The organism is Nocardia cyriacigeorgica, from assembly GCF_005863245.1.
GTDB classification, from domain to species: domain Bacteria; phylum Actinomycetota; class Actinomycetes; order Mycobacteriales; family Mycobacteriaceae; genus Nocardia; species Nocardia cyriacigeorgica_C.
This window is the reverse complement of record NZ_VBUT01000014.1, coordinates 1-54,402: the sequence shown is the minus strand read 5'-3', so window position 1 is coordinate 54,402 and position 54,402 is coordinate 1. Positions and strand designations below refer to the sequence as shown.

The window sequence follows — 54,402 nt, the reverse complement described above, 5'->3', positions numbered from 1 at the left end:
ACAAGCTGGGGAAGTCGAATCTCTCAAGGATTCGAAACACCGACGTGGTCTCGATCACGGCCTCAACGATCCGCGGGCTGGCAGCTGGCCTCGCCATTCCAGAATCAGAAGTTGCGCAGGCCGCGTTGGTCAGCATGGGCATCGACCTTCCACAGTTTGGCGAGATCGACCTTGAGACCGCCGTCAGGTTGGATGCAGACCTTTCCGTACGCGACAAATCCATGCTGCTCGATCTTCTTCGAGGCATGAGACAACCTGGCGAAACGGCCCGCCATCGCCCAATCGGCGCAGTGCGCTACCACAAGGTGACCGCCGAGGAACTCGACGCCGCGGTCGCACGAGCACTTGAGCACATGGGTGTGGCCCACGCTCGGCTCCCCTCCCATTCGCAGCCACCGTACAACCCCGAGGCCGCGCAACTCGCCGAGGAGACAGAGTCCGATCTCCACGTTGACCATTCGGCCGGGAGGCCAGACGCTGCCCCGCTCGAGCAGCCGCCGTTCGACCGTTCCCGGCTGTTGGCCGCCATGTCAGAGCCTGACCAGGAGGACCGCGCGGGCAAGTCGAGGCGTTCGCGCAGGTCGAAAGTGGACTTGGAACAGCGAGAACACGAGCTACCCGAGGACGACGACTTCCACGAACAGTAGCGCCGCGACCTGGGCAAACGGTCACATTCGGATGACGACACTGGGCAACCACACAAGGATGGTTTAGGCTTGGCTAAAGAACCGGTGGAACGGGAGTTGGTATGCGAAGGCCGCTGGTGCAGCATCTCGTATGCGATTCGACGCGACGGCACGACCGCGCCCGCAAGAGAAGTCCTGGACTACCTCAAAGAGGGCACATGGTCCGAAGGTGAGGATGTCGCGATGCATGCCGACGAACAGGTCGAAACCTACGCGGCCCTCATGCAGTCGATGCAACACTACGCCGAGCATGGCGATGGAGACCGCGAAGAATCAATGAATGGGCTCGACGACGGAATCTTCGAGTTCAAGGCCGGTCGAGCCCGGATCGCATTCTTCGACACGCCGGGCGATGGAACGTTTACGCCGCGATGGAAGATCAGCAACAGGGACGAATCACCGAACCCGGACAGCGTGACCTGGCACATCCCCGACCTTGATCCGCACATCAGGCTCTGCAACGGCTGGCCCAAACGCGGGCAGAAAACAAATCCAGGCGACATCTCATTCGCCCGCAAGGTGCGCTTCGAGGACCTAGAACACGATAGGAAACAGCGATGACTGGTCGAGAAACCGAGTACACCAGATATGCAGGAACGCCGCAGGGTGCCATCGAGCTCGCGGCCGCCGGCGCCACCGCAGAAGTATCGCGCCTGTTTCACCGCCTCGCCAAGACTTCCGGCCGCAAGCAGAACCAGGTCGCTGAGTTGCTCAAGGTCACTGAAGGCCGCGTCTCCCAAGTGCTCAACGGAGACGGCAATGTCACGATCGCCGCCCTGGCCAAATATGCCCGTGCCTTCGGCTACTCCCTGACCTTCAAACTGACCCCAGCCGAGCCTGGCGTAGATCCCCTGCCGATTGAGCAACCGCGTCGTCGGCGCAACACCGATCGGCAGGTGACCGTCTGCGAGCGCGCTTTGGAAGCGCTGGTTACTACGAGTCCGCACGTGCGAGCCGACTTCACCTATACAGGCAGCATCCAGTCACTGCTGGAGCAGTGGCACATGGGAGGACCTTCGACGCCGGCGTCCACGATCTCGACCGGCACGGGAGTGCTTCAGTGAAGCTCAACTTGATCCTGGCTGACGCCGCCCAGGAAGCGCCCGGCGGCAAATTAAGCGCACTTGGCATCGGATGGACACGCATCAAGCAGCCCGTGCCTCAATTCGCCGTGGTCGGTTTCGCCGAGATGGACCCCATCGAGGCAGAGCAACCACATAGCCTTGTGGTCGTTCTATGCGATTCGGATGGCAATCCGATCATGGGCGGTCCTGACCACGAATTGCTCCGCATCGATGCTCACCTGCAGGGCCAACTGGTCAACGACCTTGAGAAGTACGAGGTCGTTCGCCTGCAGTTCGGGATCCCGGTGCCGCCCGGCATACCGCTGGAGCCGGGCGGATACGAGTTTCGAGCGACGATCGATGGCGATCTGGACTCGGCCGCCGCGTGCCGCTTCCGAGTTCTGCCAACAGACGCGACCACGTAGGAGCTAAGGCTGGGGCGCTCCAGCACTGCCCCTGAGCCGGATTTTAGCGGAATCTCAACCGTGAAATTCTAGGCAACCTCTGGCAAACTCATTCGAACGCGTGTTCTAATCGCGGGCATGGCGCAAATCATCAGAGGATGGCACCCCTGGCGACACATCCGCGACCGCCACTCGCGCATCAGCGTGAGCTGCCACCACCCGCTCCCCCGCGATCTGCGTGCAGCCTGGACGCTCGACGGCATCTACATCGACCGGAACCTTGGCCAAGCCGCACGTCGATGCGCGCTCACCCATGAGATCGTCCACCTCGAGCGTGGCCCCGTGCCGCGAAACCCGATCCTCGCTGCGGTAGAGGAACGGATCGTCAGCGACATCGCTGCCCGCCGACTCATTCCCCTTGCGGCGCTGACCGATGCGCTGCATTGGGTCGATCTCGCTGACCGCACCGCCCTGGCCGAGGAGCTATGGGTCGACGAGCTGACGCTGCGAACGAGGCTGCACGGCCTCACCACCGACGAGCGCACATCCGTGAACGCCACGCTGATAGAGCATCGGCCATGGAACACCGACATCTGAAGTCAGCGATTCCCACTGCCACTCCGGGCATTTCTGCCTGAGCCATCAGTCGCGCCAGTTCCGAAGATGTGCCGAAGGATCGTGGCCTGCATCTCGTTGAGTGGCGCCCAGCCTGCCCGCACTTTGTCGAGCCATTCACATTCGGCGGGAGTGAATCCCACCCGATCCGGGTCTTCACCCATTGGCTACTGGCCCTCCTCAACCGGACACGATTTCGCGTAGGACTCGAGCTCGGAGTGATCGAAATAGATGCGGCTGCCATCGCGGCGCGCTATCAACTTGCCTTCCTCACGCAGCCGGTCGATCGTCCGAACCGAGATCGACAGCTGATACGCCGCTTCGGCCTTGGTGTAGCGGATCCGTCGAGAGGTAACCGACCGCGGAATCGATGCCCTATCTTCCCTTTCTGTGACCTCCGCTTTGGCCGTCGCCCTGCGCAGGTCGGCGAACGCTGTGCGGATGGCCTGCTTCTGCTGCTCGGTCAGTGGCGGAGCCTTCTCAATGTGCTTCGCGACCCATTCAGCCTTTCGCTCCTCGTACGACAGGCGTCGGCGATCTGCAGGCATGGCGCGACAATACGGCGCCAGCCTGGAAAGCCCACGGAGGCGAGAGGGCGTGGCGACGAGGCCGTTACGCCGCGCGTCCGTGTGATGCCGCGCGAACCAGAGCCCGCGACATCGCCGTCGATGCCCTCCGCCCCGATCGCCGGTCGAAGTGTCCATAGATTCCAGTCGTGGTCTGGGCCGACTCGTGGCCGAGGTGGCGCTGTACATCGGTGATCTCAGCACCGTTTGAGAGCATCCACGACGCACCTGTGTGGCGCAGATCGTGCACCCTCGGGCGCTTACCTGTGAGGGCTTCGAAGTCGTCGGCCAGCGGCTGCCAGCATTTGTTGTGGAACAGCTGGGCAGACACTCTCGTACCGTCCTTGGTGCACACGAGCAGCGCGGTCGGAGGCCGATCCAGGTCGAACCCCTCCAGGGCGATGCTCGGCACATTGATCGAACGCACGCCTCGCCGCGACTTCGGCCCGCCCAGCAGCTGCTCGGCGGTCCCGGTGTACTTCCACGCCTTGGAGACACGACAGATGTACTCGTCATCGGTTTCGGGATCGACCCTGATCGCACCCACCGGCATCGCGGTGAACTCGCTCCACCGCACACACGACAACGCGAGGAACCGCACCGACGGCTTCCACCGCTCCGGCGTCATATCCAGCAGGAGGTCGAATTCCTCAGGCTCCAAGAAGCACGGCTCGAAGTGCCGCTTCGGCAGCCGAGTGTCGTCGCACGGGTTGAACGGGATCAGGCGCCGGCGCACCGCAACCTTGAGGCAGCCGCTCAGAAACCCGTGCTTGTTCGCGATGGTCTTCGGCGCGACGCCGTCGACCTCCATGTCGGATACCCAGTCCTGGACGATGCCGTTGCGCTGATCGTCCGCAGCGCAGAGCGCGGGAAGCGGCAGGTCACCCATCACAGGACCGAGATCATTGCGCAGGTAGGCGCGGTACCGGTTTTTCTGGGCCTCGCTGATGCCGGTGAGGCCGTCGATGTAGACCGGGGCGAAGGTGTTGAGCGTCGGCTCTGTGTCGTCGGCCGCCGCTTCTTGGGCTGCGAGGATCTTCCGCGCCTGCGCGATGCCGAACTTGTCGAGTATCTTCTGCCACCGCAGCGCGGCGTCGTGATCATCGAACGAGACCGACGCTTGGACCCTTCGGCCCTTACCGGGGTCGAACTCGCGGAACAGTACCTGAGTGTAGGTCGACCCGTCTTTTCGACGGTTGACGCGGATACTCGACATCGGTGGCGCTCCGTTCGATGCCTATCAGCACCGCCCGGATACGTCCCGTGAAACCAGAAAACCGTGCAGGTGTTGATCGACTATGTTGATGGCTGCTCGAAATGAGTTACCATCCTAGCCGTGACCTGCACGGTTGCGGTGGAGCTAAGGGGACTCGAACCCCTGACCCCCACACTGCCAGTGTGGTGCGCTACCAGCTGCGCCATAGCCCCGAGTGGTGTGCCGCCGGTGTTCCCCGGCTGCCTGAACGAAGTTACACCACGTGGGGACCGGAAACCAAATCGCCTCGATACGGGGGTTGAACGGCTGGTCAGGGGGCCAGTTCGGCGACCCAGTTCTGGTTCCCGACGTCGATCTTGGTGGTGCCGTCGAAGACCGAGGGGGTGGCGGCGTCGTCGTTCAGGAGGGTGGTGAGGTCGGCGTCGGCCTTCACGGCGTTGATCTTGGCCGCGTCGAGCCGGGCGCCGGAGGTGATGCAGTCGGCGGCGGCCGGGGTGGCTCCGGTTTCCCGGGCGAGGGCGGCCAGGTCGTCATTGCTGAGGTCAGAGCCGCCTTCCTTGGGCTGGCGGGTGGTGAACAGGGCGTCGTGGAACGTGGCGTAGACGGGGCCGGAGCCGTCGGCGGCGACGCATTGCAGGGCGGCGATGGCGCGGGTGGAGTAGTCGCCGCTGGCGGATTTGTCGTCGAGGAAGTTGACGAAGCGGTACCGGACGGCGAGCTTGCCTTCGTCGAGCTTCTGGGCGATTTCCTGGCCGAAAATGTGCTCGAGCGCACCGCAGCCGGGGCACAGGGGGTCTTCGAAGACGTCGATGATCTTGGTCACGCCTGGGCGCCCGAGCACGATGGCGCCGTCGGGCTGGACCGCGGTCACCACCGCGGCGTCGCGGACGGAGCCGTAGCCGTCGTTGCGGATCTCGGCTTCGTCGTCCATCCAGCGGTAGGCCAGGAAGACGAGCAGTGCGATGAGGACCAGGGCGACGGCGCCCAGCGCGTAGGTGGTCTTGCTGGACATGGGCCGGGGCGTGTAGTTCGACGGCGAAGTGCTCACCCGCACCACTCTGCCTCGAGTCCGGGCCGACTCGCCGCAAGGGCTCTATCGCCTGCCCTTCGCCTCAGTGTCGGCGTGCACGACCTGCTCGACGGAGCTCGCCGCCACTCCCCCGCCCGGCCCACCGTCACAGGTACACGGGGCCGCCAGCTGATCGGCTTCTTCGTCGACGGTGTCTATGCGCTTCTCGACCCGTACCTCGCCGCGTTTCATCGGCTCCGGCACCATCAGCCACGCCACCGCGGCGATGGCGAGCAGCCCGCCGGTGACGGCCAGCCCCACCCCGAAGTTCAACCGTTCGGCGATGAACCCCACGGCGATCGGGCCGAGCACCGCGCCCAGATCGGCCGACATCTGGAACCCGGCCAGCACCGGCCCGCCGCGGACGTTGGGGCCGATGATGTCGGCGACGGCCGCCTGCTGCGCGGGTGTGAACATGCCGGAGCCGAGTCCGGCGACGAACGAGGACACCAGCAGCCAGAGCACATCCGGCGCCACGCCGAGCCCCGCCGTGCCGATCGCGCAGACGGTGGTGCCGACGATGAGGAACGGTTTACGACCGAAGCGGTCGGAGAGCTGCCCGGAGTAGAACAGCACCACGGCATTGCCCGCCGCGAACACCGTCAACGCGACGCCGGCCATGCCGGCGGGCTGTTCCAGCACCTCCACCACCAGCAGCGGAACCAACGCCATGCGCACGCCGAAGACCGCGGCACCGTTGGCGAAGTTGGACCACAGCACGGCCCGGTATTCCGATCGCGCGAGTCCGTCGCGGAAGCTCATGCTCGGCGGCGCGGTACCGGCGGCCTCCGGCGCGGCCAGATGCGAATTGCGCAGGTTGAGGTAGACCACCGCACACGCGATGAGCAGCGCGATCGCGTAGATCAAGAACGGCGCCCGCAGCCCGAATTCGGCCAGCAGACCGCCGATCAGTGGCCCGGCGAGCGAACCGATGAGAAAGCTCGTCGACCACAGTCCCGAGATGCGGCCACGCTGATCCGATGGCGACATCCGGATCAGCAGGGCCAGCGATGACACCGTGAACATGGTCGAGCCGATTCCGCCCGCCGAGCGCAGCACCAGCAGCTGCCAGTAGGTCTGGGCGAAGGCGCTGGCGCCGGTGGAGACCGCGACGATGAGCAGGCCGCTGGTGTAGACCCAGCGCTCACCGAGTTTCTGCACCAGCCGTCCGCTCATCGGCGCGAACAGCAGCCGCATCAGGGCGAACGCGCTGACAATCGCCGAGGCCGCCGCGAAACCGACGCCGAAGCTGCGCGCGTATTGCGGCAGCACCGGCGAGACGAGGCCGAATCCGATGGCGATGACGAACGCGGCCCCGACCAGGACCCAGATCTCGCGGGGTAGAGCTTTCGAACTAGCGGTCACTCGATAGAGCTTGCCCCACCAGTTCCTCGGCAGCCGCTTGCACCTGCTCGAGGTGCTCGGGACCGTGGAACGACTCGGCGTAGATCTTGTATTTGTCCTCGGTACCCGACGGGCGGGCCGCGAACCAGGCGTTCTCGGTGGTGACCTTCAACCCACCAAGCGGCGCGCCGTTGCCGCGGGCTCGGGTGAGCACCGCGGTGATCGGTTCGCCGGCGATCTCGGATGCGGTCACCTGCTCGGGCGCCAGCTCGGCCAGCAGTTTCTTCTGCTCGGCTGTGGCGGGTGCGTCGACGCGGGCGTAGGCGGGGCTGCCATAGCGGCGCTCGAGTTCGACGTAGCGCGCCGACGGGCTCTGTCCGGTGACGGCGGTGATCTCCGCGGCCAGCAGTGCCAGCACGATGCCGTCCTTATCGGTGGTCCACACACTGCCGTCCATCCGCAACAGCGACGCCCCCGCGCTCTCCTCACCGCCGAAAGCGAGGCTGCCGCTGAACAATCCGGGCACGAACCATTTGAACCCGACGGGCACCTCGTGCACGTCACGGCCGAGCACGCTGACCACTCGATCGATCATCGACGAGGTGACCACGGTCTTGCCGATCTTGGTGAGCGCGTCCCAGCCCATCCGGTTGGGCACCAGGTATTCGATGGCCACGGCGAGGAAGTGGTTGGGGTTCATCAGCCCGCCGTCGGGGGTGACGATGCCGTGGCGGTCGGCGTCGGCGTCGTTGCCGGTGGAGATGTCGTAGTCGTCCTTGATCGACACCAGCGAGTTCATCGCGAACCGCGATGACGGATCCATCCGGATCTTGCCGTCGGAATCCAGCGGCATGAACCGCCAGGTGGGGTCGACCAGCGGGTTGACCACCTCGAGCTCGAGGTCGTAGCGCTGGCCGATCTCCTCCCAGTAGTCGACGCTCGCCCCGCCCATCGGGTCGGCGCCGAGCCGGATGCCCGCGCCGCGGATGGCGTCGAGGTTGAGCACGCTCGGCAGATCGGCGATGTAGTGGTCGAGGTAGTCGTAGCGCTGCACGGTGGGCATGGCTTGGGCGAGGGTGCCGTGCTTGACCTCGGCGAGGCCGCCGCGCAGCAGTTCGTTGGCACGCTCGGCGATCGCGTCGGTGGCGACGGTGTCGGCGGGACCGCCGTGCGGCGGGTTGTACTTGATGCCGCCGTCGCGGGGCGGATTGTGCGACGGGGTGACGACGATGCCGTCGGCCTGGTGTTTGGTGCCGCCGCGGTTGTGGCGGAGCACGGCATGGCTGAGGGCGGGCGTCGGGGTGTAGCGGTCGCGGGAATCGATCATCGCGGTGACGCCGTTGGCGGCGAGCACCTCGAGCACCGTCGTCCAGGCCGGCTCGGACAGGGCATGCGTGTCGCGCGCCAGATAGACCGGACCGGTGATGCCGCGGGTGGCGCGGTATTCCACGATGGCCTGGGTGATGGCGAGGATGTGGGCCTCGTTGAAGGTGGTGTCCAGGCTGGACCCGCGATGCCCCGAGGTGCCGAACGACACCAGCTGCGCCGGCTCGGCCGGGTCAGGGATGCGGGTGTAGTAGGCGGTCACCAGGCCGGGGACGTCCACCAGGTCGCTCGGGCGTGCTGGCCGTCCGGCTCGATCGTGCGCCATGCTCGGATCTCCCTTCCGGGTCGGCTGTGCCCGGCTCGTCATCAGAATCATGTGAACAGCCATTCGGTCGCGGACGCGGCGGTATACACCACGGCCAGGCAGGTCGCGACACTCAGCACGATGTTGCCGAGGGCGTAGCCGTACGCACCGTCGGACACCAACCTGATCGTCTCGTAGCCGAACGTGCTGAAGGTGGTCAGCGCACCGCAGAATCCGGTTTCCGCGCCCGCCAGCAGCCAGCCGTTCGCCCCCGCCCCGATCAATGCACCGAGTAGCGCCGAACCGACAATGTTAACGGTCAACGTCCCCCATGGCAGCACGGAATCCGAACGGGCCGTGACGACGCGGTCGATGAGGTATCGCGCAGGGGCTCCGAGCATTCCGCCGAGCAGGACCCAGGCCGCCGTCATCGCGCCGCCTCCGGCCGCCAGACCTCGGCATCGATCGCCCACTGCCCCGCGCCGCGGGACGTCCCGGTCATCGCTGACCCCCTTCCGTGCCGTTCACCGTTGTTCACCGCACACTTCCAGTTACCCACCGCGCACCCGCCATGCCCGCCACCACCGCCGCCAGGCAGGTCACGATCGTGGCACCGAGATAGCCGAGCCCCATACCGACGGCACCCGATTCGAGCAGTGTACGAATCTCGGCGCTGTAGGTGGAGAAGGTGGTGAATCCGCCGAGTACGCCGACACCGAGAAAGGGGCGTAGCAGTCTGTGGGCTACCCATACCTCGGTGACGAGAACCATCAGCACGCCCATCGCGGCGCAGCCGATCACGTTGACGGCGAACGTCCCCACCGGGAAGCCATCGGGTCGCGTCGGTAGCCAGAGCGCGAAACCGTAGCGCGCCAGCGCACCAAGCCCGCCGCCCAGTGCCACGACGAGCAGCACGTGCGGATCGGCGATCCGGGCTCCGGCCCGCGATGACACGTCCCCAACCTCCTGTCCCAGCCCGGTGACCGGCCGCACCGGCGCGGCCGCGTCTACCGCGACGCTATCGGCGGCAACGGGGCCGGCCGACGGCGCGGCTGCTCGGGCGAGGCCCGTCGTTGACACACCGACCGCGGCGCAGTACGAATCGACTGAGGTCTTCGCCGAAGACCGAGCGCAGTCCACAGCCTCGTTTCGGAGTCGGTGATGGCGGCACCGCGGAGTTCACGAATACGGCGACGCCGGCACCGGTCCGAGCGCCACGCCGCACCCGAGCAAACGTTGAGCATACGGCATTCCCGGGCGCGTCGGGCGAGTCTGGTGATCCGTCGCCTGGTGCTCGCGCTCGCCGTCGCGTCTGTGCTGGCACTGGGCGATACCCTGCCCGCGGCGATGACCGTCCATTCGGCGACCGAGGCCGAACCCTTCTACTCCGAGCCCGCCGATATCGATGAGTACCGGCCCGGTGAGGTCATTCGCAGCAGGCAGGTGACCGCGGCCGGGTTCGCCGACACCACCGCGTGGCAGCTGGCTTTCCGCAGCACGAATTCGCGCGGAGAGCCGATCGCCGCGGTCACCACCGTGCTGCTGCCCACAGGCGACGTGCCGGACCGGCCGTTGGTGTCGTATCAGCCGTTCGTCAACTCGCTGGGAACCCGGTGCGCCCCATCGCATTCGCTACAGGCCGGCACGTTACGCGAAGCGCCCGCGGTGAATCTGCTGTTGTCTCGCGGCTGGGCGGTCGCGGTGCCCGACCACCTCGGACCGGACAGTGCCTACGGCGCCGCACAACTGGGCGGGCGGATCACCCTGGACGGGATTCGCGCGGTCCGGCAGTTCGAACCGGCCGCACTCGACGACAGCCCGGTGGCGTTGGCCGGTTACTCCGGTGGCGGCATGGCGACCGGGTTCGCGGCCGCCATGGCCCCGGAGTACGCACCCGAACTGCCCATTGCCGGTGCGGCGGCGGGCGGGGTGCCGATGAATCTCGGTGCGCTGGCGCGCGATCTCGGCGATCAGCCGAATCCGATGTTCGGGCTCGGGTTCGCGGCGGCGGTCGGATTGGCCCGCGAGTATCCGGCGGTCTCGCTGGAGCGGTTTCTGAATCCGGCCGGGTCGGCCCTGCTCGACCGCGTCGACGACGCCTGCATGGACGAGATCGTCCGGGCCGCGGCGGGCCTGGCCACCGACGATGTGTTCATCACACCGCCGACCGAAGATCGCGCCGCCGCACCGATTCTGCGCGACAACAGCCTGGAGACCTTCGACGGCATACCCACCGCTCCCCTGTACGTCTGGCACGGTACCGACGACATGATCTCGGCGGAGCCGGTGCGTCGGACGGCCGAACGCTATTGCGCGGCAGGCACACCGGTGCAGCTGGACTTACTCGCCGGCGCCGATCACACCGGCGCCGTCCTGCTGGGCGCCTTGCGGGCCCTGGACTATCTCGAAGGCCGTTTCGCGGGGACACCACCGCCGGTGAACTGCTGACCCGCCCGACCGACGGTGCGCCGCTACCGCAGGCGAAGCACGCACCCCCGCCGCGCACGAGATTTCGCAACGCTTCGCCGGCGTCGGCTTGCGGCCACGTACGACCGCCAGAAGGGTGCCGACATCTACCAGGGCCGGCAGCACCGCCCCGCCCCGCATCGGCAAGTACATCGACTCGACTGCGGCTCGCCCACAGCAGCTTTCCACCCGGGCACGAGGTCACCGGGCTCGGCCCCGTAATCGCACCGCCGCCCGCAGAGCCGGAAGCTCAACGGGCGGCAGTACTCCCGACAATGATCAGTGCGCGAGCACCAACTCCCCTTCCGCGGGCGCGGGCGCGGTATTGGGCAGCAGCACACCCGTCACCACGGCGCCGATCACGAAGATCGCAGTGGCCCACCAGAAGCTGGTGGTGTAGCTCTCGATCGCCGACTGCGCGACGGTCAACTGATCCGGCGTGCGGCCGACCATGTAGTCACTGGCCGCCGAGGCCGCGATGGTGCTCAGCAGTGCGGTGCCGATCGAGCCACCGACCTGCTGGCTGGTATTGATCGTCGCCGAGGCGACGCCCGCGTCCTCGTGGTGCACACCGGCCGTCGCGCCCTGGAACGCCGTGGCCATCGCGCCGCCGAGGCCGAGGCCCATCAGGATCAGGCCGGGCAGGATGTGCGTGGTGTAGCCGGTGTCCAGCCCGATCCGGGTCAGCCACGCCATACCGGCGGCGGCGATCAGGAATCCGGCGCTGACCACGATCTTCGGTCCGAGCTTCGGCAGCAGCAGCGACGGCGTGGTGGTCGAGGACACGATCATCGCGGCCACCATCGGCAGGAACGCCACACCGGTGGTGATCGGCGTGTATCCGAGGGTGAGCTGCATGTAGTAGGTCAGGAACAGGAAGATCGCGAACATCCCGATGCCCATGACGAACACGGTGAGGAACGATCCGCCCCTGGTGCGGTCGAGCACGACGCGCAGCGGCAGCAGCGGGTTCGCGACTCGGGTCTCCAGCCAGACGAATACCGCGAGCAGTGCCGCGCCACCGAACAGGAAGGCCAGGGTGACCGGGTCGGTCCAGCCGTCGGTCTCGGCGTGCGAGAACCCGTAGACGATGCCGAACAATGCCGCGGTGACCACGATGGTGCCGGGGATATCGAGCTTGGGCCGTTCGGTGACGGTGTGCTTGGCCAGCAGCAGCACCGCACCCACCAGCGCGACGGCGGCGAAGGCCAGGTTCACGAACATCACCCAGCGCCAGGAGGCCCATTCGGTGAGCACGCCGCCGAGCAGCAGGCCGATGGCGCCGCCGGTACCGGCGACCGCGCCGAAGATGCCGAAGGCCTTGGCCCGTTCGCCTGGTTCGGTGAAGGTAACGGTCAGCAGCGACAGCGCCGCGGGCGCGAGCAGCGCGCCGAACACGCCCTGGCCGATGCGGGCCGCGACCAGCATCTCGAAGTTGGTGGCCGCGCCCCCGATCGCGGAGGCCACCGAGAAGCCGACCAGGCCGACGATGAAGGTGTTGCGCCTGCCGAACAGGTCGCTGAGCCGGCCGCCCAGTAGCAGCAAGCTACCGAAGGCCAGCGCGTAGCCGGTGATGACCCATTGCCGGTCGGCGTCGCCGAAGCCGAGGTCTCGTTGCGCCTCGGGAAGCGCGATGTTCACCACGGTCGCGTCGAGCACGACCATGAGCTGGGCGACGCCGAGGACGGCGAGCACCCACCAGCGCAGTGCGTGCGAGCCACGCCTGCCTGACGTCGGTTTCTGCTGCGGGTCCGGCCCGCGTTCGATGGTGGTGGTCACGTCGCCCCTCGTTAAAAAATAAACGGAGGTAGTTCCTCCGGTTAGCTGGAACGCTGCCACAGTAACGGAGGAGACGTCTCCACTTAATCCCATCGCTGATAGCATGACGGTGTGAATCCCGCCACGACCATGCCTCCGACCCGGCGTTTGCGAGCCGACGCAGCACGCAATCAGCAACGCATCGTCGAGGCCGCCCGCCAGCTGTTCGCCGACCACGGACTCGAGATCACCCTCGACGACGTCGCCGAGCGCGCGGGCGTGGGCGTCGGCACGGTCTACCGGCGCTTCGCGAACAAGAAGGAACTCATCTCCGAGGTCTTCCAGCAGCACCTCGACGAATTCGCCGAGACCGCAGAGGAATGCGTCCGTCATCCCGATCCGTGGCAGGGCCTGGTCGAGTTCTTCGAATACGCGTGCAGGCATATGGCGACCAACCGCGGGTTCAGCGAGGTCATGCTGGAGCTCGAGGACGATCTCGAGCAGTTCGCCCGGGTGCGCGACCGGATCAGGCCGACCGTCGCCCGCATCGTCGACCGCGCACGCGACGCCGGCGCGATCCAACCCGACGTGGTTGCCTCGGACTTCTTCGCGATGGTGCACATGGTCGACGGGATCGCCGAGTTCGCCCGCCCGGTCAACGATCAGGTGTGGCGGCGCTATATGGCGCTCGTGCTCAACGGCATGCGCACCGAACGCGTTCCGCGCCAACAGCTGTCGGTGCCGCCGCTCGACGACGGCGAGGTCGAGTGCGCCAAGACCGCCCGGTGCACGGGCCGTCGCCGCTGACGCCACTTCTCAGCAAACCGGACCGCGGGTAGCGCAGGTCACACCCGATCCCTTACAGTTGGACATGTGACCAATTCGTGGATGAACTGGGCCGGCGATCAGCAGTGCGCGCCGGCGTCCGTCGCGGCTCCGCGCAACCGCAATGAGCTCGCCGACCTACTCGGCCGGGCCGCGGAGGCGGGGCAGCAGGTTCGCGTCGCCGGCTCGGGGCATTCGTTCACCGATATCTGCCTGACCGACGGGCTGCTGCTGGACTTGTCGCGGATGAACCGGGTGCTCGACGTCGACCGCAGCAGCGGCCTGGCCAGGGTCGAGGCCGGTCTCACCCTGCACGCCGCGAGCCCGGCGCTGCACAACCACGGGCTGGCCTTCCCCAACCTCGGCGATATCGACGCCCAGACCATCGCGGGAGCCACCGCCACCGCGACCCACGGCACCGGCGCCACGCTGCAAAACCTCTCGGCGGCAGTGCATTCGGTGGAGTTGATGCGCCCGGACGGCAGTGTCGTCGAGCTGAACGAACAGTCCGATCCGGACGGCTGGCGGGCGGCACGGGTCAATCTCGGAGCGCTCGGCGTGGTCACCGCGATGACCTTGCGGCTGGTGCCCTCGTTCGTGCTGGAAGGCATCGAGCGTCCGGTTCCGGTCGAAGAAGTGCTCGACGATCTGGACACCTACGTCGAGGGCAACGACCATTTCGAGTTCTACATGTTCGCGCACAGCCCGCTGGCCATGACCAAGCGCAACAACCGGGTCGATCTCGCCGAACAGCCGCGCCATCAGGTGGTGGACTGGTTCGCCGATATCCTGATGTCCAACTACACCTTCGACGCGCTGTGCAGGCTCGGCCGCAGGCAGCCGCGGCTGGTGCCGTGGATCCATCGCGGGGCGGCCTATGCGGGCAGCTATCGCCGTCAGGTGGATCGGTCCTACCGGGTGTTCGCCTCGCCGCGCCTGATCCGCTTCACCGAGATGGAATACGCCATCCCGCGCGAACATTCGGCCGAGGCCATTCGCGCGATCAAAGAGCTGTCCACCCGCTTCGACACCCCGATGCCGATCGAGGTGCGCTGGGTGGCGCCCGACGACGCGTTCCTCTCCCCCGCGAGCGGGCGCGCCACCTGCTATATCGCCGTGCACATGTATCAGGGCATGGATTACGAGCCGTACTTCCGGGCCTGCGAAGAGGTGTTCGACCGGTTCGACGGCCGCCCGCACTGGGGCAAACGCCATTTCCAGACCGCGCAGACGTTGCGGCCCCGGTACCCGGAGTGGGATCGGTTCGCCGAGGTTCGCCGCCGCTTCGACCCGAAGGGCGTGTTCGCCAACGACTATCTCGATCGCGTGCTCGGCCCGATCGGCTGACGTCGCGGCGGGATCAGATGCATCGTCGCCCACCCGGACGGCTTGGCCCGGGTGGTGCCGAAGGTGGTGAAGGTGGCGGGCAGACCGGGCGCGGTGGGCGTCCGCCGGCGCGGCTGTCCGGGTTCACCCACCCGGACCACATCACACGGCCCGGCGAACGCACAGGCCCGCCCGCATTCCAGGCGCCAGCCGAACGGCATCAGATGCACGCGTTCGCCGCGTTCCTCGAGTCGTTCGGCGATCTCCTCGACGAGATCGAGGGTGTCGGCCAGATGCGCGAGCAGATCCGGCCCGGACATCGCTGCTCGGCGGGCGCCGCGCGGCAGTACCGGAGAACCGTTGATCACCACGTAGGCCGCCGCACTCTGCGCGATCATCGCCTGGATCGCCCGGACGAGCTCACCCGAGGGACCGCGCTCGCCCGGCTCGACATAGATGTGCAGTAGTAAGCAGTCGTGGAAGGTTCGCGCCACCGATGGCTGTGCGAGCTCGACGGCGCACGGCCCGGCGTCGACCGGCGTGTATTCGAAACAGTGCCAACGACTACTGAGAATCTTCACCCATACCCCTACCGCGCGACCCTCGTCGCCCTTCGGACGCCGGACCTACGAAAATGTAGTGATGCCGGACCCCGCGCGGTTGTCGCCGAGCGCACGAACTTTGCGCCCCGGCGCAGATCCACTCGCGCGACTCGGCCCGAAACCGCACGGCGACGACCTATCCTCGGCTCAGCGGGTATCCAGCCGAGGCCCGGTCCACCCACGGGACGAGAACGGAGTCTGTGATGGTAGGTGAGGCGGTGGTCGAGGAGGCGTCGACAGCGGACGTCGACCCGCGTGACCGTGTCGACTACTGGGCCGAGCTGGTCGACTCCTTCCAGGGCGTGCGCTTGAGCTACGAGTTCGGTTCGGCCACCGATTTCTACGGCCGGATCCGGCGTCACCGCACCGACACCTATCAGATCGTCGGCCGCGAATCCGATCCGATCGTCTACACCCGCGCGGCCACCCACATCCGCGCCGACCCCGACGACGACTATCGCCTGGTCATGCCACTCACCGGGCGTTTCGACCTGAGCAGCGAGGAACGCACCGGTTCGCTGAAGCCAGGGATGAGCAGCCTGATCACCATCAACCGGCCGCTGTCGTTCACCGCGTGCAGCGGCACCCACGGGCTGATCATGACCATTCCGCGACGCGAGATCCAGCATCGGCTCAACCGCGCCGAACCACCCGCACGCCCCCTGGACCTGAGCACCGGCCTCGGCCGCGTGGCCGCGACCATGCTGACCGGTCTGTACGAGGAGGCCGGCACGCTCACCGCGGCCCAGTTCGACGCGGTGGCCGAGCGACTGGTCGATCTGGTCTGCATGCTGGCTCTCGGCGAGACACCGACCAACGGCAGCCACCTCGGCGAGGTCGAATCGACTGTGCGGCACTATATTCGACGCCACGCTGGCGATCCCGACCTGTCCAGCGCGCAGATCGCGCGGGCCCTCGGCTGGTCGGTGCGCCAGGTCCAGCTCGCCCTCCAGCAGGCGGGCACCACCCCGCGCGAACTCATCCGGGAAGAGCGGCTACAGCTCGCCCATGCCCGGTTGCGCAGCCCGGCCTACCGGCATACCAGCGTCACCGATATCGCCCTCGGACTCGGTTTCGGCTCGGTGAGCAGTTTCAGCACCGCCTTCCGGCAGCGTTTCGGATCGACCCCGAGCAGCGTGCGCGGATAGCCGAACATATTCGGCGGCAACGCTTTCCACGCGGAGACCCAGGCGTAGCGCTGCCAGGCGAACACGCGCTAGTAGCCGAGGATGCGCGAAACGAGCTCGGGGACGGCGGTGCCGATGGGTTCGCGGATGACCTCGGTGGCGATGCGGTCGTAGGGCGTGGGCTCGGCATTGACGATGACGAGGTCGGCACCGTTGTCCACCGCGAGCGCACACAATGAGGCGGCGGGCTCCACCTGCAACGACGTGCCGATCGCCAGGAACAGATCGGCGGATTCGGCGGTGATCGTCGCCTTCAACATGGTGCGCGGTTGCATTGCCTGCCCGAACATCACCGTCGCCGCCTTGAGGATTCCACCGCACCGCGGGCACGGTGGATCGTCCTCACCGGCGGCGACCCGCTCGAGCGTCGCGGCCATCGTCGCGGTGTAGTCGCAGTCGACGCAGACGACGTCGAACATATTGCCGTGGATCTCGATCACCCGGCTCGGCGAGGATCCGGCGCGCTGATGCAACCGGTCGACGTTCTGGGTGATGATGGTGAGCGTGCGGGCCCGTTCGAGCTCGACCAGCGCAGTGTGGGCGGCATTCGGCCTGGCCTGCCAGGCGGGATTGTCGCGGCGGGCCAGCCAGGAGCGGCGGCGCAGGTCCGGGTCGGCGAGATAGTTGTCGTAGGTCGACAGCAGCTCCGCGATCGGGTCCTCGGTCCACACCCCGCGCGGTCCGCGGAAGTCCGGGATCCCGGAATCGGTGGAGATGCCGGCCCCGGTGAGCACCGCGATCCGGCCCTGGCGGGTGTACCAGTCCGTGGTCACCGCGGGCTCGGCGTCATCGGCGAACACTGCATATCGACAGGTTATCGGGACCGCATTCGGCGCACCGCTCTGGCCTGCCGCGCCGTGGGCCGAGCGGTCACACCTGCGTCCGTATGCGTCGCGCCGGCCGACCCGAAGTGAAGCGGGTCGGCCGGCCCCGCCGCGTGCCTGAACTGCCGCACCCGGGCCGCGCACATCGCGCCCGACGACATGCCCCGCAAGTCAGCGCAGCTGCGGCTTCTTGCCGGCATCGGCGAAGCCCAACTCCAAGGTCACCGGGATGGACTCGAGCTCGAGCGCCTGGCGCAGCCGGGGCACGGCCTCGTCGAGGATGCGGCGGCGCAACTGCCCGACGTCGGCGTGCGGTTCCGCGGTGACGGTGAGATGCAGTTCCGGCGCCCACCGGGTGCCGGTCAGCCAGGCCGAGGCCGAACGCACATCGTCGAAGGCTTCGATGTCGGCAGCCACCGGCGCCGCCGCCGTCGAGGAGGCCATCACCGTCGTTCCGGCCGAGCCGTCGGCGTCGAAGCGCCAGGTCTGCGATTTCGGCATCCGGAAGATCTGGGCCAGCAACCAACGCAGGCACAGCAACCCCAAAACGACCGCACCGGCGATCACCGCCCAGAACACCCAGGTGGGCGGTGCGGCGGTGCCGGGAACCAGCGTCGACTCCTGGTCCACCCAGTGCAGTTGCCCGTAGTAGGCGGCAACCGCGTACCCGCCGGCTGCCAGGCAGACCAGCCCGGTCAGCCCGATCAGCACCCGGTTCACCGCGGCGGGCCGATTCACCTTGCTCATCGAGGACCTCCGGTTTCGGGTCCGTGCAGTTTCGCTTTCACCCGCTTCACCGGCCGACCCAGTTGATGCACGCGGTCGGTGACGGTCTCGCAGATCGCGTCGGCGAGCCCGGCATTGTCGTGCCGGTCGGTGCGCGCGATCACCGTGACGGTGTCGCGGCGCACCTTCACCCGCGCCGAGGTCACACCGTCGACCCGGGCGGCGCTGCTACGCAACATCGTTCGCAGTCCCGACCGGCTGACGCCGGCCCGGATCCCGTCGTCGTGCCCGGTCAACGGCAGCACCTTCGCCCGGCCCGGCAACAACGCGATCACCAGCAGCACCACCCCGATGAGCAGAGCCACGATCCCGCCGATCAGCACCGGCAGCTCGTTCCAGGTGATGCCGTGCAGCTCACCGGCCACCGAATCGTAGGAGACGTACTCCCTGGTGCCGGTCAGCCGCTGCACCAGCGACACCGTCACCGCGACGCATGCCGCGATCACCGCCACCGCGATGAGCACGGCCGGCCAGGCGCGCCGCGGCCTGCGGATCATCGAACCCTCCCGGCCGCAACGGTTTCGGTGGTCAACGCCGAGACGACGATGTCGACCTTCGAGACCGTGATACCCGTCAGTTCGGCGGTGCGCTCGCGCAGGTGCGCGCGGCACTGCTCGGTCACCCGGCCCACCGGCTGCGGGTAGCGGACCGGCAGCCGCACCGCCAGCGCGGTCCGGTCACCGGAGACGGTGGCGTCGACCTTGACGCCGCGATCCACCCCCGGCACTTCGGCGGCGGCATGCGCGGCGATCCGGCGCACCGCTCGTTCGCTGACCGTGGTCCGGCCGGGCAACTCGAGTCCGGCCGCGTCGGCACCGACCGCGGCCGTCGTCATCGCCTGCCCTTGTCCTGGGCCGACCGGACCAGTGCGGCGAGGTCGAGCTCGCCGTCGAGCCACCGTCCGACCACCAGGCCGAGCCCGGCGAACACCAGCACGGTCAGGAACGCGCCGAATCCGCCGAAGGCGGCGGCGAACCCGAGCGCGATCCCTATTGCCAGGCCTATCGTCGTGGCGTTCACAATCGACTCCTCTTCGCTGGGTCCGGTCGCCGGTTACTGCACGCGCGCCGGCGGCGCATCGGCGTCGTCGTCATCGCCGGGGATGTAGACGTCGTTGACGTTGATATTGACCTCGACCACCTGCAAGCCGGTCATCTGCTCGATCGCGGTGATCACATTGCGGCGCACCGCGCGGGCCACTTCGGCGATGGCGACGCCGTATTCGACGACGATCTCCAGATCGACCGCGGCCTGCGTCTCGCCGACCTCGACCGACACACCCTGGCCGATACTGGCCGAGGCGCCGGGGATGCGGTCGCGGATGGTGCCGAAGGCGCGGGCCGCGCTACCGCCGAGGTTGTGCACGCCGCGCACCTCGCGGGCGGCCAGTCCGGCGACCTTCTGCACGACGATGTCGGAGATGGTGGTGCTGCCGAGATCGGTCACCAGGGCGTGATCCTTTTTGACGGGAGCCTTTTCGGTGGCGGCGGTGTCGCCTGCCGTGCTGTTGGGGGTGGTCTTGTCGGTGGTGGCGGTCATCGGTGTTCCTCCTGATTCCTTTGGGATGCAGCGGATTCGGTCCCGCACTGTGTTCGACACCCGGGCGGGGCGGTCGTCACGGGCTCATGGTGTGACCTGACCCACAGTTCCTTCCTCGGTGAAAGCGGCCGCGTCGAGTTCGGTGACCACCAGTCGCAGCGTGGCCCGCTCCCATGGAGTACCCGCCAGGACCGGCCCAATCGCCTTCCCAGCCAGATCGAGCAGTGGCGGCAGGGGCAGCGACGATGCGACGACGCGCACCTGAACCGCGTCCTCGGTGAGATCGACGGCGTACTTGCGGGCGTCCCACGGCCACCATGTCGCGTTCTCCCGCACGATCGGCGTCGCGGGCCGCAGCCCGGTCACGCCCTCGACCGCCCCGATGATCTTGTCGATGACGTCCTCTGCTGCCATCACCGCGGCTCCGGCTCGATATCGAGGATCGACACCACGACCTCGTCCACGTCTTGCCCGGTCTGCTCACGCACTCGCTGAGCCACCGTTCGCTGGACAGCGCGGCCGACCTCGCCGGCGTGCCGGTCGCCGGCGATCACCACGTCCACCTGCACCACCAGCCGCCCGAGCTCCGTACGTCGCACGCGCACACCTTCCGAGGGCGCGGGATCGGTCCCGAGCCAGCGTTGCCTGCCGGCCCGCACCAGAGTCGTCACCAGACCGCGCACGCCCGGTTCCAACCGCACCACCCCGGAGGTGGACAGGGCGGCGTGCGCGGCGACCGCCGCCAGCACGGGCGGCTCGATCTGTACCGCCACCGCACCCGTCACCGCTGATCACCTCCGGCTTCGTCGGCGGAATCCATCGACGGGTCCTCGTAGACGTCGGCGATGGTCAGATCCAGCCGGTGCAGCGTCAGCCCGATGCGGGCGGGCAGCGCCGCGGTGATGCGTTCGCGAACGATCGGCATCAGCTCGGACACCGGCGTCGGGCCGAAACGCACCGCCACCGACAGCTCGACATCGACGAGGTACTCACCACCGTCGCCGATCCCGGCCGGGCGCACCCGGCAGCGACGTGCGCGCACTCCGGGCACCGAATCGGCGGCATAGCGCAGCACCGTGCTGACGGCCTGCTCGCTCACCCCCACCGCACCGGGCTCGGGCGTCGGCAGGTCGAGGGTGCGGCCACGGCGCACCTCGGCGCGCACCGCCGACATGATCCGCCCCACCAGATCCGGCGGGGGCGCTTCCGGCTCCTCGATCATCTGCCTGGTCGCCGCGCGCAAGGCCAGCAGACTGTCCCTGGCGGCGGCGCAATGCGGGCAGTTCAGCTCGTGCGCATCGGCCCGACCGGACTCGATCGCGTCGAGCCGGTCCCATACCTGTTCCAGTGCACGCCCGCACGGCAGGACATAGTCCTGCTCGGTGGTCTCGTTCACCGCCATGGCTTCATCACCTCGGACAGTTGGGCTCGGGCGCGGGCAATCCGGCCGCGGACCGCGGTTGTGTTCGCGCCGACGATGTCTCCGATCTCCTCATACGACAGGCCGTGCACCTCGCGCAGCAGCCAGCAGGCCCGTTGTTCGGGCGTCAAATCCTGTAGCGCCGCGTTCAGCGCCTCGAGCTGGGTGTTCACCTGGGTGGCGTGTTCGGGCTGGATATCCGAACGCGGTGATTCGGTCAGATCCAGATCCGCGTCGACGTGCGGGCGCCTGGCCCGGATGACGTTGAGGCAGCGGTTGGTCGTCATCCGGTACAGCCAGCCGACGAACGCCGCGTCGTCGTTGAGCTGGGCCAATCGCCGCCACGCCGCGAGGAAGACCTCCTGCACCACGTCCTCGGCCTCGGTACGGTCGGCAAGCATCTTGGACGCGAGCCGGAACATCTGCCCCTGATAGCGCAGCACCAGCTGTTCGTATGCCCGGACATCGCCGTCCTTGGACCTGCTGACCAGAGTCACATCGTCCGGCACGGTCGTCGTCTCGGTCGCGGTCACACCCACCTCCTCCGCCGCTCCTGTGTTGGACACCCGGACATGGGCAATCGTCACGGCCGATTATCCCGTGATCGTCGTCACAGCGGTGGAGGTGCGGAATCCGGGCGATCCGGCAGCGCGTCAACCGGCCCGGACGACGGTGAGCGCGGCGGCGAGCAGCCGGGTGTCGGTGGGATCGGCGGGGTCGAGTCCGGTGAGTTCGGCGATGCGGCGCAGCCGATAGCTGAAGGTGTTCGGGTGCACATGCACCTCGGCTGCGGCGGTCTTGCGGTCGGTGCCGTGGCGCAGGTAGGCGTCGAGAGCTGCGAGCAGATGCGGTCGAGTCGACAGCGGCTCGATGCGTTCGGCCAGCCGGTCGCGGGCCCGGCCCGGACGGGTCAGCTGATACTCGAGCAGCAGATCGTCGAGCCGGTAGCTCCCGGGCGGGCGGCCGAGGGCGAGCGCGAGATCGACGAGATCGGTGACTTCGCGGGCGGCGTCGGGTAGCTGCGCTCTGGCGACCTCGCCGCCGTCCGCCAGGTAGACCCCGGCCTCGAATCGCTGGGCCGTGGTCGCCGTGACCTGCTCGGCGTGCGTGTGCGGCCCGCCGGGCAGCAGCACCACCCCCGCGGTTCCGTCGAAGGTGTGCAGCGCGGCGCGACCGGTGACGTCATCGAGGATCGATTGGAGTACTCGGACCCGGCGCCGCGCCATCAGCGTCGCCACCGGCAGCGGGTGCTGCTCCGACGGCACCCGCAGGGCGAGCACACGATAGTGCTCCTCCAGCGCGATATCGGCGCGCGCGGCCAGCTCGGCGACCGGAAGTCCGTGCAGCAGGGCCGAACACAGCGCCCGCCGGGCCTCGCGGTCGGGCTGGAACACCGACTGCTCCACCTCCGAATACCCCTCGTAGACCACGAGATTGATGCGGCGCAGCAGATCCAGCAGGTGCGCGCCGAAGGCCACCAGATCGTCCATTTCCTCCGGTGCCGCCGAACGCGCCGACTCCCGCAGGAGTTGCTGAGCCGACCCGTGCACCGCATCGATCAACAGCCGCAACGGAATTCGCTCCTCGGCATGACGGCGGATCACCGGTGCGACGTAACGCGCGAGCTCGGCGTCGGTGAATTCCCGTTGCTCGCGCAAGGCCCGGAGGAACCCGCGGCCACAGGCGAGGATGGCGGGCACCACCTCGTGGAAATGGCCGTCGGGCAGATCCGCGATGGTCGGTGTCGAGCCGAGCCCCGCCGCGAGCATGCGGTCGGCGATATCGGGCAGCCCGCGACCGAGTCGGTCCAGGATCGGGGCGTCCCCGGCCAACGGGGGTAGGGCGGCGAGCATGTGGCGGATTGTCGCCCACACCTAGCCCACCGGCAATTCCTCCGGTCACAGCGACGACCTGGCACCGGAAAATTGTCTCCGGACACAAGGCCGGCGGCGCGAGTTCGTGCCCGCGGCGTAGTGACGGCGGTCGCGCCACGAACCTAGATTTGCCTCATCAGCGCGACAATGCCTCGGGAGGACCACCAGCGATGCAGACCGAGGCGGCGTTACCTGCCGGGGGCGAGGGGCACCGCCGGGCCCGCCGATACGCGGGTTCGGCGGATCCGTTTCCGGGCTCGGGTCCACCGCTGCGCGTCGAAAACGATCCGTTCTGCCTGCCGCCGCCGGATGTCTCGGCCGCCGCGCCGGGAACCGTGATCCGCTCCCGCACAGTGGAAGTGGCGTGGTTCGGCCGGATTCCGCAGCGCGTGCAGGCGTGGCAACTGCTGTACCGGACCACCGATCGGCAGGGTGCGGCCGAGGTCGCGTTGACGACCGTCCTGCTGCCCCACGCCGCCGATCCTGCGCTCGCCCGGCCGCTGGTCTCGTTCCAGTGCGCGATCGACGCCGTGGTGTCGAGTTGTTTCCCGTCGTACGCGCTGCGGCGTGGAGCCCGAGTGTTCGGTGCGATTCCGCAGCTCGAATTCCCGCTCATCGCACACGCTCTCGCGCGCGGGTGGGCCGTCTCCGTCCCGGATCACGAGGGGATGCGTGGTCACTTCGGGGCCGGTCGTGAACCGGGATATCGCACGCTCGACGGGATCCGCGCGGCCCTGTCGTTCGCGCCGCTCGGCCTGTCGGCGGACACACCAGTCGGCCTGTGGGGCTATTCCGGTGGTGGGCTGGCGACCGCGTGGGCGGCGGAGGTGGCCGCCGAGTACGCACCGGAGATCAATCTCGTGGGCGCGGTCGCCGGATCACCGGTCGGCGATCCCGCGTCCGCGTTCGTGCGACTGAACGCCACCGCGTACGCCGGATTCGCCGCGGTCTACACCGCCGGATTGCGCCGCGCCTACCCCGAACTGGCGCCGATGCTGGCCGAGCGGCTGTATCCGCGCTACCTGCGGCTGCTCGCCGAGGCCGAGTCGGGCACGACCTTCGCGTTGCTCGCGCGATTCGCCGGACGCAGCATCGACCGGCACAGCGACGGCGGAATCGCGGAGCTGGTCCGATTACCGCAGCTGCAAACGATTTTCGACGACATCCGTCCCGGCGCCACCGCCCCGGGGATTCCGATGCTGATCCTGCAAGCGATCCCGGATGAAGTCATCGCCGTCGCCGACGTGGACGCGCTCGTCGCCCGGTATCGCGCGGCCGGCGCCGAGGTGCACTACCTGCGCGACCGCCTCGCCCTGCATCTGCCACTGGAATTCCTGGGCACGCCGACGATGGCGGACTGGCTCGACGACCGCTTCGCCGGGCTCCCCCGCCCCGCGCCCGCCACCACCGACGTCTGGTCGGTAGCTCGCACCCGCCGGTCGGCTCGGGGACTGCGCCGATTCGGCGGCCAGATCCTGCGGATGCTCACCGCCGGTCCGATCACTCACCAGCGCTGATCGCAGCCGCCGCTGGTACGGGCCCGCACTACCAGCGTGACGGTTGTCTCGTTGTTTGCTGCGTGCCATCCGCGATGTTGCCGGGTCGTTATCGGTAGACCGCCCACGAGGGTGAGCGAACGCCGAGAAAGGCTCGATCATGGCATCGCGACGAGCGAAAAGCCCGGACAAACCGCAGATCGCGGCACATAACGGACATCCGGCCGGCGATAACGGTTTGATTGCTGGGCGGGCTGGGTACTCCCCGGTCATGACAGCACTGCGCCACCGACCCGCCCGGATCGTCGGCATGGAATGGGGCACCGCACTGCTGGCCATCGCCACCTGCCTCATTTTCACCGCCGGCATCGCCACGCTCACCGGAACCCTGAGCACCGCCATCCCCGCCACCGTCGCCCTCGCCCTCGGACTGTTCGTCACCCTGCGGATCCTGCGGCCCGCGAGCTGAGAGCCCGACGGGCCACTCACGGGTTGACGATTCGCCGGTGCCCGTGAGCGCGAGATCGGCAGCCGGATCGCGCTCAGGTCTGGCGTGCGTTTCCTGGGCCGCGTGCAGCGGCTGCCCGACCCGAACCTCACGGGCGAAGATTTAGAGTGCCCGATTCTGGGCCCGCGAATCCGGTTCTGGCCCTAACGAATGCGACACCGACGACGTCGACCACCATTCACCGCCAGTGGCGATACTCCCCGTCAACCCGCCCTTACGCTGTGATCTATGCCGCAGAGCACGCCGTGGTCCCGCCTCTCGCAGGCGGACGTGCGGGTAGCCGAACCCGGCGACTCGCCCGACAGCTCGAGCGCGCACGACCCCGCCGGCCCGGCAATCGGTCCGGACCCGGTCTCTCCGCGTACTCAGTCCACTCTGCTTCTCGGCGGAACCGCCACCGTAATCGCTCTGCTGGCCGTCCTCATCACGCTGTTCACCGGCCATCGCACACCGAGCACACCGCCACCCGAAGTCGATCCCCCGCGAGCCACGTCGGCACCGGCCCCCAACGCGCCTGCGCCCGGTCCCGCTTCCGGTCCACGCGGACGGATGATCGCCGTAGGCCGGGTCGCCGCGACCGACGGATCGACCTTGCAGGTCGAAAGCCTTTTCGGCACAACGACAACCGTCTACACCACCCCGTCGACGAAGGTCCACGTCCTGTTCGGCTCACAGGTCGCCGACATCTCCGCAGGCGCCGTCATCGCCGCCTACGGCCACAAACATCCCGACGGCTCCATCACCGCGACCTACCTCGCCGGGGCCGGACTCGATTTCACGCGGTGAGCACTCCATCGCGCCAGGAGTGTCGACCAGCGGCTCCGTCGACCCGGGCCGATTCAGCTCACCGTGTACGGCAGAGGTTTGACGGTCGACAGTCGCTCACGGCCGCCCGAAACGGATCACCGACAGCGCCGACGCCGCCAAGCTCGGGGCGTCGACGGGACCCGACGAATCGTCCGGGTCGCAGGTGACCCAGTGCTCCAGGGTCACCGTCAAAGCGCCGATCAAGGTGTGCGAGAGCAGCCGGGCCTCCAGGCTCTGCGGATCCAGCCCCGCACGTGCACCGATGACGGGCCGTAATTCGTCGGCGAGGTCGTTGGCCGCGACCATCCATCGCGCCCGGATCCCCGGCACCGAGGTGAGCAGGACGAAAAGGTCTCGGGTAGGGACGATATGGGCGTAGCTGTCGCGGCGGAACGCCTCGACGAAGGCCGCGTGCACCGCGGTTTCCACCGGCTCCTGCTCCGGCCTCGCGGCCAGGTAGCCGACGAAGTCGCGAATGCCGGCGACGACGATCGGGGTGAGGGTGTCTTCTTTGGCATCGCAATGCCGGTAGAAGGTCCGCACCGAGATTCCGGCGGCGCGGGCGATGTCGTCGACCGAGGTCGCGTCGAATCCGCGCTCGACGAACAGCCGGGCCGCGGACGCCGCGATATCCAGTCGGACCGCCTGCCGCCGCCGATCGGTCAACGACTGTTCCCGGTCGATCACATCTCCTCCTGAATGTGTCTTGACACACATTAGCACTGTGGCACAAACTGGCGTCCTGTCACAGATGCGCACTCGTCCGGCGCGCAGTCACCTCGCCACGAAAGGGCAGGATATGCCCCGCACATTCCTCGTTACCGGCAGCGCCTCCGGCATCGGCGCCGCAACCAGCGACTACCTACACCACCAGGGCATCCGCGTGATCGGCGCGGACCTGCGCGACGCAGACATCACCCTCGACCTCGCCACCGACGCGGGCCGCAGCGCCCTCGTCGAACGCGCAGGTGAACTCGCCGATGGCCGACTCGACGGCGTGATCGCCTGCGCGGGAGTGGCGCTGTTCGATCCGCTGACCATCCAGGTCAACTACTTCGGCGCCGTAGCCACGCTCGCAGGGCTGCGGCCGCTACTCGCCGCAGGCACCGATCCCCGCGCCGTCGTGATCTCGTCGGTGGCGTCGCTGCATCCCACCGATGCCGCGACGGTCGAGGCCGCACTCGCCGGCGATGAGCAGTCAGCGGTGAAAGCCGCGCAGACAGCCATCGAACGCGGCGACGGCGCGCAGATCTATGCCTCGTCGAAGGCCGCGATCGCGCGATGGGTGCGGCGAACAGCCATCACACCGGAATGGGCGGGCGCCGGAATCCCCCTCAACGCCATCGCCCCAGGCACCATCGTGACGCCGATGATCCAGCCCATGCTCGACACCGAAGAAGGCCGCCAGGCCATCGACACCGCCGTCCCCATGCCACTGCACGGCCACGCCCGCCCCGACCAAATCGCCCCCTTGCTCGGCTTTCTCACCTCCCCGGCCAACTCCCACGTCACCGGCCAGGTGGTGTTCGTCGACGGTGGCGCGGATGCGGTCCTGCGTGGCGACCGGACCTGGTAAAAAGCGGCGCGCGTGCTGTATCCACCCGTGCTTCGTATAGGTCAGCCGACCAATTAGCGATTGCACCGTCGGCGGGTCCTGAGGCCGATGCCGCATACAGTTGTCGCATGACAGCGGTGCGAGTGTGGTCGGTGACGTCTACGACCCCGACCGAGGCTGATGCCTGGACAATCGCGCGGGCAGCGGTCGCCGAGCGGCTGGCTGCGAGCGCCGAGATCAGCGGACCGTCGGCTTCTGTCTTCTGGCATTCGGGTGAGCTGGGTGAGGGCCAGGAGTGGCGAGTCACATTGCGGACGTCTACGGCCTCACGTGATCGGCTGGCGTCACGTCTGTCCCAGCTGCACCCGTGGGATAGCCCCGAGGTGACAGCAACGCCCGTCGACTGGTGTATCGACAGTTACGCCGACTGGGTCGAACGCACTACAGCCGGGGTGGAATAGGCACGCGCGCCGCGGCCGCACATCGCGCGAATTCCTGGCTGCCGGGGATTCCGGCGGCGGTACATCGCTGCGCGACTTCCCGGACGCGGGCCAGCGGGCGAACAGATGCGACCCGACAGGAGAGCTGAAGAGCTTGGGTGCCTATACCTAGAGCGCGCTCATCGTCCCCGGCGTCGAGATAGGCATCGGCCAGCCAGGTCAGATACAGCGCCTTGTCACGCGCCCAGTGGTCGGGGTAGTTCGCCAGCGCCCGCTCCAACGGCGCTGTTGCCGTATCCGGCCGGTGGAGCACCGACCACACACGGCCGGTCATGATGTCGATTTCACCCTCGTCGACCCAGGCACACCAGTGCGGGTCCGCGCCGTCGGCACGTTCGAGCGCATCACGGGCGTCATCGAGTGCACGGGCGGCGCCGTCACCGTCGCCTTGGACAGCGCACGACCATGCGCGTCGAGATTCCAGCAATGCGCGCACTTTCGCAGGGGCGCGCCGGCCGATCCGAGCGCACGCTGCTTCCGCCCCTCGCGCACAGTCAACATCCCGGCTGACATATGAGATGTGCATCAGCGCGTTCGTCGCCAGCTCAACGCTCTCTGCTTCGTCGGCAGCGCGACGACTGTAGTGAAACAACTTCATCGCGGTGTCGGTCGAACCCGCGTCGAATGCCGCCCACCCTGCTTGCTGGGCTTGCTCAGCAGCAAGTTCGGTCAGGCTGGTACGTACGTCCAGCGCGGCGTTCGCCCGGCTGAGAATCTGCTCCGTGCGGCTGAGTTCGGTGACGTACAAGCGGAATGTATCCGCTCCGCCGAGGTAGCTGTCGAGGTCCTCGAGCCGCGCGAACGTTTGCCGCATCTCGTCCACGTCGCGGGCGCCGATCCGTCGGAGTGTCGGATCATCAGGGATCGTCACCGCAAGGCCGGCGAGGGCGAGAAATGCTCTCCGCTTCGTGGCTTCGTCCCTTTCGGCATCACGTCGGGTTCGTTTCGGATGGAGACCGAGGTCCGATTCTGACCCGACTTCCAACAGTGACGCAAGGGCTTGCCGGGTTTCCTTTCTCGGCCAGCTGATCTCACCGCACTCGATTCGGCTGATGGCCTGTGCATCGACCGCCGGACGTCGGCCGGACGCATGCTCGACTTCGTCGCACACGAGTTGGGCCAACTCGGTCTGAGTCCAGCCACGAGCCAGCCTGCGCGACCTGAGATCGGCGTTCGTCGATTCTCCCCACGGAAGTCATTGTCCTTGTTTGCCTACAGTTTTGCGCTGTTCGCCACGTCCGACAAGCGGAACGCTGAGATCGGCCCGCCGCCGCGTGGATGGCGTCACTCGGTACGGCTCCTCGGCGGCGGATGACTTCGAACCGACGGATGGGGGCACACATGCGACACCAACCGACTGCATTGGCATGGATAGACCCGGACGCGAGTCGAGCGACGGAGTGGGAGGCTGCTCAGGTACACCGACTCGCTCGGCGTCTCGGTTATGTGCTGGTGTGGCCGCGAGATTACTCACCGCTACCGCTGTCGGAGCAGGTTCGCACCGCAGATGTCGACGCACTCATAACCCCGACACCCGACCACCTCGATCCCATCCGACTCAACGCGGTGATGCATTTCGCGGATGTGGAGATCGTTTGCCCGCGATTGTCTTTCGCTCGATGGTCGACCATCGGTGCAGGGTGAGTGCCTGGACGGTTGCCGGATACACCGTCGCGTGCGGACTGCCGATGGCGGTGATCGCGGCGACGATCTGGTGGCCTTATGACAAAGACGACCATTAGTCGGGTAGCGCCGGCCCCGTGATGCGTGTGGTCGGCTCGCGGCGCTGCGGCGTGAGTCCGAACCGCGCGCGCCAGGGTCGAGGTACTGGCTCGCCGAAGACGTGGGCGGCGAGCGATGAATTCCGCGGGCCGAGGAGGTCTACATCTACAGCCGGATGTGTGGACCCACCAGGGAGGACCTCATGAGCACGACAGCACTGCCGCCCATCGTCGACGCCGAGACCTGGCAGCGTGAGCTGGCCGCGTTGCGGGCTCGGGAGAAGGCCGCGACCAGGGAGCTCGACGCGATCGCTGCCCAGCGGCGTCGGTTGCCGATGGTGCGGATGCCCGACTACACCTTGGAAGGCGCGGACGGGCCGGTGCGGCTGGCCGACGTCTTCGAGGGCAAGTCGCAGTTGATCGTCTACAACCACATGTGGTTCCCGGCAAAGCAGTGGCAGTGCGGTGGCTGCACCAGCTTCACCGCGCAGTTCACACGCTTGAAGTTCCTGGACAACTACGACGCGCGTTTCGTGATCGTCACCCAGGGGCCGATCGATGAGGCGCTCGCCTACAAGCGCCGCGTCGGCAACAGGATGGACTGGTACTCCACCGCGAACAGTTCCTTCGGCGCCGATGTGGGCGCCCCGCCCGGTGGGGCGTTCGCGGTGAACGTCTTCCTGCGCGACGGCGACACCGTCTACCGCACCTGGCACACCGAGGGCCGCGGCGTCGAACAACTCGGCTACACCTTCGCCCTCATCGACCTGCTCCCCTACGGCAGGCAGGAAGAATGGCAGGATTCGCCCGAGGGCTGGCCACAGTCGCCGACCTACAGCGGGTGGAGCAGTTCCGAGGACATCGCCGCTGCGTACGGCGAACCGGATCCGTCGATGAGTGTGTGACAACGGCAGGCATGCGCGGCCGGCGCCGGGGCAACGACGCTCCGGCCCCGCCGGGCATACTGCCGGGATTACGAGCCCGACGCCTGCATACCCTGCGTGAGGTGCTTATGGGTCAGCGAGTTCGGGGCGTCCAGATTCGCGCCCGTGTCGACCCCGGCGCCGAGCCGCTCGACCAGCTCACCGCCGAGCCAGGCCGCGACCCCAGCGATCGCCACCGCCACGAAACTACAGATCAAGGCCGCCGGACTCGGCTCCCACGCGCCCGCGTCAGCGCGCAGCAGCCAGCTGACGGCGAACAGCACCAGCGCGACGGCATTGCTCAACCCGTGCACCAGCCCGACTCGCTTGGCCCGCGTGCCACCCGGAATGGCGAACCAGTCGATCCACCCGAACAACGCCGCGGCCGCCCCACCGACGATCCCCGCGGCGATCGCGTACCCGGCAGCGACGGCGAAACCACCCCGGTCGGTGACCAGATACAGAACGTCGAACACGACCGCCGTGGTCAGCAGACCGAGCGGAAACGCGATCAGCATCGGATGAACAGCATGTCCCAAGAATTTGGCGCGACTCTCCATCGCCGCCTCCTCTCGTCGTCGACGCTTCCGAGGTACCCGCTACCGGGCTGATGAACCCGGTCGGCGCGGGCCGCCTCGTCAGCTTCCACCGCCGAGTCGGACACTCGCCGTCAGGCCCGATTCCTGTCGACGGCGTTGCCGGCCAGTCGTCGGCCCTATCGGATGTGGGGTGGGCGGCGTAGATTGCTAAGACGCTGCTCGGGACGTTTTCCTGCCACGAAGGGATCGCCGTCATGAGCGTGCCGACCCGATATCGGGGGCATCGCGGGGCGTGGGCGGTGCTCGCGATCGTGCTCGTCCTCATCGCCGGCGCTTGTAGCGCCGATAAGGACACCGGATCGGCGACGTCCGCGACCGGTCCGGAAGCCGCGAAGATCACCGGTCTCATGCGTGATGCGATGAGCGAACTGGATCTCACCTCCGCGGTGTTCGGAGCCTGGCGCGGTGCGGAGCAGCTCGCCCTCGGCGCACTCGGCGATTCGCCGCTCGGTTCGCCCGCGACCGCCGATATGCGGCTGCGCGTCGGGCAGCCGATGGAACCGATGCTGTCGACCGTGCTGTGGCGCCTCGACGGTGACGGTGTGCTACCGCTGGACGAACCCATCGCGCGCTGGATGCCCGAGTTCCCCCGAGCGGACGCGATCACCCCGCGCATGCTCGCCGACAGCACCTCAGGTATCGCCGACTACGTGACCGAGCCGGAGTTCCTGAAGATCTTCGGCGACAACCCCTTCCACACCTGGACGGCCGCCGAACTGCTCGCCCGCGCCAACGCCAGACCGCCCTTGTTCGCACCCGGCACCAGCTTCGCCTACGCGCACAGCGATCTGGTGGTGCTCGGCGAAGTGCTTCAGAAGGCGACCGGCAAACCGTTGGGCGACCTGATCGCCGAATACATCCTCGATCCGCTCGGTATGAGCGCGAGCGAAGTGGTGCTGACTCCGCAGATCGACGGGCCGATCCTGCACGGCTACACCAACGAGCGAAACATCTTCGAGGACTCCACATTCTGGAACCCGACCGCGTTCCTGCACAGCGGCAACATGACCTCCACCGTCGCCGACATCGGCCGCTGGGTTCGGGCCCTCGGCACCGGTGACCTGCTCACCCCCGACCAATTCCGCCGCATGATGGAGCCGTCGACAGCCGGCCTCGGCCCATTGACCCCCGAGAAGTACTTCGCATTCGGCGTCGTACACCTCGGCGACTGGCTGTTCATGAACCCGTCCTACGGCGGCTACGACGGCGTCGCCTACTACGACACCAAGACCGAGACCACCGTCGTCGCCTACGTGACCCTCGGCCCGAATTCCGACGCCGGCCGCAACAACGCGGTCGACGCAGGCCGACAGATCGCCGCCCTCCTGGTCCCCGACCGCCCACCCCCAGCCCTCTGACCGGCGAACATCATGCGGACACTTCGCTGTAAAGGAGGGTAAGCGCTCTCTGCGAGTCTCCCGTTTTATTTAGCTGCCGGGAATCGAAGCCCGGTCCTCTGTCGCGTCTTTCAGGCGCCGCGGACATCGCAGCGGCGGACGCGCACAAGATTGGGCACACCATCGCGACCATTCCCCTGACCCCACAAATCTCGCCAACCGGGCCACGCGCCGTCGCTACCGCGGATCTCCACGAGCCCGAACAGCAACTCGCCAACACTCCCGTGCACCCATTTCGGCAACAGAATCCGATTCCCGCCGAGGACGACGATCGGTATCAGCACCAGCGCATATTTGTATGGGGTCGAGCTGTGCACCACCAGCGCTAGTAAAGCCACCATCCCGATGATCGAGCCGAACTGTAGTACGAAGTCGATCAGTCCGGCACCCAGCGACCGTAGGTTGCGTGGCGAAGGATACCTTGTATCGCCTTCTTCCCCATGGCATTTCGGTATGAAGTTTGGCGAATTCGTCAGGCCGAAGGCATCCCCGAGACTCATCTGCCAAGTATCACATAGCCGATACCTGTCCGAGATCTTCGAGGCGTCGCACTCTCGCGGAGTCGTGCCGACTGAAATTCCGGATCGAACAACTGCCGACCGCAACCTGCACACGCAACGAACTTCACTGTGGCGCGATGCATTTTTCTCGAGCGCTGTTTGCAGGCGAGGCTCATCGAGCCTCCACACGTCGTCCCGCCCTACGTTTGCGCCGCAGGTTGCCCAGCGTTTTCACTGTTAGCGGAATCGACCAAGCTCATCACATTCTGCAACACTTTGGCAATCGGTTCACGGTACGTTCCGATCGACGTCAGCACGTCGTATAGCTTCTTCAGATACGTCATCGTGTCGAGGCAGCTTTTCGCGAACTTCGCGAGAAACGACGCGATCACGTGGCCGGCCGCGGCGCCCGCGGTAACCAGCAACTCGGCCGTGTATCCGATGGCCGCGCCGAGGAGGCTCGCGATAATGTCGCGGATCAGATCTCGCACAATGGCAATCATCTTCGACGCCAGCTCCATTTGCTGACTGAGCGAAGCCGCAGCTGCCGCAGCGGTATCGATCGCCGTCAGGAGGTCTTTGGCGCCGCTACGGTACGCGTCGCCGGCGCTGCCGGTCCAGGTGATGACGTCCTTCTCGATACTCTCCTGCCAGTTCGTGCTCATCGTGGACAATTCACCCGAAATCGCCTTCCACGACTTCGAGTACGATTCCACAATCGTCGGGTTGCCGGACAGCTCCTCGTAGCTCTTCTTGAGCGGCTCGATATGTTCCAGCATCCATTTGGCAACCTGGGTTCCAGCGAAGCCGAAAGGATCTTGATCGCCTCGACGGCGGTTGCTCCGACACCGGCTACTCCGAAGAGTGCCTCACTGTAACTGCCGCTACGTAGGTTTCCGTATATATCCCACGCGTCGCCTGCGACGGTGCCTTTGAGTACACCCAAGCCCCCGGTCTTATCGTCGCCTTTGAGCCCGACGTTGGACAGCCAAGAGACGTCCTCTTGGTAGTAGGCGTTCCGGTAATCGGACCCCTGGTCGATGAGATCGTTGGCGGGCGGCGCAACGTCGTCGAAGCTCATTTCGACGTCCCTATCGTCGCCCGTAGTTCAGACAGCGCTTTCGCTATCGCTGCGTCCTGATCTTCGAAGGCCGTTGCCACCGCCTTCAGCTTCTCGGGCTGCTGGGCGACGCTCTCACCGACCTTGCGGATCACCTCGATGGTTGATCGATGATTGTCCTCGAAGATCCAGGTCATCAGCGACCGGAGCATGTCGCCGTAGCCGTCGTCTGCAGATGCGAGATAGGTTGCGGCTTCGAGACATTTGTCCGCACTGCCCACAAGGGCCTCGACCTTGTCGGCGTGATTTCGCACCTCGTCGGGATCTACCGAGACAGCGTCAGGATTGGTGGTCACCGATTACACCAGCCAAGACTTCCGGCGGAAGTACTCATCGTCCTCGTCGGGCTCGTCGGGGGTGAAGATCTGATCGCGGTCGGGTTTGCGTGTCCGCGGGACGGTGGGCGTCGTAGCCACGAATGCGGACGGAACCGAATTGTTCAGGGAGGCCATCGGATTGGCCACGCTCGGCGGTGGCGATTTCTCGGCCTGCGGCGGAACGCGATCATGCGGCGATGAAGCTTCGTCCGGTTCGGGAAAGCGTCGGTTGAAACCATCGACGAGTGCGGCGCCGGCCGGATCGTCGCCTACAACGTCGTGTACGAGTTCGGCAATCCCTGGGCGGAGCTTTCCTTGCGCTCTCCGCATACACGACAGGATCTCCGCGGACAATGTTTGCGGATCCATCTGCCGCACATTCGAAGCAAGATCGATCGCAGTCGGGATCCCACTGCTGTCCACAGTGACGCTGACTCGGCCGCCGGCCCCCGATTCGGTTGCCGTCAGCGTGCTCATGCGCCCCTGCAACTCGGCGAACCGCTGAACTTTCCGCTCCATGTCCGTGGCCAACTGCGCGAACCCCTCCACCGCACGGGCAAGGTCCCCCTCGACGGCCATCAGCACATCCCCCATAGTTGGCATCGTGATCGACAGATCTAACAATGAACAGAGCTGAGCACAAACAGCTTTCGATCCAAAGCTATCGATGGCATCAGCGGCTGTCAATTTCGGCCTGGCACCAACCGATGGCCGGTGTACATCTCGACGGTGGGCACCCTGCGTGACCGAGTAGCGGGACAGCGAGGTCCAGCGCACGGTGGGCACACGGCACCGCGCGATGCCCGACGAACCCCTCTGGCGCGTGAACGCGGGAAGGCTCCGGGCACTCTGGGCGTGAAAACCTGGGGCGGGTCCGGGGCGGACGAACCCGAAGGGAGTCCCGGCCGAAGCCCACCAGGTGAGCCACCGATCGAAAACGCCAACGGGCGGCCGAACCCGAGAGGGGTCCGGGGCGAAGCCCACCGGACGGAGCATGGCTCGGAAACACCGTCGAACCGACCACCCGAAAGGGAGTCCCGGAGACGAAGCCCACCGGACGGAGCATGGCTCGGAAACACCGTTGGACGGACGAACCCGAAAGGGGGTCCGGGGGCAAAGCCCGCCGGGTGGGGCGTGGGGGCTTCGCCCCCACAAAACACGACGAAACGAGAAACGGCTCATGCTCTCCGTGAGCATGAGCCGCCTATCGAGTGGAGTGGAGCTGCCGGGAATCGAACCCGGGTCCTCCGTCGCGTCTTCAGGGCTTCTCCGTGTGCAGTTCGCTGTGTCTCTGCTCGGATCTCTCGGTCACGCGAACAAGCCGAGATGACGATCCCAGTCGCTGTTAGGTGTCCCGTTCTACTCCGCGACCGAGTAGAACGGTGAGCCCTCTAGCTGATGCCGGCACCGGGACCGAGGGCTTATCCCGGGCCGACAGAGACGCTTCGCTTAGGCAGCGAGAGCGTACTCGCGCTGATGAGAATCGGCGCTTAATTGGTTGCAACGACGCTTACGGTGGTCTCTTGCCTGCACCGACACGCTTCCCCTGAATCAACGTACGCAGTCGAAACCGTTCAGCCCCGTACGTCCCGGCACCTTGCCGGGCTAGTCATGTTAACACCTCACCGACCGGCTTTCATTCCCATTTTCCGGCCGTCACCGGCTCATGCCCTTCACTCGGCGGCCGAGCTCACGGGTGACCTCGCGTTCGGCGGTGCGGCGGGCCAGGTCCTGACGCTTGTCGTAGTCCTGCTTGCCTCGGGCGAGGGCGAGTTCGACCTTCACCTTGCCGTCGGAGAAGTACATCGACAGCGGCACCAGCGTCTGGTTGCCTTCGCGGGACTTGCCGACCAGGCGTTCGATCTCGCGCTTGTGCAGCAGCAGCTTGCGCACCCGCCGCGGCGAGTGGTTGGTCCAGGTGCCGTGGCTGAACTCCGGGATGTGCAGGCCGCGCAACCACACCTCGCCGTTGTCGACCGTCGCGAAGGCGTCGACCAGCGAGGCCTTGCCTTCGCGCAGGCTCTTGACCTCGGTGCCGACCAGCGCGATCCCCGCCTCGTACACGTCGAGGATGGTGTAGTTGTGCCGCGCTTTGCGGTTGGTCGCGATGACCTTGCGCCCCTTTTCCTTCATGACGGCTCCTCCATGACGACAACCTTAAAGCGGTGGCGCAACCGGATTATTCCCAGGTCGTTACGGCCCTGCCCGCGCGTGAGCCCGGCAGGTACCGGATCATCCGGTACCTGCCGGGCAGGCGGGTCGACGCTACTTCTGAAGCACGCGCTCGGTCGGCACCGGATCGAGCAGCTCGGCGGGATCGACCTTCTCCGCATCGCGCATCGGATCCAGCGCGGGATCGATGTCGATCGTGGTCCGCAGCGGCCGGTTCGGCAGCAGCAGGGTCGCGAGCAGCGCGACCACGGTGGCGAACGCCGCGATCAGGAAGATGCGGCCGGTCGCGTCACCGTAGGCGGTGCGCACGATGGTCGCGATCGGCTCGGGCAGCGCACCGATGTCGAGGTTGCTACCACCCGAGGACGAGGGGTGCAGGCCGAGCTTGGCGAACCCTTCGGCCGACAGATCGCTGACCCTGGTGGCCAGCACCGAACCGAGCACCGACACACCGATCGCACCACCGAAGGTGCGGAAGAACGCCACCGCACTCGAGGCTGCACCGATGTTGTGCACGCTGACGGTGTTCTGCACCGCGAGCACGAGGTTCTGCATCAGGCTGCCGACGCCGAGGCCGACGATGGTGATGAAGACCGCGACCAGCCACAGGTTCGTCGCGTGATCGAGGGTCGACAACAGCGCGAAGCCCGCAACCAGCACCACCGCACCGCCGACGACGAAGCCCTTCCACTTGCCGAACCGGGTGATCAGCTGCCCGGAACCGACCGACGCGATGAGCATGCCCGCGACCATCGGGATGGTCAGCATGCCCGCCACGGTCGGCGAGTAGCCGCGTGCGGTCTGGAAGTACTGGCCGAGGAAAGTGGTCGCGCCGAACATGCCGACACCGACGGCGATAGAGGCGATGATGGCCAGGCCGGTGGTGCGTTCGGTGACGATCGGCAGCGGGATGATCGGCGACTTCGCCCTGGACTCGACCCAGATGGTGGCGGCCAGCAGCAGCACACCCGCGCCGACGTAGAGCGCCGATTCCCGCGAGACCCAGTCGTAGTAGCCGGCCTTGCCCGCGAAGGAGACCCAGATCAGCAGGATCGACACGCCCGCGGTCAGCAGCAGAGCGCCGAGCCAGTCGATGGACACGTCGTCCTTGCGCTCGGTGGGCAGGCGCAGGGTGCGGTGCAGCAGCACGAGCGCGATCACGGCCAGCGGCACGCAGACGAAGAAGCACCAGCGCCAGCCGAGCGGGCTGTCGACGATCACGCCGCCGAGGATGGGTCCGCCCGACATCGACACGGCCATGACCGCGCCCATGTAGCCGGAGTAGCGGCCGCGTTCGCGGGGCGCGACGATGCTGCCGATGATGGCCTGCACCAGTGCGGTCAGGCCGCCCATGCCGATGCCCTGGACGACGCGCGCGGCCAGCAGCAGATCGACGTTGTGGGCGAAACCGGCCAGCACCGAACCGGCCACGAAGATGACGATCGATATCTGGACCAGCGTCTTCTTGTTGAACAGGTCGGCGAGCTTGCCCCAGATCGGGGTGGATGCGGCGGTGGCCAGCAGGGCGGCGGTGATGACCCAGGCGTAGGCGGTCTGGGAACCCTGGAGATCGCCGATGATGGTGGGCAGGGCCGTCGCCACGATCGTGGTGCTGAGCAGTGCCGTGAACAGCGCGGCCAGCAGGCCGGTCATCGCTTCCAGCACTTCGCGATGGGTCATCGCGTAGGGGTCCCGCTGTGTCACCGCCTCGGTGGAAGCCACCCCGTTGTGTTGACTAGACATCTACTCCCTGACTTTCTAGCTGAACCGGCCGATCGGCGGTCATGGTGTGCTGGACGCGCGCGACCAGTGCGTTTCTGAGTTTCTCGATGGCGGCGCAGGCTTGTGCGGCCTCGTCTTCGTCCCAGTCGGCGAGCGCCTCCTGCATGCGCTTGGCCCGGGAGACCCGGATGCGCCGCAGCAGGTTGTGGCCGGCGTCGGTGACCTGCAGCAGCGTCGCGCGACCGTCGTGCGGATCGGCCTGCCTGGTGACATAGCCCTCCGCGACCAGGTCGGTGACGTGGCGGCTCAGCGCCGAGGGGCTGATGCACAGGTGCGAGGCGAGGTCGACCTGACGAATGAGCCCTGCTCCCTCCAGCACCACCAGGACGCCGATGCCACCGGGAAGGAGCTGACCTTCTTCCGGGTGGGCGATGGCTACGCGGATCGCGCGGCCCATGAGATAGAGCTCCCTGGTCAGGTCCTGGGCGGTATCGCGTGACACTGCCATGCCGGACTCCAAACCGAGAATGATTGCTTGCAGTAAGCAACTATATATTGGTTGCTTTCGCTAATCAACTAGTTTTGGGTCGGGCTGGATCACAGCGCAGCCGAGTGAGCGGCACCGCTCGCACACGTGGTGCGGCACGGCCCGATATCGCCCGGGTCGGTACGCGAAACCGTGCGTACATCACCGGCACTCCCAGGTGCCGGGACGCCCGGCTCAGTTCGGGCGCAGCGTCACATAGAGCGCGAGAAGGGCGATGAACAGCAGCGTCAGCGCGATAGTGGAAAGGCGAGGCCGGCCCGGATGGCGTGGTTCGGCCCGGCGGCGGCTCAACCAGACGGTCTCGACGGCGGGGTCGGTGCGATGCTCGCGCACCGGGCCCAGATCGGGAGCCGCGGAGTTCGGCGAGCCGCCCTCGACTTCGCCGTTTTCGGAGCCGTCACCGGATGCCATGGCGTGACGGTAACCCGGCGCGTCCCGGCGCGCCGGAATTCGGGCTCTCAGCGGCGCGTCCGTCGGGCGCCGTCGCCGAGTTGCGCGGCTACCGGAGTTGGCAGGCGCCGCGCTGGTGCCGAACCTCGTCGAGCGCGAGTCGGCTACTGGCCTATCAGGACGATCAGGCGATCCGGCGGCGGAACTCCTCGGTGGACGTACCGGATGCCGGGTCGACCGTGTGTACCCGCAGGTCGATCGCGCCTGGAGCCAGGTCCAGCACCATGAATCCGAGCTGGTGAAAGCTCTGGAACTGGGCCGCGTGAGCGGTATCGGGCAGCACCCGGGGCTGGGCGCCGACGGTCTTCGCGGCGGCACCGGAGACGATCTGACGGGTGCCCTTCATCTCGGGCGTCTGTTCCAGGACCTGCAACGAATGATCGTGACCGGACAGGATCAGGTGGCAGCGGCCGTTCACGTGGTCGTCGAAGAACCGCTTCACATGCACGCCGTTGATGGGCTCGACCGGCAGGCCTTCGTAATGCCCGGCATCACCGTGCGGTCCGTTGTTCAGGTACGGGTGATGGGTGCAGGCGATCTTCCAAGTGGCGGGCGATTCGGCGATGGCGCGGTCGAGCCAGGCGCGCTGCTCGTTCATGAACTGGCCGTCGACCGCCCAGTACGAGGTGAACAGCGGCGGCAGATAAGCCGCGAGCGGGTTGAGGTCGAGCACGAAGAATTCGACCACCGGATTGCGCTCGGGAACCCGCACCGAGTAGTAGCGGCTCGGCATCCACCAGCGCGGCGAGTGCGCGTGATAGCGGACCTCGTGATCGCCGCGCAGCAGCCACCCGCCGTCGCCGGGGAAGACCGAGCTGTTGTCGTGATTGCCCAGCACCATCGCCCACGGAAAGTCCAGGCCGTTGTTGGGGTCTTCGAATTTGGCTGCGAACTGGGGATCTTCGTTGCTGTTCGGCCCGCTTTCGTAGATGTTGTCGCCGAGCCCGAGCGCCATGGCGAAGGGTTCGCGCCGATGGAAGGCGCGAATGGCGTCGGCGACCGCCCACTGGGAGCGGGTGCCGGTGCCGGCGTCACCGGTGACCAGCACGCGGACGCTGTCGCCGCCGGCAGGGAAGGGGAATTTGCCGACGCCCTCGGCCACCGGCACCGCTTGTGCCGGGGTGAGGCCGACGAGCGTCAGTCCCGCTGCCGCGGCGGCCGCGCCGGTCAGCAGCTCACGGCGGCCGATCCCGGATCTGCCGTGACCACGGTCCTCGCGACCACGCGAGCTCCCATCTCCGGGCTCCGACCCGCTCATGCCTGCCTCCGTCCACTCGCCGGGATGCTCCGATGTCGCTTCGCAGCCATCCTGAACTACACGATTCGATCGGTCGATCTGAGGGGTCGAGATTTCACATTCCGTCGGCCGTGTGTTCGGTCGCCGGCCGTGGGATCAGTGCGCGGCCAAGACCTCGAGCACCTGCTCGCCGTACTTGGCCAGCTTGTTCTCACCCACTCCCCCGACCGCGCCCAGCCCGGCTAGGTCGGCCGGTTTGCGGGCGGCGATATCGCGCAGGGTGGCGTCGTGGAAGACGACGTAGGCGGGAACACCCTGCTCCTTCGCCGTCGCCGCCCGCCATTCGCGCAGCTTCTCGAACAGCGCGACGTCCTCGGGGGCGAGATCCACCGGCGAGTTCTTCGCCGACTTCGCCGCACGTGCGGCGCGGGTGGGTGCCGGGCGTTCGGGCTCGCGGCGCATCATCACCTTCTGCCCGTCGAACAACACCGCGTTTCCGGCCTCGGTCAGGGTGAGCACGCCGTATTCGCCGTGCACCGCGAGCAGCCCCTGTGCCAGGCATTGCCGCACCACTCCTCGCCACTCGGTGTCACGCAGGTCGGTGCCGACGCCGAATACCGTGAGTTCGTGGTGGTCGTGCTGGAGCACCTTCGGGTTCTTCTTGCCGAGCAGAATGTCGATCAGGTGGCCCGCGCCGAAACTCTGGCCCCGCTCGCGTTTCAGTCGCAGCACCGCCGACAGCAACTTCTGCGCGGCGACCGTGCTGTCCCAGGATTCGGGTGGGTTCAGGCAGGTATCGCAGTTGCCGCAGGGTTCGCCGCGCTGACCGAAGTAGGCCAGGAGCTGGGTGCGGCGGCAGTTCACCGTCTCGCACAGCGCCAGCATCGCGTCCAGGTGTAGTTGTAGTTGCCTGCGGTGTGCGGCGTCGCCGTCGGAGGCGTCGATGAGTTTGCGCTGCTGCACCACATCGTTGAGCCCGTAGACCATCCACGCGGTGGACGCCAGACCGTCACGGCCGGCCCTTCCGGTTTCCTGGTAGTAGCCCTCCACCGATTTGGGCAGGTCGAGGTGGGCGACGAACCGGACGTCCGGCTTGTCGATCCCCATCCCGAAGGCGATGGTCGCGACCACCACGAGCCCGTCTTCCCGCAGGAATCGCGACTGATTCTCGGCGCGAGTCCTGTTGTCCAAGCCCGCGTGATACGGCACGGCCCTGATGCCGTTCTCGGTGAGAAACGCGGCGGTCTTCTCCACAGAATTGCGCGACAGGCAGTAGACGATGCCCGCGTCACCGGCATGTTCGGCGCGGATGAAATCGAGCAGCTGACGCTCCGGGCGGTTCTTCGGTTCGATCCGGTATTGGATATTGGGCCGGTCGAAGCTGGCCACGAACCGGCGGGCGCCGCCCAGGTCGAGGCGCTCGATGATCTCGTCGCGGGTCTTCTCGGTGGCAGTCGCGGTGAGCGCGATCCGGGGAACTTCCGGCCAACGCTCGTGCAACAGGGAAAGGGCCAGATAGTCGGGGCGGAAGTCGTGGCCCCACTGCGAGACGCAGTGCGCCTCGTCAATCGCGAACAGCGCGATCTTGCCGCGTTCGAGCAGCTTGGCGGTGGATTCCAGGCGTAGCCGCTCCGGCGCGAGGTACAGCAGATCGAGCTCACCCGCCACGTACTGGGCCTCCACCATGCGGCGTTCGTCCGGGTTCTGGCTCGAGTTGAGGAATCCGGCCCGCACCCCGAGTGCGCTGAGCGCGTCCACCTGGTCTTGCATGAGCGCGATGAGCGGCGACACCACCACGCCGACACCCGGCCGCACCAGCGCGGGCACCTGATAGCAGAGCGATTTGCCGCCACCGGTGGGCATCAGGACCAGCGCGTCACCGCCGGAGACCACATGGTCGACGATGGCGCCCTGATCGCCGCGGAAGCTGTCGTAGCCGAACACCCGGCGTAGAACCTGTTGTGCCGCATCGGGTTCGGCATCGGTGACGATGCGGTGTGCGGCGGTGGGGGCGTCGGGTGTTTCCACGCGGCCCATCCTACGAGGACCCGGCGACAGCCGAGGGCCGTGCGGGAGCGCGGCCTGGACGAAAGCGCAAGGTTGCGCACATGTGGATAACTTTCGCTCGGCAACCCCGATCCAGGACGGGCGATCCGGGACGTGCGGCGCGCCTCGCCCAGTGAATGCCCAGGTCCGGGCACCGCCGCCGCACCCCTGGACGCCCGCGAGGGTCGAATGCCGATGGCGATCCGGGTCCGTTCACCGCCCGGCAACCGCCGAAGGAGGCTGTTAGGTTGTCCGGCATGACATTCGGGAGAGCTCGCAGCTGGTCGGCCGGACTGGCGGTGACCATCGCGGCCGGGCTGACGGCCGCAGCACCCGCACACGCTCAGCCGTTTCCGAAGATGTGCGCCGACGGGTGGGGAGCCACAACGATCGTCGAAGGCGTCGGCAACCTGGAAAACCTGGACTCCGATGGCGCGGGCGGCTTCTACGTCACCGGCATCGTCGACGGATTCCTCGCCCACGTCTCGGCGGACGGGCGGTTCGAGAAGCTGGTCACCGGACTCGACAAGCCGGCAGGCGTCCGGGTGGTCGGGCGATCGGTGTACTTCCTCACCGGCGACGGTATCGATGCGGCGCCGGGCACGCTCCAGCGCTATGACATTGACACCGGCGCGTCGACGGTCCTGCTCACCGGTTTGAACGGACCGAACGGCCTGCTCCTGCTACCCGATGGCGATCTGCTGTTCAGCACACTGGGCATGAACCGCGCGCCCACCGGTATCGCCCGCTACCGGCCGTCCACCGGCGAATACACCGAAACCTGGTCGAACCTGCCGTGGACCAACGGCCTGGCGCTGGCGGCGGACGGCAAGTCAATCTATACCGACAACCTGACCGGACGCATCTTCCGCATCCCGCTCGACGCCCCCAACTCCCCCACCGTCGTCACCGGCATCCCCGAGCTGATCTCCCTGCCCGACGATATGGAGGCCACTCGCGACGGCGACCTCTACGTCGCCGACCACGGCGTCGGCGCCATCTACCGCGTCGACACCGCCACCGGATCGAGTTGCGCGATCATCTCCGGGCTCATCAAACGCCCCGACCCGATCCGCACCCCACCCGACGGCACCACGTCGGTCCGCATAGCCCGCGACGGCAATTCCTGGTCCCTGTTCATCACCAGCATGGACGGCACCCTCCGCCGCCTGCGCCCGCCCGCGGGCATCGACCTCACCCCCGCCGACGCGACCAGGCGGTAGTCGTCCCATGCCTGCGCACACCGGCTACTTACCCGAGCTAGCTCCGAGGAGCAGCACACACGCTTCGGGGAGGACCGCGATCCGGGAACGAACAAGCCTGCGGAACCTGTCGGACCTCGATCACGTGGTGGCTGCACCCGGGTCGGAGTGCCGCTCGGATGTCGTCGGATGAGCAGACCCGCACCGATGATTCCGGCGACAGCGGCGGACGCCCCAGGCATCGCAAATCTCCGCGACGAACTCGCCCACTGGATGCTCGCCAACGACATCCAGCAGTGGCGGCCGGGCGAATACCCGCCCGAGGTAATTGCCGCCGAGATCGCCCGCGGTGAATGGTTCCGCTGGCGCGGCGCCGACGGCGCGCTCATCGCTACCGTGCGTCTGATCTGGAGCGATCCGGAATTCTGGGGCGAGGCCGACGCCGAGGCCGGATACGTGCACGGGCTCATGGTCGATCCGGCCCACCGCGGCAAACAGCTGGGCAGCCGGGTACTGGACTTCTGCGCCGAATACACCCTCGCCAACGGGCTGTCTGTGCAGCGGCTCGACACCGCCGAGAACAATCAGGTCCTGCGCGAGTTCTACGCCACCCAAGGCTTCGCCGAGGTCGGCAGAGCCCCGCTGCCTGCGCGCTTTCAGGGCTGCGAACGGATCGTGCTGCTGGAGAAGCGGCTCGGGCGGGCGTAGCTCAGGCTGTCAGGCGGTCGAGAACCGGCTGGTGCAGCAGGCCGTTGGTGGCGACTGCGTCACCGCCGTGCGGGCCGGGCCTGCCGTCGAGGGAGGTGAAGGTGCCACCAGCTTCGCGGACCAGGATATCGAGGGCAGCCAGATCCCAGAGCGAGACCTCGGGTTCGGTGGCGATATCGACAGCACCCTCGGCGACCAGGCAATAGTTGAGGAAATCGCCGTAACCGCGCACCCGCCACACCTCGTCGGTGAGGTCGATGAACTTCTCCCGCAGGCCGCGGTCACGCCAGCCGGACAGGCTGGAGAAGGCGAGGCTGGCGTTGTCGAGGTCGGCGACGGCGGAGACGGTGATCGGTTTCGGCGCGCCCGGATGAAAGCTGGACCACGCACCCGAACCTGCGGCCGCCCACCAGCGGCGGGCCAGTGCCGGTGCACTCACCACCCCGACCACCGGCACACCCTCCTCCAGCAACGCGATGAGCGTCGCCCACACCGGGACGCGGCGCACGAAGTTCTTGGTCCCGTCGATCGGGTCGATCACCCACTGCCGCCCCGCGAATTCGGCGTCACCGCCGAACTCCTCGCCCAGCACCGAATCCTGCGGCCGCTCATGCGCGAGCACCGTGCGGATCTGCCGTTCCACCGCCAGATCCGCATCCGAGACCGGCGTCAGATCCGGCTTGGCATCCACCTTCAAATCGAGCGCACCGAAACGCTCCTTGGTGATGGCGTCGGCGGCATCGGCGAGCCGAAGGGCGAGTTCGAGATCGGAAGTGTGCGCGGCCACCTCAAAACCTTATCCGGAAACCCGCCGCAGCCCAGTACTGCCACCGCAGCCACGCAACCGAGCCCGCACCCACCGGCTGACGGCGGCGCCCACCACGCGGCCGGATTCGCACAGCTCGTGGCCGCGGCCGAGGACGGCCGTGTCGCCGGTCGGCCGAACACGTCGACCGGCGACTATTCGACGATCCTGCCCGCCACCGAACCGGCGCTATCAGGCGACCGGAACCGATCGGGCCGCCGCCAGCGCCGACGCCCACCAGTGCAGCCGATCCAGCATCGTGCGCGCCGCCCCGGCCGGCTCGGCCGGTTCACGCAGCGCCCCGTTCTCATCGAAGAGCAGGTAGTACCGCGGGAACGACACGTATTCGCGCAGCGTGTGGGCGTCGAGCTCGTTGAACACCTGCCGCAGCCCTTCGATGGCCAGTAGCCCGCCGCTGCCGCCGCTGTACCCGACGAACCCGATGGTCTTGCCCTGCCATTGGGTGAAGTGCCAATCGATGGCCGCCTTCAGCGAGGCCGGGAAGCTGCGGTTGTAGTCGGGCGTGACGATGACGTAGGCGTCGGCCGCCGAGAGCCGCTCGGTCAGGACCGTCATTCCGGCGGGCCGCTCGGGGTCCGGGTTCAGGGCGGGCGGGACGGCGGGCAGTTCCAGCGGGATGTCGTAGTCGGCCAGATCGATGACGTCGACGTCGTATCCGCCGTGGGCGCGGGCCTGGTCGGCCAACCAGCCGGCCACCACCGGGCCGAACCGTCCGTCCCGGACGCTGCCGATGATCACCGCGAGCTTCAGTGGCGTGGTCATGCCGTTCTCCTTCGGATCGAGTGCGACCGTCGCGGTCGCTCGCTCATCACTCTGTCCGCGATCGCAAGTCCGATGAAGACCGCGCGGAGGGTGGTAGTGCGAGGGCCACTCTCAGCGCAGGGAAGGTGATTACGGTGAATGAGTGAGCACCAATGAGATGGGCCTGTTCCTGCGCACCCGGCGCGAGTCGGTCACTCCCGCCGAGGTCGGGCTGCCGAGCGGGCCGCGCCGGCGCACCCCTGGTCTGCGCCGTTCGGAGCTGGCGACGCTGGCGGGGGTGAGCGTCGAATACCTGACCCGCCTCGAGCAGGGCCGCGATCGCAATCCTTCACCTCCGGTGCTGTCCGCGCTGGCCGACGTCCTGCGCCTCACCGCGAGCGAGCGCGTCCATCTCTACCGGCTCACCAAGGCCGATTCCGGATTCACCTGCATGGGCGGCGCTCAGCCCAACCGCGAGGTACGGCCCACCGTGCGCGCCATCCTCGACCAGCTCGAACCCACCGCCGCGATCGTCGTCAACCGGCTCACCGAGATCCTGGCCTGCACCGAGGGCTACCGCGCGCTGATGGGCGCCTCCGGCCAGCTCGACGAGGAACTGCCCGATCTGGCCGGCTATGCCTTCACCGATCCGCGTGCCAAGGAGTTCTTCCCCGACTGGGATCGCGTCGCCGACCACCTCGTCGCCACCTTGAAGCAGGGCCCGTTCCGCGCGGATCCGCATATCGATGCCCTCGCCGACCGTCTCACCATCACCGCGGGCGCCGCCTTCACCGACCGCGTCGAGACCGTGCCGAACCTTCCGCCGGTCACCGGCGTCACCCGCATGCGGCATCCCGAGGTGGGCGGGCTGCGGATGGCCTACGAGACCCTCGATCTGCCCGCCGACGACGACCAACAGCTCATCGTCTATCTCCCCGCCGACGAGGCCACCGCCGCCGCGCTCGACGCCCTCAACGGTCGCCGCCCCGGCGCGTTGCGTGCCGTCTCCGGATAGCCTGCCCTGCGGTTTCACCCCGCCGTACCGGCCCGGTAGCCTTGGACATCGTGCATCCCGACGTATCCGCCGATCTAGCCGAACTCGACACCACGCTCAAGACCGTCGAGTCGGTCCTCGACATCGACGAGCTACGCCGCCGCATCGATGAACTCGAGCATCAGGCGTCCGACCCCGATCTGTGGAACGACCAGGACCACGCCCAGAAGGTCACCAGCGAGCTCTCGCACGCCCAGGGCGAGCTGCGCCGGGTCGAGGAGCTGCGGCAGCGGCTGGAGGACCTGCCGATCCTCTACGAGCTGGCCGAAGGCGAGGAGGGCGAGGCGGCCGCCGCCGCGCTGGCCGACGCCGACGCCGAACGCGCCGCGCTGCACGCCGACGTGGAGGCGATGGAGGTGCGCACGCTGCTGTCGGGTGAATACGACAAGCGTGAGGCGCTGGTCAACATTCGTTCCGGCGCCGGCGGCGTGGACGCCGCCGACTGGGCCGAGATGCTGATGCGCATGTACATCCGCTGGGCCGACCGGCACAAGTACCCGGTCGAGGTCTACGACACCTCCTACGCCGAAGAGGCCGGCATCAAGAGCGCCACCTTCGCGGTGAAGTCGCCGTATGCCTACGGCACGCTGTCGGTGGAGATGGGTACGCACCGGCTGGTGCGGATCAGCCCGTTCGACAACCAGGGCCGGCGCCAGACCTCCTTCGCCGAGGTGGAGGTGCTGCCGGTGGTGGAGACCACCGACCACATCGAGATCCCCGAGGGCGAGATCCGCGTCGACGTCTACCGCTCGTCGGGTCCCGGTGGCCAGAGCGTCAACACCACCGACTCCGCGGTGCGCCTGACCCATATCCCGACCGGCATCGTCGTCACCTGCCAGAACGAGAAATCGCAGCTGCAGAACAAGATTTCGGCGATGCGCGTGCTCCAGGCCAAACTGCTCGAGCGCAAGCGGCAGGAGGAGCGCGCCGAGATGGACGCGCTCAAGACCAACGAGGGCGCGTCCTGGGGTAACCAGATGCGTTCCTATGTGCTGCACCCGTACCAGATGGTCAAGGATCTGCGCACCAACTACGAGGTCAACAATCCGTCCGCGGTGCTCGACGGTGATATCGACGGCTTCATCGAGAGCGGGATCCGCTGGCGGATGCGGGAGCAGGCCAACTGATGTTCGCCCCGGGGATCCGGAGTTCGGGGATCCACGCGCTGTCGGTTTCCTCCGACGTCACCCCATGGCTGCGTTCCTCCGGCCTGGAGATCGTGCTGCTGATCCTGGGCGCGGTGCTGTTCAGCCGGTTCGCGACGTTCGTGCGCGACCGAGTGACCCGCAAGATCGATGCGAGTTTCCAGAGCAGCGACGCGCTGGTGCGCACCGAGGCGGCCAAGCATCGGCACGCGCTGGCGCAGGTGGTCACCTGGGTGGTGCTGACCATCGTCTATGTGCTGGTCGGCATGGAGGTGTTGCAGCGTCTCGGGTTCGCGGTCACCGGGCTGGTGGCTCCGGCCGCGGTGCTCGGCGCCGCCTTGGGTTTCGGCGCCCAGCGCATCGTGCAGGACATCCTCGCCGGGTTCTTCCTGATCACCGAGCGCCAGTACGGATTCGGTGACGTGGTGCGCATCAACGTCACCGGCGCCGCCGACACCGCCGAGGGGACCGTCGAGGACGTCACCCTCCGGATCACCACCTTGCGCGACGCCGACGGTCAGGTGATCATCGTGCCCAACGGCCAGATTGTGAAAGTCACGAATCTGTCGAAAGATTGGGCACGTGCGGCGATCGACGTCCCGGTGGCGGCCAGTGCCGACATCAACCGGGTGAACGAGATCCTGCACAAGGTGGGCGAAGAGGCCTACCGTGACCGCAGGCTCGAGCCGCTGCTGCTGGACGAGCCGACGGTCATGGGTGTGGAAGACCTCACGGTCGATCAGATGAACATCCGGATGGTCGCCCGCACCCTGCCGGGTAAGCAATTCGAAGTAGGACGTGAGCTGCGGGTCCGGGTAGCCGCCGCGCTGCGCAGGGAAGGTATCAGTGAGACCGCGTAAATCCACGGCGATCCTGATGGGGAGCTGGGTCGCAACGTTCGTGCTGTATCTGTTCGTCAAACCCGACACGCCCACACCGCCCGCGCCATTGGTGAATACCGTTCCGGCAGCGGTGCATACGGCTACGCCGACCCCGTGACCCGCCCGGGTTCGCGAACCTGACAGCGCCCCGATCGCGGCGCTGACCAGGGCATGATCGGGCTCGTGAGTCAGCTCACGGGCCCCGGCCACAGAGTGGGCCATGGTTACACTGGCTCCCCGTGATCACGATGCGGAACGTCACGAAGTCGTACAAGACCTCGACGCGACCCGCGCTGGACAACATCACGGTGGATGTGGGCAAGGGCGAGTTCGTCTTCATCATCGGACCGTCCGGCTCGGGCAAATCGACCTTCATGCGGTTGCTGCTCAAGGAGGAAGTGCCCACCGCCGGCGAGATCCAGGTGGCCGATTTCCGGGTGGACCGGCTGCCCGGGCGCAAGGTGCCCAAACTGCGTCAACGGATCGGGTGTGTGTTCCAGGACTTCCGGCTGCTGCAACAGAAGACCGTCGAGCAGAACGTTGCGTTCGCGCTGGAGGTGATCGGCAAGCGCAGGCAGTTCATCGAGCGCACCGTCCCCGAAGTGCTGGACATGGTCGGGCTCGGCGGCAAGGCCGACCGGCTGCCCGGCGAGCTGTCCGGCGGCGAGCAGCAGCGCGTGGCGATCGCGCGCGCGTTCGTCAACCGGCCGTTGGTGCTGCTGGCCGACGAACCCACCGGCAACCTCGATCCGGAGACCAGCGCCGACATCATGGCGCTGCTGGAACGGATCAATCGCACCGGCACCACGGTGCTGATGGCCACCCATGACAACCACATCGTCGACTCGATGCGCCGACGGGTCATCGAACTCGACCGCGGGCGCATGGTCCGCGACGAGGCCACCGGCGTGTACGGAGTTGATCGCTGATGCGGGCGAGTTTCCTGTTCGGCGAGGTCTTCGAAGGCCTGCGCCGCAACGTCACCATGACCATCGCGATGATCCTGACCACCGCGGTCTCGCTCACCATGCTCGGTGGCGGTCTGCTGGCGGTCCGGATCGCCGACAAGACCGAGCAGTACTTCCTCGACCGGCTCGAGGTGCGGCTGTACCTGACCGAGGACGTCTCGGCCAACGACCCGGACTGCTCGCTCGAACCGTGCAAGTCGCTGATGGCCGACCTCAAGGCCACCGAGGGCGTGGAGTCGGTGCAGTTCCTCAACCGGGACGATGCGATCCGCGAGGCCAGGGAGAAGACCTTCAAGGATCAGCCGGAGCTGGCCGAATACGTGGCCGATACGCCGCTGCCTGCCTCGCTGCGGGTGAAGATGGTCGACGCCGAGCTGTATCCGACGATCTACGAATCGTTCTACGACCGGCCCGGTGTTGGCATGGTGCGCAATGACAAGGACATCGTCGACCGGCTGGTCAGCCTGTTCGACGGATTGCGCAACGCGGCCTTCGGTCTGGCGATTCTGCAAGCCGTGGCGGCGCTGCTGTTGATCGCGAACATGGTGCAGATCGCGGCGTTCACCCGGCGCACCGAGGTCGGCATCATGCGCCTGGTCGGCGCCACCCGCTGGTACACCCAGCTGCCGTTTCTGCTGGAGGCGGTGGTGGCGGCGCTGGCCGGTTCGCTGCTCGCGGTGGCCGGGCTGTTCATCGCACGTCCGCTGGTGGTTGACCGGGCGCTCGGCGACTTGTTCGCGAGCAAGGTCTTTCCCCGCATCACCGGCGACGACATCGCCATGACCGCGCTGATCATCGCACCGGTCGGCGTCGCGTTCGCGGCCGTGACGGCGTACGCCACTTTGCGCTACTACGTGCGCGAATAAGTGTGACACCGCGCCGAAGGCGCACCAGATCGAGGCCGGTCCACCCAACGGTGGGCCGGCCTTTTCGCGTCGCCCGGTTGGCCTGTTTTGTGATACCGCACAACGACTCGGCAACAGATTCGCGAACCCTCGACGCTCTTCTTACTCTGGAGTAAGATAGCCTTACTCAAGAGTAAGATAATGGGACCACCACCCACTCACCCACCCATCCGAGAAAACAGGTGATGATGAGCACTCGAGACAGCGCGACGAAGCGACGTCCGGATTCCGGCCGGAGCCAGGATTCCGCGGTCGGCCTGAACCAACCCAAGCGGGATTGGATGGGCGCGGCGATGCGGGTGATGACGACCCTCACCGGGTCCGAGCTCGCCGAGAAGTACAACTTGCGCAAGCCGATCGAGCGGGTCACCTACGAAGGCACCAAGACCGGATTCCGCACCCTCGGCGCCGCCACTCGCGCGTTCAACAAGGTCGCCGGCGGCGGGCAGCCCAAGCGCCTGGCCACCAACGAGGCCAAGAACAAGGACTACTTCGACCTCACCCCCACCGACGAACAGCAGATGATCGTCGAGACGGTGCGCGAGTTCGCCGCCGAGATCCTGCGTCCGGCCGCGCACGACGCCGACGAGGCCGCCGCCGCGCCGAAGGATCTGCTCGGCCGCGCCGCAGAACTCGGCATCACGCTGATCAACGTCCCCGAGGAGCTCGAGGGCGCGGCCAGCGAGCGCGGTGCCGTCACCAACTCGATGGTCGCCGAGGCGCTCGCGCACGGCGACATGGGTCTCGCGCTGCCGATCCTGGCGCCCAGCGGCGTCGCGGTCGCGCTGTCGCAGTGGGGCACCGACGCGCAGCAGCAGACCTACCTGCCCGCCTTCACCGGCGAGAACGTGCCGCAGGCCTCCGTGGTGATCAGCGAGCCGCGCGCCCTGTTCGACCCGTTCGCCCTGCAGACCAAGGCCGTGCGCTCGCCGAGCGGCTACCGCATCTCCGGTGTGAAGAGCCTGGTCCCGGCCGCCGCCGACGCCGAACTGTTCATCGTCGGCGCCGAACTCGACGGGCGCCCCGCGCTGTTCATCGTCGAGTCCGACGCACAGGGCCTGGTCGTGGAGGCCGACCCGAGCATGGGTCTGCGGGCCGCAGGCCTCGGCCGGCTCATCCTCGACAACGTCGCCGTCGGCACCGACGCGCTGCTCGGCGACGGTGACAGCAAGCAGCACGCCGAGGACTACGCCGACGCCGTGCGACTGGCTCGCCTCGGCTGGGCTTCGCTGGCCGTCGGCACCGGTCAGGCCGTGCTCGACTACGTGATCCCCTACGTCAACGAGCGTGAAGCGTTCGGCGAGCCGATCTCGCACCGCCAGGCGGTCGCGTTCATGGTCGCCAATATCGCCATCGAGCTCGACGGCCTGCGGCTGGTGACGCTACGTGGCGCCTCCCGCGCCGAGCAGGGGCTGTCCTTCGCCCGCGAGGCCGCGCTGGCCAAGAAGCTGGCCACCGACAAGGGCATGCAGTTCGGCCTCGACGGCGTGCAGCTGCTCGGCGGCCACGGTTACACCAAGGAGCACCCGGTCGAGCGCTGGTACCGCGATCTGCGCGGCATCGGCGTCGCCGAAGGTGTCGTGCTCGTCTGACCGGCCCGTTCGTTACTTCAGGAGATTCCAACCATGATCAATCTCGAACTCCCCAAGAAGCTGCGGGCCAGCGCCAACCAGGCGCATCAGGTCGCCGCGCAGATCTTCCGCCCCATCTCGCGTAAATACGATCTCGCCGAGCACGAGTACCCGGTCGAGCTCGACACCATGGCCGCCATGGTCGAAGGTCTCGCCGACTCCGGCACCCAGAAGATCGGCGGCGCCGCGGGCGGCCGCGAGGACGACAGCGACGCGCATGCCACCGAGCTGCTCGGAAACACCAACGGCGGCAATATGTCCGCGCTGCTCAACGCCCTGGAAACCTCGTGGGGCGACGTCGGCCTGATGCTGTCGATCCCCTACCAGGGCCTCGGCAACGCCGCCATCGCGGCCGTCGCCACCGATGAGCAGCTCAAGCGTTTCGGCAAGGTGTGGGCGTCGATGGCCATCACCGAGCCGTCCTTCGGCTCCGACTCCGCGGCCGTCACCACCACCGCCGTGCTCGACGGCGACGAGTGGGTCCTCAACGGCGAGAAGATCTTCGTCACCGCCGGTGAGCGCTCCACCCACATCGTGGTGTGGGCCTCGGTCGACCGCAGCCTCGGCCGCGCGGCCATCAAGTCGTTCGTAGTGCCGCGTGATGCTCCCGGCCTGTCGGTGGCGCGGCTCGAGCACAAGCTCGGCATCAAGGCCTCCGACACCGCCGTGCTGCTGCTGCAGGACTGCCGGATCCCGAAGGACAACATCCTCGGCAGCCCGGAAGTCAACGTGGAGAAGGGCTTTGCCGGGGTCATGCAGACCTTCGACAACACCCGCCCCCTCGTCGCAGCCATGGCCGTCGGTGTCGCCCGCGCCGCCCTCGAGGAGCTGCGCGCGGTCCTGAAGGACGCGGGCATCGAGCCGTCCTACGACATCCCCGCCAACAACCAGCCCGCCGCGGCCGCCGAATTCCTGCGCATGGAAGCCGATTACGAATCGGCCTACCTGCTGGCCCTGCGCGCCGCCTGGATGGCCGACAACAAGAAGCCGAACTCCCTCGAGGCTTCCATGTCCAAGGCCAAGGCCGGCCGCACCGGCACCGACGTCACCCTCAAGGCCGTCGAACTCGCCGGGCCGCTCGGGTACTCGCAGCGGACTCTGCTGGAGAAGTGGGGCCGGGACTCGAAGATTCTCGACATCTTCGAGGGGACCCAGCAGATCCAGCAGCTGATCGTCGCGCGGCGGGTGCTGGGGAAGACCAGTGCTGAGCTGAAGTAAGAGGTTGAACAGTGGAACCGGTGCGGGTCGGGATTTCGATCTGCACCGGTTTCTTTGTGTTCGGCAGGGTCGCGTATGCGGAACAGGTGCCGGTTTTCCAGATCCAGTTCGCGCACCGCTGCGTGCGCAATGCGATCCGATCAGGCGATGCCCATTTCATCGAGACTGCGCGCGGTGAGAATGCGCGCCGTCCACACATGCAACTGCTCAGAACTTGCCCGGCCCACAGCCATGGCCACCTCTACCGGAACAGGCCCGAACTTCAGCGCCAACAGTTCGATCAACGTCTCCGCGCGGCCTTCAGC

Annotated in this window: 60 protein-coding genes, 1 tRNA gene and 1 other RNA gene (1 of these 62 only partly in view); 25 read left to right on the top strand and 37 right to left on the bottom strand. The window is 67.3% G+C overall.

The features are described 5' to 3' along the window. The 5 genes from FEK34_RS28055 to FEK34_RS28035 all read left to right on the top strand — a co-directional run. Positions 1 to 647, top strand: the 3' portion of a protein-coding gene (locus FEK34_RS28055) for a hypothetical protein (RefSeq protein WP_138452751.1). 103 nt of this gene lie to the left of the window's left edge; only the last 647 of its 750 coding nucleotides appear in the window; its start codon lies off the left edge, out of view; the stop codon is at positions 645 to 647. A 69-nt stretch (positions 648 to 716) separates the two neighbouring features. Next, positions 717 to 1,247: a hypothetical protein gene (locus FEK34_RS28050; RefSeq protein WP_138452749.1), complete on the top strand. Its 531-nt coding sequence runs from the start codon at positions 717 to 719 to the stop codon at positions 1,245 to 1,247. Next, the gene (locus FEK34_RS28045; RefSeq protein WP_138452747.1) at positions 1,244 to 1,750 is read left to right on the top strand and encodes a helix-turn-helix domain-containing protein; all 507 of its coding nucleotides are present in this window, start codon (positions 1,244 to 1,246) and stop codon (positions 1,748 to 1,750) included. The genes FEK34_RS28050 and FEK34_RS28045 overlap by 4 nt, the downstream gene beginning before the upstream one ends. Further along, positions 1,747 to 2,175: a DUF6941 family protein gene (locus tag FEK34_RS28040; protein ID WP_138452746.1), complete on the top strand. Its 429-nt coding sequence runs from the start codon at positions 1,747 to 1,749 to the stop codon at positions 2,173 to 2,175. Before FEK34_RS28045 ends, FEK34_RS28040 begins: the two co-directional genes overlap by 4 nt. A gap of 117 nt (positions 2,176 to 2,292) precedes the next feature. Next, positions 2,293 to 2,751: a hypothetical protein gene (locus FEK34_RS28035; protein WP_138452744.1), complete on the top strand. Its 459-nt coding sequence runs from the start codon at positions 2,293 to 2,295 to the stop codon at positions 2,749 to 2,751. Between the two features lie 185 nt (positions 2,752 to 2,936). Here the strand turns inward: FEK34_RS28035 and FEK34_RS28030 are convergent, their stop codons facing one another. The 8 genes from FEK34_RS28030 to crcB all read right to left on the bottom strand — a co-directional run bounded on the left by FEK34_RS28030 (position 2,937) and on the right by crcB (position 9,548). Beyond that, the gene (locus FEK34_RS28030; RefSeq protein WP_138452742.1) at positions 2,937 to 3,317 is read right to left on the bottom strand and encodes a helix-turn-helix domain-containing protein; all 381 of its coding nucleotides are present in this window, start codon (positions 3,315 to 3,317) and stop codon (positions 2,937 to 2,939) included. Between the two features lie 64 nt (positions 3,318 to 3,381). Next, positions 3,382 to 4,551: a tyrosine-type recombinase/integrase gene (locus FEK34_RS28025; RefSeq protein WP_138452740.1), complete on the bottom strand. Its 1,170-nt coding sequence runs from the start codon at positions 4,549 to 4,551 to the stop codon at positions 3,382 to 3,384. 139 nt (positions 4,552 to 4,690) lie between these two features. Then, positions 4,691 to 4,763: transfer RNA gene (locus FEK34_RS28020), tRNA-Ala, on the bottom strand. Positions 4,764 to 4,861: 98 nt separating this feature from the next. Then, positions 4,862 to 5,599 (bottom strand): DsbA family protein, encoded by a 738-nt coding sequence (locus tag FEK34_RS28015; protein WP_349292444.1) that lies wholly within the window; start codon positions 5,597 to 5,599, stop codon positions 4,862 to 4,864. Positions 5,600 to 5,644: 45 nt separating this feature from the next. After that, a complete protein-coding gene (locus tag FEK34_RS28010) occupies positions 5,645 to 6,985 on the bottom strand; it encodes an MFS transporter (protein ID WP_138452738.1) in 1,341 nt (446 codons plus the stop codon). Beyond that, positions 6,975 to 8,615 carry a phosphoglucomutase (alpha-D-glucose-1,6-bisphosphate-dependent) gene (gene pgm / locus FEK34_RS28005; protein WP_138452736.1) on the bottom strand — a complete coding sequence of 547 codons (1,641 nt, stop codon included), beginning with the start codon at positions 8,613 to 8,615 and terminating at the stop codon, positions 6,975 to 6,977. Before pgm ends, FEK34_RS28010 begins: the two co-directional genes overlap by 11 nt. Positions 8,616 to 8,662: 47 nt before the next feature. Beyond that, entirely contained in the window at positions 8,663 to 9,025 is a 363-nt protein-coding gene (locus FEK34_RS28000) for a fluoride efflux transporter FluC (protein WP_138452734.1), read from the bottom strand. 103 nt (positions 9,026 to 9,128) lie between these two features. After that, the gene (gene crcB / locus FEK34_RS27995; RefSeq protein WP_138452732.1) at positions 9,129 to 9,548 is read right to left on the bottom strand and encodes a fluoride efflux transporter CrcB; all 420 of its coding nucleotides are present in this window, start codon (positions 9,546 to 9,548) and stop codon (positions 9,129 to 9,131) included. A 321-nt stretch (positions 9,549 to 9,869) separates the two neighbouring features. On the opposite strand from crcB, the gene FEK34_RS27990 reads away from it, so the two are divergent. After that, complete coding sequence (locus FEK34_RS27990) at positions 9,870 to 11,042, top strand: lipase family protein (RefSeq protein ID WP_138452730.1); 1,173 nt, start codon at positions 9,870 to 9,872, stop codon at positions 11,040 to 11,042. A 297-nt stretch (positions 11,043 to 11,339) separates the two neighbouring features. On the opposite strand, the gene FEK34_RS27985 is transcribed toward FEK34_RS27990, so the two are convergent. Continuing rightward, positions 11,340 to 12,839: an MFS transporter gene (locus FEK34_RS27985; protein ID WP_432760998.1), complete on the bottom strand. Its 1,500-nt coding sequence runs from the start codon at positions 12,837 to 12,839 to the stop codon at positions 11,340 to 11,342. 111 nt (positions 12,840 to 12,950) lie between these two features. Here FEK34_RS27985 and FEK34_RS27980 point away from each other — a divergent pair, with 111 nt between their 5' ends. Both FEK34_RS27980 and FEK34_RS27975 read left to right on the top strand, forming a co-directional pair. Continuing rightward, entirely contained in the window at positions 12,951 to 13,625 is a 675-nt protein-coding gene (locus FEK34_RS27980) for a TetR/AcrR family transcriptional regulator (protein WP_249359684.1), read from the top strand. 66 nt (positions 13,626 to 13,691) lie between these two features. Further along, entirely contained in the window at positions 13,692 to 14,990 is a 1,299-nt protein-coding gene (locus FEK34_RS27975) for a D-arabinono-1,4-lactone oxidase (protein WP_138452728.1), read from the top strand. Here the strand turns inward: FEK34_RS27975 and FEK34_RS27970 are convergent. Then, on the bottom strand, positions 14,957 to 15,550 hold the full coding sequence (locus FEK34_RS27970) for a hypothetical protein (protein ID WP_138452727.1): 594 nt from the start codon (positions 15,548 to 15,550) through the stop codon (positions 14,957 to 14,959). The two genes, FEK34_RS27975 and FEK34_RS27970, sit on opposite strands and share 34 nt — an antisense overlap. 224 nt (positions 15,551 to 15,774) lie before the next feature. Here FEK34_RS27970 and FEK34_RS27965 point away from each other — a divergent pair, with 224 nt between their 5' ends. Continuing rightward, on the top strand, positions 15,775 to 16,719 hold the full coding sequence (locus tag FEK34_RS27965; RefSeq protein ID WP_138452725.1) for an AraC family transcriptional regulator: 945 nt from the start codon (positions 15,775 to 15,777) through the stop codon (positions 16,717 to 16,719). 68 nt (positions 16,720 to 16,787) lie between these two features. Here the strand turns inward: FEK34_RS27965 and FEK34_RS27960 are convergent, their stop codons facing one another. The 11 genes from FEK34_RS27960 to FEK34_RS27910 all read right to left on the bottom strand — a co-directional run bounded on the left by FEK34_RS27960 (position 16,788) and on the right by FEK34_RS27910 (position 23,180). Then, on the bottom strand, positions 16,788 to 17,558 hold the full coding sequence (locus tag FEK34_RS27960) for an SIR2 family NAD-dependent protein deacylase (RefSeq protein ID WP_249359682.1): 771 nt from the start codon (positions 17,556 to 17,558) through the stop codon (positions 16,788 to 16,790). 195 nt (positions 17,559 to 17,753) lie between these two features. Beyond that, positions 17,754 to 18,329: an alkaline shock response membrane anchor protein AmaP gene (locus FEK34_RS27955; RefSeq protein WP_138452723.1), complete on the bottom strand. Its 576-nt coding sequence runs from the start codon at positions 18,327 to 18,329 to the stop codon at positions 17,754 to 17,756. Continuing rightward, on the bottom strand, positions 18,326 to 18,865 hold the full coding sequence (locus tag FEK34_RS27950; protein WP_138452721.1) for a DUF6286 domain-containing protein: 540 nt from the start codon (positions 18,863 to 18,865) through the stop codon (positions 18,326 to 18,328). Before FEK34_RS27950 ends, FEK34_RS27955 begins: the two co-directional genes overlap by 4 nt. Continuing rightward, positions 18,862 to 19,203 (bottom strand): Asp23/Gls24 family envelope stress response protein, encoded by a 342-nt coding sequence (locus FEK34_RS27945; RefSeq protein ID WP_138452719.1) that lies wholly within the window; start codon positions 19,201 to 19,203, stop codon positions 18,862 to 18,864. Before FEK34_RS27945 ends, FEK34_RS27950 begins: the two co-directional genes overlap by 4 nt. Further along, entirely contained in the window at positions 19,200 to 19,388 is a 189-nt protein-coding gene (locus tag FEK34_RS27940; RefSeq protein ID WP_138452717.1) for a hypothetical protein, read from the bottom strand. The genes FEK34_RS27945 and FEK34_RS27940 overlap by 4 nt, the downstream gene beginning before the upstream one ends. Before the next feature lie 33 nt (positions 19,389 to 19,421). Next, on the bottom strand, positions 19,422 to 19,907 hold the full coding sequence (locus FEK34_RS27935; protein WP_138452715.1) for an Asp23/Gls24 family envelope stress response protein: 486 nt from the start codon (positions 19,905 to 19,907) through the stop codon (positions 19,422 to 19,424). 84 nt (positions 19,908 to 19,991) lie between these two features. Continuing rightward, on the bottom strand, positions 19,992 to 20,321 hold the full coding sequence (locus FEK34_RS27930) for a hypothetical protein (protein WP_138452713.1): 330 nt from the start codon (positions 20,319 to 20,321) through the stop codon (positions 19,992 to 19,994). Then, a complete protein-coding gene (locus FEK34_RS27925; RefSeq protein WP_138452711.1) occupies positions 20,321 to 20,692 on the bottom strand; it encodes an Asp23/Gls24 family envelope stress response protein in 372 nt (123 codons plus the stop codon). The genes FEK34_RS27930 and FEK34_RS27925 overlap by 1 nt, the downstream gene beginning before the upstream one ends. Then, positions 20,689 to 21,309 carry an Asp23/Gls24 family envelope stress response protein gene (locus FEK34_RS27920; RefSeq protein WP_138452709.1) on the bottom strand — a complete coding sequence of 207 codons (621 nt, stop codon included), beginning with the start codon at positions 21,307 to 21,309 and terminating at the stop codon, positions 20,689 to 20,691. The genes FEK34_RS27925 and FEK34_RS27920 overlap by 4 nt, the downstream gene beginning before the upstream one ends. After that, positions 21,300 to 21,860, bottom strand: coding sequence for an RNA polymerase sigma factor (locus FEK34_RS27915; RefSeq protein WP_138452707.1), 561 nt, complete (start codon positions 21,858 to 21,860; stop codon positions 21,300 to 21,302). The genes FEK34_RS27920 and FEK34_RS27915 overlap by 10 nt, the downstream gene beginning before the upstream one ends. Positions 21,861 to 21,980: 120 nt before the next feature. Then, the gene (locus FEK34_RS27910; RefSeq protein WP_138452705.1) at positions 21,981 to 23,180 is read right to left on the bottom strand and encodes a PucR family transcriptional regulator; all 1,200 of its coding nucleotides are present in this window, start codon (positions 23,178 to 23,180) and stop codon (positions 21,981 to 21,983) included. Between the two features lie 191 nt (positions 23,181 to 23,371). Here FEK34_RS27910 and FEK34_RS27905 point away from each other — a divergent pair, with 191 nt between their 5' ends. From FEK34_RS27905 to FEK34_RS27895, 3 genes are all read left to right on the top strand, one after another. Next, a complete protein-coding gene (locus tag FEK34_RS27905) occupies positions 23,372 to 24,718 on the top strand; it encodes a lipase family protein (RefSeq protein WP_138452703.1) in 1,347 nt (448 codons plus the stop codon). Positions 24,719 to 24,968: 250 nt separating this feature from the next. Beyond that, a complete protein-coding gene (locus tag FEK34_RS27900) occupies positions 24,969 to 25,166 on the top strand; it encodes a hypothetical protein (protein ID WP_138452702.1) in 198 nt (65 codons plus the stop codon). 267 nt (positions 25,167 to 25,433) lie between these two features. Further along, positions 25,434 to 25,991, top strand: coding sequence for a hypothetical protein (locus FEK34_RS27895; RefSeq protein WP_138452700.1), 558 nt, complete (start codon positions 25,434 to 25,436; stop codon positions 25,989 to 25,991). Between the two features lie 96 nt (positions 25,992 to 26,087). Here the strand turns inward: FEK34_RS27895 and FEK34_RS27890 are convergent, their stop codons facing one another. Then, entirely contained in the window at positions 26,088 to 26,699 is a 612-nt protein-coding gene (locus tag FEK34_RS27890; RefSeq protein ID WP_171048439.1) for a TetR family transcriptional regulator, read from the bottom strand. A 112-nt stretch (positions 26,700 to 26,811) separates the two neighbouring features. Between FEK34_RS27890 and FEK34_RS27885 the strand changes: the two genes are divergently transcribed. Then, complete coding sequence (locus FEK34_RS27885; RefSeq protein WP_138452696.1) at positions 26,812 to 27,588, top strand: SDR family oxidoreductase; 777 nt, start codon at positions 26,812 to 26,814, stop codon at positions 27,586 to 27,588. Between the two features lie 107 nt (positions 27,589 to 27,695). Then, on the top strand, positions 27,696 to 28,028 hold the full coding sequence (gene cutA / locus FEK34_RS27880; RefSeq protein ID WP_138452694.1) for a divalent-cation tolerance protein CutA: 333 nt from the start codon (positions 27,696 to 27,698) through the stop codon (positions 28,026 to 28,028). Here cutA and FEK34_RS27875 read toward each other — a convergent pair. Next, positions 28,009 to 29,178 carry an XRE family transcriptional regulator gene (locus tag FEK34_RS27875; protein WP_138452692.1) on the bottom strand — a complete coding sequence of 390 codons (1,170 nt, stop codon included), beginning with the start codon at positions 29,176 to 29,178 and terminating at the stop codon, positions 28,009 to 28,011. The genes cutA and FEK34_RS27875 overlap by 20 nt on opposite strands. A gap of 813 nt (positions 29,179 to 29,991) precedes the next feature. Here FEK34_RS27875 and FEK34_RS27865 point away from each other — a divergent pair. Continuing rightward, complete coding sequence (locus tag FEK34_RS27865) at positions 29,992 to 30,693, top strand: DUF899 domain-containing protein (protein ID WP_138452689.1); 702 nt, start codon at positions 29,992 to 29,994, stop codon at positions 30,691 to 30,693. Between the two features lie 68 nt (positions 30,694 to 30,761). On the opposite strand, the gene FEK34_RS27860 is transcribed toward FEK34_RS27865, so the two are convergent. Continuing rightward, on the bottom strand, positions 30,762 to 31,271 hold the full coding sequence (locus FEK34_RS27860; RefSeq protein WP_138452688.1) for a DUF2231 domain-containing protein: 510 nt from the start codon (positions 31,269 to 31,271) through the stop codon (positions 30,762 to 30,764). Positions 31,272 to 31,504: 233 nt separating this feature from the next. Here FEK34_RS27860 and FEK34_RS27855 point away from each other — a divergent pair, with 233 nt between their 5' ends. Then, entirely contained in the window at positions 31,505 to 32,668 is a 1,164-nt protein-coding gene (locus tag FEK34_RS27855; protein ID WP_138452687.1) for a serine hydrolase domain-containing protein, read from the top strand. Between the two features lie 110 nt (positions 32,669 to 32,778). Here FEK34_RS27855 and FEK34_RS27850 read toward each other — a convergent pair whose 3' ends face one another. The 11 genes from FEK34_RS27850 to recQ form a co-directional block, all read right to left on the bottom strand. Continuing rightward, positions 32,779 to 33,207 (bottom strand): hypothetical protein, encoded by a 429-nt coding sequence (locus FEK34_RS27850; protein WP_138452686.1) that lies wholly within the window; start codon positions 33,205 to 33,207, stop codon positions 32,779 to 32,781. Between the two features lie 200 nt (positions 33,208 to 33,407). After that, positions 33,408 to 33,986: a hypothetical protein gene (locus FEK34_RS27845; RefSeq protein ID WP_138452684.1), complete on the bottom strand. Its 579-nt coding sequence runs from the start codon at positions 33,984 to 33,986 to the stop codon at positions 33,408 to 33,410. A gap of 298 nt (positions 33,987 to 34,284) precedes the next feature. Continuing rightward, complete coding sequence (locus tag FEK34_RS27840; protein ID WP_138452682.1) at positions 34,285 to 34,623, bottom strand: type VII secretion target; 339 nt, start codon at positions 34,621 to 34,623, stop codon at positions 34,285 to 34,287. A 3-nt stretch (positions 34,624 to 34,626) separates the two neighbouring features. Further along, complete coding sequence (locus tag FEK34_RS30260; RefSeq protein ID WP_171048438.1) at positions 34,627 to 35,238, bottom strand: YbaB/EbfC family nucleoid-associated protein; 612 nt, start codon at positions 35,236 to 35,238, stop codon at positions 34,627 to 34,629. A gap of 620 nt (positions 35,239 to 35,858) precedes the next feature. Continuing rightward, positions 35,859 to 36,226: a transfer-messenger RNA gene (gene ssrA, locus FEK34_RS27830) on the bottom strand. 74 nt (positions 36,227 to 36,300) lie between these two features. Then, on the bottom strand, positions 36,301 to 36,777 hold the full coding sequence (gene smpB, locus FEK34_RS27825; protein WP_036538887.1) for an SsrA-binding protein SmpB: 477 nt from the start codon (positions 36,775 to 36,777) through the stop codon (positions 36,301 to 36,303). A 132-nt stretch (positions 36,778 to 36,909) separates the two neighbouring features. Then, positions 36,910 to 38,496 (bottom strand): MFS transporter, encoded by a 1,587-nt coding sequence (locus tag FEK34_RS27820; protein WP_249359697.1) that lies wholly within the window; start codon positions 38,494 to 38,496, stop codon positions 36,910 to 36,912. 55 nt (positions 38,497 to 38,551) lie between these two features. Continuing rightward, complete coding sequence (locus FEK34_RS27815; protein WP_138452678.1) at positions 38,552 to 39,046, bottom strand: MarR family winged helix-turn-helix transcriptional regulator; 495 nt, start codon at positions 39,044 to 39,046, stop codon at positions 38,552 to 38,554. A gap of 213 nt (positions 39,047 to 39,259) precedes the next feature. Beyond that, entirely contained in the window at positions 39,260 to 39,496 is a 237-nt protein-coding gene (locus FEK34_RS27810) for a hypothetical protein (protein ID WP_138452677.1), read from the bottom strand. A gap of 163 nt (positions 39,497 to 39,659) precedes the next feature. Further along, positions 39,660 to 40,793, bottom strand: coding sequence for a metallophosphoesterase (locus FEK34_RS27805; protein ID WP_138452675.1), 1,134 nt, complete (start codon positions 40,791 to 40,793; stop codon positions 39,660 to 39,662). Between the two features lie 135 nt (positions 40,794 to 40,928). Further along, positions 40,929 to 42,809 carry a DNA helicase RecQ gene (recQ, locus tag FEK34_RS27800; RefSeq protein WP_249359678.1) on the bottom strand — a complete coding sequence of 627 codons (1,881 nt, stop codon included), beginning with the start codon at positions 42,807 to 42,809 and terminating at the stop codon, positions 40,929 to 40,931. Between the two features lie 266 nt (positions 42,810 to 43,075). Between recQ and FEK34_RS27795 the strand changes: the two genes are divergently transcribed. Then, positions 43,076 to 44,041, top strand: coding sequence for an SMP-30/gluconolactonase/LRE family protein (locus FEK34_RS27795; RefSeq protein ID WP_138452671.1), 966 nt, complete (start codon positions 43,076 to 43,078; stop codon positions 44,039 to 44,041). A 168-nt stretch (positions 44,042 to 44,209) separates the two neighbouring features. Further along, entirely contained in the window at positions 44,210 to 44,728 is a 519-nt protein-coding gene (locus tag FEK34_RS27790; RefSeq protein ID WP_138452669.1) for a GNAT family N-acetyltransferase, read from the top strand. 1 nt (position 44,729) lies between these two features. Here the strand turns inward: FEK34_RS27790 and hisN are convergent, their stop codons facing one another. Together hisN and FEK34_RS27780 are read right to left on the bottom strand one after the other, a co-directional pair. Continuing rightward, on the bottom strand, positions 44,730 to 45,515 hold the full coding sequence (gene hisN, locus FEK34_RS27785; RefSeq protein WP_138452668.1) for a histidinol-phosphatase: 786 nt from the start codon (positions 45,513 to 45,515) through the stop codon (positions 44,730 to 44,732). Between the two features lie 210 nt (positions 45,516 to 45,725). Continuing rightward, complete coding sequence (locus tag FEK34_RS27780; RefSeq protein WP_138452665.1) at positions 45,726 to 46,316, bottom strand: NADPH-dependent FMN reductase; 591 nt, start codon at positions 46,314 to 46,316, stop codon at positions 45,726 to 45,728. A gap of 142 nt (positions 46,317 to 46,458) precedes the next feature. On the opposite strand from FEK34_RS27780, the gene FEK34_RS27775 reads away from it, so the two are divergent. The 7 genes from FEK34_RS27775 (at position 46,459) to FEK34_RS27745 (ending at position 54,097) form a co-directional block, all read left to right on the top strand. Then, on the top strand, positions 46,459 to 47,310 hold the full coding sequence (locus FEK34_RS27775; protein WP_138452663.1) for a helix-turn-helix domain-containing protein: 852 nt from the start codon (positions 46,459 to 46,461) through the stop codon (positions 47,308 to 47,310). A gap of 50 nt (positions 47,311 to 47,360) precedes the next feature. Beyond that, on the top strand, positions 47,361 to 48,476 hold the full coding sequence (gene prfB, locus FEK34_RS27770; protein WP_138452661.1) for a peptide chain release factor 2: 1,116 nt from the start codon (positions 47,361 to 47,363) through the stop codon (positions 48,474 to 48,476). Then, positions 48,476 to 49,354, top strand: a complete 879-nt coding sequence (locus FEK34_RS27765; protein ID WP_138452659.1) for a mechanosensitive ion channel family protein — start codon at positions 48,476 to 48,478, stop codon at positions 49,352 to 49,354. Before prfB ends, FEK34_RS27765 begins: the two co-directional genes overlap by 1 nt. A gap of 260 nt (positions 49,355 to 49,614) precedes the next feature. Further along, positions 49,615 to 50,304, top strand: a complete 690-nt coding sequence (gene ftsE, locus FEK34_RS27760; protein WP_014352416.1) for a cell division ATP-binding protein FtsE — start codon at positions 49,615 to 49,617, stop codon at positions 50,302 to 50,304. Next, a complete protein-coding gene (gene ftsX / locus FEK34_RS27755; protein WP_138452657.1) occupies positions 50,304 to 51,209 on the top strand; it encodes a permease-like cell division protein FtsX in 906 nt (301 codons plus the stop codon). The genes ftsE and ftsX overlap by 1 nt, the downstream gene beginning before the upstream one ends. A gap of 221 nt (positions 51,210 to 51,430) precedes the next feature. After that, complete coding sequence (locus FEK34_RS27750) at positions 51,431 to 52,840, top strand: acyl-CoA dehydrogenase family protein (RefSeq protein WP_171048437.1); 1,410 nt, start codon at positions 51,431 to 51,433, stop codon at positions 52,838 to 52,840. A gap of 33 nt (positions 52,841 to 52,873) precedes the next feature. Continuing rightward, positions 52,874 to 54,097 (top strand): acyl-CoA dehydrogenase family protein, encoded by a 1,224-nt coding sequence (locus FEK34_RS27745; protein WP_036538941.1) that lies wholly within the window; start codon positions 52,874 to 52,876, stop codon positions 54,095 to 54,097. Positions 54,098 to 54,402: the final 305 nt, after the last annotated feature.

What these genes read in the sequence shown, in the direction of transcription:
- FEK34_RS28045 (WP_138452747.1), top strand. Translation starts at nt 1,244, where the DNA reads ATGACTGGTCGAGAAACCGAGTACACCAGATATGCAGGAACGCCGCAG.
- FEK34_RS28035 (WP_138452744.1), top strand. Translation starts at nt 2,293, where the DNA reads ATGGCGCAAATCATCAGAGGATGGCACCCCTGGCGACACATCCGCGAC.
- FEK34_RS28030 (WP_138452742.1), bottom strand. Translation starts at nt 3,317, where the DNA reads ATGCCTGCAGATCGCCGACGCCTGTCGTACGAGGAGCGAAAGGCTGAA.
- FEK34_RS28025 (WP_138452740.1), bottom strand. Translation starts at nt 4,551, where the DNA reads ATGTCGAGTATCCGCGTCAACCGTCGAAAAGACGGGTCGACCTACACT.
- pgm (WP_138452736.1), bottom strand. Translation starts at nt 8,615, where the DNA reads ATGGCGCACGATCGAGCCGGACGGCCAGCACGCCCGAGCGACCTGGTG.
- FEK34_RS28000 (WP_138452734.1), bottom strand. Translation starts at nt 9,025, where the DNA reads ATGACGGCGGCCTGGGTCCTGCTCGGCGGAATGCTCGGAGCCCCTGCG.
- FEK34_RS27965 (WP_138452725.1), top strand. Translation starts at nt 15,775, where the DNA reads ATGGTAGGTGAGGCGGTGGTCGAGGAGGCGTCGACAGCGGACGTCGAC.
- FEK34_RS27955 (WP_138452723.1), bottom strand. Translation starts at nt 18,329, where the DNA reads ATGAGCAAGGTGAATCGGCCCGCCGCGGTGAACCGGGTGCTGATCGGG.
- FEK34_RS27950 (WP_138452721.1), bottom strand. Translation starts at nt 18,865, where the DNA reads ATGATCCGCAGGCCGCGGCGCGCCTGGCCGGCCGTGCTCATCGCGGTG.
- FEK34_RS27945 (WP_138452719.1), bottom strand. Translation starts at nt 19,203, where the DNA reads ATGACGACGGCCGCGGTCGGTGCCGACGCGGCCGGACTCGAGTTGCCC.
- FEK34_RS27935 (WP_138452715.1), bottom strand. Translation starts at nt 19,907, where the DNA reads ATGACCGCCACCACCGACAAGACCACCCCCAACAGCACGGCAGGCGAC.
- FEK34_RS27930 (WP_138452713.1), bottom strand. Translation starts at nt 20,321, where the DNA reads ATGGCAGCAGAGGACGTCATCGACAAGATCATCGGGGCGGTCGAGGGC.
- FEK34_RS27920 (WP_138452709.1), bottom strand. Translation starts at nt 21,309, where the DNA reads ATGGCGGTGAACGAGACCACCGAGCAGGACTATGTCCTGCCGTGCGGG.
- FEK34_RS27910 (WP_138452705.1), bottom strand. Translation starts at nt 23,180, where the DNA reads ATGCTCGCCGCCCTACCCCCGTTGGCCGGGGACGCCCCGATCCTGGAC.
- FEK34_RS27905 (WP_138452703.1), top strand. Translation starts at nt 23,372, where the DNA reads ATGCAGACCGAGGCGGCGTTACCTGCCGGGGGCGAGGGGCACCGCCGG.
- FEK34_RS27900 (WP_138452702.1), top strand. Translation starts at nt 24,969, where the DNA reads ATGACAGCACTGCGCCACCGACCCGCCCGGATCGTCGGCATGGAATGG.
- FEK34_RS27895 (WP_138452700.1), top strand. Translation starts at nt 25,434, where the DNA reads ATGCCGCAGAGCACGCCGTGGTCCCGCCTCTCGCAGGCGGACGTGCGG.
- FEK34_RS27885 (WP_138452696.1), top strand. Translation starts at nt 26,812, where the DNA reads ATGCCCCGCACATTCCTCGTTACCGGCAGCGCCTCCGGCATCGGCGCC.
- cutA (WP_138452694.1), top strand. Translation starts at nt 27,696, where the DNA reads ATGACAGCGGTGCGAGTGTGGTCGGTGACGTCTACGACCCCGACCGAG.
- FEK34_RS27865 (WP_138452689.1), top strand. Translation starts at nt 29,992, where the DNA reads ATGAGCACGACAGCACTGCCGCCCATCGTCGACGCCGAGACCTGGCAG.
- FEK34_RS27860 (WP_138452688.1), bottom strand. Translation starts at nt 31,271, where the DNA reads ATGGAGAGTCGCGCCAAATTCTTGGGACATGCTGTTCATCCGATGCTG.
- FEK34_RS27855 (WP_138452687.1), top strand. Translation starts at nt 31,505, where the DNA reads ATGAGCGTGCCGACCCGATATCGGGGGCATCGCGGGGCGTGGGCGGTG.
- FEK34_RS27850 (WP_138452686.1), bottom strand. Translation starts at nt 33,207, where the DNA reads ATGAGTCTCGGGGATGCCTTCGGCCTGACGAATTCGCCAAACTTCATA.
- FEK34_RS27845 (WP_138452684.1), bottom strand. Translation starts at nt 33,986, where the DNA reads ATGCTGGAACATATCGAGCCGCTCAAGAAGAGCTACGAGGAGCTGTCC.
- FEK34_RS30260 (WP_171048438.1), bottom strand. Translation starts at nt 35,238, where the DNA reads ATGGGGGATGTGCTGATGGCCGTCGAGGGGGACCTTGCCCGTGCGGTG.
- smpB (WP_036538887.1), bottom strand. Translation starts at nt 36,777, where the DNA reads ATGAAGGAAAAGGGGCGCAAGGTCATCGCGACCAACCGCAAAGCGCGG.
- FEK34_RS27820 (WP_249359697.1), bottom strand. Translation starts at nt 38,496, where the DNA reads ATGACCCATCGCGAAGTGCTGGAAGCGATGACCGGCCTGCTGGCCGCG.
- FEK34_RS27815 (WP_138452678.1), bottom strand. Translation starts at nt 39,046, where the DNA reads ATGGCAGTGTCACGCGATACCGCCCAGGACCTGACCAGGGAGCTCTAT.
- FEK34_RS27810 (WP_138452677.1), bottom strand. Translation starts at nt 39,496, where the DNA reads ATGGCATCCGGTGACGGCTCCGAAAACGGCGAAGTCGAGGGCGGCTCG.
- FEK34_RS27805 (WP_138452675.1), bottom strand. Translation starts at nt 40,793, where the DNA reads ATGAGCGGGTCGGAGCCCGGAGATGGGAGCTCGCGTGGTCGCGAGGAC.
- recQ (WP_249359678.1), bottom strand. Translation starts at nt 42,809, where the DNA reads ATGGGCCGCGTGGAAACACCCGACGCCCCCACCGCCGCACACCGCATC.
- FEK34_RS27795 (WP_138452671.1), top strand. Translation starts at nt 43,076, where the DNA reads ATGACATTCGGGAGAGCTCGCAGCTGGTCGGCCGGACTGGCGGTGACC.
- FEK34_RS27790 (WP_138452669.1), top strand. Translation starts at nt 44,210, where the DNA reads ATGAGCAGACCCGCACCGATGATTCCGGCGACAGCGGCGGACGCCCCA.
- FEK34_RS27780 (WP_138452665.1), bottom strand. Translation starts at nt 46,316, where the DNA reads ATGACCACGCCACTGAAGCTCGCGGTGATCATCGGCAGCGTCCGGGAC.
- FEK34_RS27765 (WP_138452659.1), top strand. Translation starts at nt 48,476, where the DNA reads ATGTTCGCCCCGGGGATCCGGAGTTCGGGGATCCACGCGCTGTCGGTT.
- ftsX (WP_138452657.1), top strand. Translation starts at nt 50,304, where the DNA reads ATGCGGGCGAGTTTCCTGTTCGGCGAGGTCTTCGAAGGCCTGCGCCGC.
- FEK34_RS27745 (WP_036538941.1), top strand. Translation starts at nt 52,874, where the DNA reads ATGATCAATCTCGAACTCCCCAAGAAGCTGCGGGCCAGCGCCAACCAG.